This window comes from Lentibacter algarum (assembly GCF_018860975.1).
GTDB lineage: Bacteria > Pseudomonadota > Alphaproteobacteria > Rhodobacterales > Rhodobacteraceae > Lentibacter > Lentibacter algarum_A.
In genome coordinates, this window is record NZ_JAHKQI010000008.1 from 187,746 (window position 1) to 242,286 (window position 54,541).

Annotated in this window: 58 protein-coding genes, 2 tRNA genes, 1 other RNA gene and 1 pseudogene (1 of these 62 running past the window's edge); 33 read left to right on the forward strand and 29 right to left on the reverse strand. The window is 56.0% G+C overall.

Annotated elements, in window-relative coordinates:
* The 8 genes and pseudogenes from KO498_RS10275 to KO498_RS10310 all read right to left on the reverse strand — a co-directional run.
* Window positions 1–884 (reverse strand): annotated as a pseudogene (locus KO498_RS10275) (calcium-binding protein); the annotation flags it as partial.
* A 155-nt stretch (window positions 885–1,039) separates the two neighbouring features.
* Window positions 1,040–1,116, reverse strand: a tRNA-Pro gene (locus tag KO498_RS10280).
* A gap of 57 nt (window positions 1,117–1,173) precedes the next feature.
* Window positions 1,174–2,094 (reverse strand): MerR family transcriptional regulator, encoded by a 921-nt coding sequence (locus KO498_RS18235; RefSeq protein WP_252731383.1) that lies wholly within the window; start codon window positions 2,092–2,094, stop codon window positions 1,174–1,176.
* Window positions 2,095–2,108: 14 nt separating this feature from the next.
* Window positions 2,109–2,411: an integration host factor subunit alpha gene (gene ihfA / locus KO498_RS10290; RefSeq protein ID WP_215959812.1), complete on the reverse strand. Its 303-nt coding sequence runs from the start codon at window positions 2,409–2,411 to the stop codon at window positions 2,109–2,111.
* A gap of 100 nt (window positions 2,412–2,511) precedes the next feature.
* Complete coding sequence (locus KO498_RS10295; protein ID WP_215959813.1) at window positions 2,512–3,486, reverse strand: beta-ketoacyl-ACP synthase III; 975 nt, start codon at window positions 3,484–3,486, stop codon at window positions 2,512–2,514.
* Complete coding sequence (gene plsX / locus KO498_RS10300; RefSeq protein ID WP_215959814.1) at window positions 3,483–4,610, reverse strand: phosphate acyltransferase PlsX; 1,128 nt, start codon at window positions 4,608–4,610, stop codon at window positions 3,483–3,485. Before plsX ends, KO498_RS10295 begins: the two co-directional genes overlap by 4 nt.
* Before the next feature lie 14 nt (window positions 4,611–4,624).
* The gene (gene rpmF, locus KO498_RS10305; protein ID WP_215959815.1) at window positions 4,625–4,831 is read right to left on the reverse strand and encodes a 50S ribosomal protein L32; all 207 of its coding nucleotides are present in this window, start codon (window positions 4,829–4,831) and stop codon (window positions 4,625–4,627) included.
* A gap of 200 nt (window positions 4,832–5,031) precedes the next feature.
* Window positions 5,032–5,592 carry a YceD family protein gene (locus KO498_RS10310; RefSeq protein ID WP_215959816.1) on the reverse strand — a complete coding sequence of 187 codons (561 nt, stop codon included), beginning with the start codon at window positions 5,590–5,592 and terminating at the stop codon, window positions 5,032–5,034.
* Between the two features lie 78 nt (window positions 5,593–5,670).
* Between KO498_RS10310 and KO498_RS10315 the strand changes: the two genes are divergently transcribed.
* The 4 genes from KO498_RS10315 (at window position 5,671) to KO498_RS10330 (ending at window position 10,398) form a co-directional block, all read left to right on the forward strand.
* A complete protein-coding gene (locus tag KO498_RS10315; protein ID WP_215959817.1) occupies window positions 5,671–6,132 on the forward strand; it encodes an outer membrane protein assembly factor BamE in 462 nt (153 codons plus the stop codon).
* Window positions 6,133–6,214: 82 nt separating this feature from the next.
* Window positions 6,215–6,952: a GNAT family N-acetyltransferase gene (locus KO498_RS10320; protein ID WP_215959818.1), complete on the forward strand. Its 738-nt coding sequence runs from the start codon at window positions 6,215–6,217 to the stop codon at window positions 6,950–6,952.
* A 31-nt stretch (window positions 6,953–6,983) separates the two neighbouring features.
* Complete coding sequence (locus KO498_RS10325; protein ID WP_215959819.1) at window positions 6,984–8,795, forward strand: ABC-F family ATP-binding cassette domain-containing protein; 1,812 nt, start codon at window positions 6,984–6,986, stop codon at window positions 8,793–8,795.
* Window positions 8,796–9,291: 496 nt separating this feature from the next.
* Entirely contained in the window at window positions 9,292–10,398 is a 1,107-nt protein-coding gene (locus KO498_RS10330; protein WP_215959820.1) for a GGDEF domain-containing protein, read from the forward strand.
* A gap of 247 nt (window positions 10,399–10,645) precedes the next feature.
* Here KO498_RS10330 and KO498_RS10335 read toward each other — a convergent pair whose 3' ends face one another.
* The 4 genes from KO498_RS10335 to KO498_RS10350 form a co-directional block, all read right to left on the reverse strand.
* Entirely contained in the window at window positions 10,646–11,401 is a 756-nt protein-coding gene (locus KO498_RS10335; protein ID WP_215959821.1) for an SDR family NAD(P)-dependent oxidoreductase, read from the reverse strand.
* A 61-nt stretch (window positions 11,402–11,462) separates the two neighbouring features.
* Entirely contained in the window at window positions 11,463–12,533 is a 1,071-nt protein-coding gene (locus KO498_RS10340; RefSeq protein ID WP_215959822.1) for an AbrB family transcriptional regulator, read from the reverse strand.
* A 21-nt stretch (window positions 12,534–12,554) separates the two neighbouring features.
* Window positions 12,555–12,631 (reverse strand) — tRNA-Ile (locus KO498_RS10345).
* Between the two features lie 34 nt (window positions 12,632–12,665).
* Window positions 12,666–14,054, reverse strand: coding sequence for a hypothetical protein (locus tag KO498_RS10350; protein WP_215959823.1), 1,389 nt, complete (start codon window positions 14,052–14,054; stop codon window positions 12,666–12,668).
* A 130-nt stretch (window positions 14,055–14,184) separates the two neighbouring features.
* Here KO498_RS10350 and purM point away from each other — a divergent pair, with 130 nt between their 5' ends.
* Both purM and purN read left to right on the forward strand, forming a co-directional pair.
* Window positions 14,185–15,237 carry a phosphoribosylformylglycinamidine cyclo-ligase gene (gene purM / locus KO498_RS10355; protein WP_215959824.1) on the forward strand — a complete coding sequence of 351 codons (1,053 nt, stop codon included), beginning with the start codon at window positions 14,185–14,187 and terminating at the stop codon, window positions 15,235–15,237.
* Window positions 15,238–15,240: 3 nt separating this feature from the next.
* Window positions 15,241–15,828, forward strand: a complete 588-nt coding sequence (purN, locus tag KO498_RS10360) for a phosphoribosylglycinamide formyltransferase (protein WP_215959825.1) — start codon at window positions 15,241–15,243, stop codon at window positions 15,826–15,828.
* Window positions 15,829–16,037: 209 nt separating this feature from the next.
* On the opposite strand, the gene KO498_RS10365 is transcribed toward purN, so the two are convergent.
* A complete protein-coding gene (locus KO498_RS10365; RefSeq protein WP_215959826.1) occupies window positions 16,038–17,117 on the reverse strand; it encodes an NAD(P)/FAD-dependent oxidoreductase in 1,080 nt (359 codons plus the stop codon).
* A gap of 108 nt (window positions 17,118–17,225) precedes the next feature.
* Between KO498_RS10365 and KO498_RS10370 the strand changes: the two genes are divergently transcribed.
* Together KO498_RS10370 and rnd are read left to right on the forward strand one after the other, a co-directional pair.
* A complete protein-coding gene (locus KO498_RS10370; RefSeq protein ID WP_215959827.1) occupies window positions 17,226–17,570 on the forward strand; it encodes a MerR family transcriptional regulator in 345 nt (114 codons plus the stop codon).
* A 222-nt stretch (window positions 17,571–17,792) separates the two neighbouring features.
* Complete coding sequence (rnd, locus tag KO498_RS10375; protein WP_215959828.1) at window positions 17,793–18,950, forward strand: ribonuclease D; 1,158 nt, start codon at window positions 17,793–17,795, stop codon at window positions 18,948–18,950.
* On the opposite strand, the gene KO498_RS10380 is transcribed toward rnd, so the two are convergent.
* Complete coding sequence (locus KO498_RS10380) at window positions 18,947–19,456, reverse strand: hypothetical protein (RefSeq protein ID WP_215959829.1); 510 nt, start codon at window positions 19,454–19,456, stop codon at window positions 18,947–18,949. The two genes, rnd and KO498_RS10380, sit on opposite strands and share 4 nt — an antisense overlap.
* 125 nt (window positions 19,457–19,581) lie before the next feature.
* Here KO498_RS10380 and KO498_RS10385 point away from each other — a divergent pair, with 125 nt between their 5' ends.
* Entirely contained in the window at window positions 19,582–19,986 is a 405-nt protein-coding gene (locus KO498_RS10385) for a SufE family protein (RefSeq protein ID WP_215959830.1), read from the forward strand.
* On the opposite strand, the gene KO498_RS10390 is transcribed toward KO498_RS10385, so the two are convergent.
* The gene (locus KO498_RS10390) at window positions 19,987–20,640 is read right to left on the reverse strand and encodes a DUF1638 domain-containing protein (RefSeq protein ID WP_215959831.1); all 654 of its coding nucleotides are present in this window, start codon (window positions 20,638–20,640) and stop codon (window positions 19,987–19,989) included. It lies immediately after the preceding gene.
* A gap of 70 nt (window positions 20,641–20,710) precedes the next feature.
* On the reverse strand, window positions 20,711–21,412 hold the full coding sequence (locus KO498_RS10395) for a corrinoid protein (RefSeq protein ID WP_215959832.1): 702 nt from the start codon (window positions 21,410–21,412) through the stop codon (window positions 20,711–20,713).
* A gap of 202 nt (window positions 21,413–21,614) precedes the next feature.
* On the opposite strand from KO498_RS10395, the gene KO498_RS10400 reads away from it, so the two are divergent.
* A complete protein-coding gene (locus KO498_RS10400) occupies window positions 21,615–22,685 on the forward strand; it encodes a PA0069 family radical SAM protein (protein ID WP_252731384.1) in 1,071 nt (356 codons plus the stop codon).
* On the opposite strand, the gene bmt is transcribed toward KO498_RS10400, so the two are convergent.
* From bmt to KO498_RS10415, 3 genes are all read right to left on the reverse strand, one after another.
* On the reverse strand, window positions 22,682–23,695 hold the full coding sequence (gene bmt / locus KO498_RS10405; protein ID WP_215959834.1) for a betaine--homocysteine S-methyltransferase: 1,014 nt from the start codon (window positions 23,693–23,695) through the stop codon (window positions 22,682–22,684). The two genes, KO498_RS10400 and bmt, sit on opposite strands and share 4 nt — an antisense overlap.
* Window positions 23,696–23,734: 39 nt before the next feature.
* On the reverse strand, window positions 23,735–24,085 hold the full coding sequence (locus KO498_RS10410) for a phosphatidylglycerol lysyltransferase domain-containing protein (RefSeq protein ID WP_436835928.1): 351 nt from the start codon (window positions 24,083–24,085) through the stop codon (window positions 23,735–23,737).
* Between the two features lie 338 nt (window positions 24,086–24,423).
* Complete coding sequence (locus KO498_RS10415) at window positions 24,424–24,741, reverse strand: DUF1476 domain-containing protein (protein WP_215959836.1); 318 nt, start codon at window positions 24,739–24,741, stop codon at window positions 24,424–24,426.
* A 159-nt stretch (window positions 24,742–24,900) separates the two neighbouring features.
* Between KO498_RS10415 and purC the strand changes: the two genes are divergently transcribed.
* From purC to KO498_RS10445, 7 genes are all read left to right on the forward strand, one after another.
* Window positions 24,901–25,659, forward strand: coding sequence for a phosphoribosylaminoimidazolesuccinocarboxamide synthase (purC, locus tag KO498_RS10420; RefSeq protein WP_215959837.1), 759 nt, complete (start codon window positions 24,901–24,903; stop codon window positions 25,657–25,659).
* Between the two features lie 21 nt (window positions 25,660–25,680).
* A complete protein-coding gene (gene purS, locus KO498_RS10425) occupies window positions 25,681–25,911 on the forward strand; it encodes a phosphoribosylformylglycinamidine synthase subunit PurS (RefSeq protein ID WP_215959838.1) in 231 nt (76 codons plus the stop codon).
* Window positions 25,912–25,923: 12 nt separating this feature from the next.
* Window positions 25,924–26,592: a phosphoribosylformylglycinamidine synthase subunit PurQ gene (gene purQ / locus KO498_RS10430; RefSeq protein ID WP_215959839.1), complete on the forward strand. Its 669-nt coding sequence runs from the start codon at window positions 25,924–25,926 to the stop codon at window positions 26,590–26,592.
* A 45-nt stretch (window positions 26,593–26,637) separates the two neighbouring features.
* Window positions 26,638–28,428 (forward strand): sensor histidine kinase, encoded by a 1,791-nt coding sequence (locus KO498_RS10435; protein WP_215959840.1) that lies wholly within the window; start codon window positions 26,638–26,640, stop codon window positions 28,426–28,428.
* An 18-nt stretch (window positions 28,429–28,446) separates the two neighbouring features.
* Window positions 28,447–29,784, forward strand: a complete 1,338-nt coding sequence (locus tag KO498_RS10440; RefSeq protein ID WP_215959841.1) for a sigma-54-dependent transcriptional regulator — start codon at window positions 28,447–28,449, stop codon at window positions 29,782–29,784.
* A 41-nt stretch (window positions 29,785–29,825) separates the two neighbouring features.
* Window positions 29,826–29,951: a hypothetical protein gene (locus tag KO498_RS18340; RefSeq protein ID WP_289847833.1), complete on the forward strand. Its 126-nt coding sequence runs from the start codon at window positions 29,826–29,828 to the stop codon at window positions 29,949–29,951.
* A 486-nt stretch (window positions 29,952–30,437) separates the two neighbouring features.
* Entirely contained in the window at window positions 30,438–33,188 is a 2,751-nt protein-coding gene (locus tag KO498_RS10445; protein WP_215959842.1) for an Rne/Rng family ribonuclease, read from the forward strand.
* A gap of 57 nt (window positions 33,189–33,245) precedes the next feature.
* Here the strand turns inward: KO498_RS10445 and KO498_RS10450 are convergent, their stop codons facing one another.
* The gene (locus KO498_RS10450) at window positions 33,246–33,470 is read right to left on the reverse strand and encodes a sulfurtransferase TusA family protein (protein ID WP_215959843.1); all 225 of its coding nucleotides are present in this window, start codon (window positions 33,468–33,470) and stop codon (window positions 33,246–33,248) included.
* Window positions 33,471–33,563: 93 nt separating this feature from the next.
* Between KO498_RS10450 and KO498_RS10455 the strand changes: the two genes are divergently transcribed.
* From KO498_RS10455 to KO498_RS10465, 3 genes are all read left to right on the forward strand, one after another.
* Window positions 33,564–34,313 carry a cytochrome c biogenesis CcdA family protein gene (locus KO498_RS10455; RefSeq protein ID WP_215959844.1) on the forward strand — a complete coding sequence of 250 codons (750 nt, stop codon included), beginning with the start codon at window positions 33,564–33,566 and terminating at the stop codon, window positions 34,311–34,313.
* Between the two features lie 62 nt (window positions 34,314–34,375).
* The gene (locus tag KO498_RS10460) at window positions 34,376–35,614 is read left to right on the forward strand and encodes a hypothetical protein (RefSeq protein ID WP_215960478.1); all 1,239 of its coding nucleotides are present in this window, start codon (window positions 34,376–34,378) and stop codon (window positions 35,612–35,614) included.
* Window positions 35,615–35,616: 2 nt separating this feature from the next.
* Window positions 35,617–36,957: a cytochrome P450 gene (locus tag KO498_RS10465; protein WP_215960479.1), complete on the forward strand. Its 1,341-nt coding sequence runs from the start codon at window positions 35,617–35,619 to the stop codon at window positions 36,955–36,957.
* Here the strand turns inward: KO498_RS10465 and KO498_RS10470 are convergent.
* The 8 genes from KO498_RS10470 to ssrA form a co-directional block, all read right to left on the reverse strand.
* On the reverse strand, window positions 36,954–37,169 hold the full coding sequence (locus KO498_RS10470) for a ribbon-helix-helix domain-containing protein (protein ID WP_215959845.1): 216 nt from the start codon (window positions 37,167–37,169) through the stop codon (window positions 36,954–36,956). The two genes, KO498_RS10465 and KO498_RS10470, sit on opposite strands and share 4 nt — an antisense overlap.
* Window positions 37,166–37,342, reverse strand: a complete 177-nt coding sequence (locus tag KO498_RS10475) for a DUF4169 family protein (RefSeq protein WP_215959846.1) — start codon at window positions 37,340–37,342, stop codon at window positions 37,166–37,168. Before KO498_RS10475 ends, KO498_RS10470 begins: the two co-directional genes overlap by 4 nt.
* A complete protein-coding gene (fumC, locus tag KO498_RS10480) occupies window positions 37,342–38,733 on the reverse strand; it encodes a class II fumarate hydratase (protein ID WP_215959847.1) in 1,392 nt (463 codons plus the stop codon). The genes KO498_RS10475 and fumC overlap by 1 nt, the downstream gene beginning before the upstream one ends.
* A 190-nt stretch (window positions 38,734–38,923) precedes the next feature.
* Entirely contained in the window at window positions 38,924–39,403 is a 480-nt protein-coding gene (locus tag KO498_RS10485; protein ID WP_215959848.1) for an SspB family protein, read from the reverse strand.
* 66 nt (window positions 39,404–39,469) lie between these two features.
* A complete protein-coding gene (chrA, locus tag KO498_RS10490) occupies window positions 39,470–40,702 on the reverse strand; it encodes a chromate efflux transporter (protein ID WP_215959849.1) in 1,233 nt (410 codons plus the stop codon).
* The gene (locus KO498_RS10495; protein ID WP_215959850.1) at window positions 40,699–41,499 is read right to left on the reverse strand and encodes a chromate resistance protein ChrB domain-containing protein; all 801 of its coding nucleotides are present in this window, start codon (window positions 41,497–41,499) and stop codon (window positions 40,699–40,701) included. Before KO498_RS10495 ends, chrA begins: the two co-directional genes overlap by 4 nt.
* Before the next feature lie 125 nt (window positions 41,500–41,624).
* Complete coding sequence (locus tag KO498_RS10500; protein WP_215959851.1) at window positions 41,625–42,065, reverse strand: ester cyclase; 441 nt, start codon at window positions 42,063–42,065, stop codon at window positions 41,625–41,627.
* Window positions 42,066–42,134: 69 nt separating this feature from the next.
* Window positions 42,135–42,485, reverse strand: a transfer-messenger RNA (tmRNA) gene (gene ssrA / locus KO498_RS10505).
* A gap of 332 nt (window positions 42,486–42,817) precedes the next feature.
* On the opposite strand from ssrA, the gene KO498_RS10510 reads away from it, so the two are divergent.
* The 8 genes from KO498_RS10510 (at window position 42,818) to KO498_RS10545 (ending at window position 50,348) form a co-directional block, all read left to right on the forward strand.
* Entirely contained in the window at window positions 42,818–43,921 is a 1,104-nt protein-coding gene (locus KO498_RS10510; protein ID WP_215959852.1) for a dimethylsulfoniopropionate demethylase, read from the forward strand.
* An 18-nt stretch (window positions 43,922–43,939) separates the two neighbouring features.
* Window positions 43,940–44,932 carry an acryloyl-CoA reductase gene (gene acuI / locus KO498_RS10515; protein ID WP_215959853.1) on the forward strand — a complete coding sequence of 331 codons (993 nt, stop codon included), beginning with the start codon at window positions 43,940–43,942 and terminating at the stop codon, window positions 44,930–44,932.
* Between the two features lie 12 nt (window positions 44,933–44,944).
* Window positions 44,945–45,367, forward strand: a complete 423-nt coding sequence (locus KO498_RS10520) for an HIT family protein (RefSeq protein WP_215959854.1) — start codon at window positions 44,945–44,947, stop codon at window positions 45,365–45,367.
* A 346-nt stretch (window positions 45,368–45,713) separates the two neighbouring features.
* Window positions 45,714–46,526 (forward strand): phosphonate ABC transporter ATP-binding protein, encoded by an 813-nt coding sequence (gene phnC, locus KO498_RS10525; RefSeq protein ID WP_215959855.1) that lies wholly within the window; start codon window positions 45,714–45,716, stop codon window positions 46,524–46,526.
* A 33-nt stretch (window positions 46,527–46,559) separates the two neighbouring features.
* The gene (phnD, locus tag KO498_RS10530) at window positions 46,560–47,474 is read left to right on the forward strand and encodes a phosphonate ABC transporter substrate-binding protein (RefSeq protein ID WP_215959856.1); all 915 of its coding nucleotides are present in this window, start codon (window positions 46,560–46,562) and stop codon (window positions 47,472–47,474) included.
* A gap of 61 nt (window positions 47,475–47,535) precedes the next feature.
* Window positions 47,536–48,399, forward strand: a complete 864-nt coding sequence (gene phnE, locus KO498_RS10535; protein WP_215959857.1) for a phosphonate ABC transporter, permease protein PhnE — start codon at window positions 47,536–47,538, stop codon at window positions 48,397–48,399.
* Between the two features lie 4 nt (window positions 48,400–48,403).
* A complete protein-coding gene (phnE, locus tag KO498_RS10540) occupies window positions 48,404–49,729 on the forward strand; it encodes a phosphonate ABC transporter, permease protein PhnE (RefSeq protein ID WP_215959858.1) in 1,326 nt (441 codons plus the stop codon).
* A 1-nt stretch (window position 49,730) separates the two neighbouring features.
* Window positions 49,731–50,348 (forward strand): chloramphenicol acetyltransferase, encoded by a 618-nt coding sequence (locus KO498_RS10545; RefSeq protein WP_215959859.1) that lies wholly within the window; start codon window positions 49,731–49,733, stop codon window positions 50,346–50,348.
* Here KO498_RS10545 and phnF read toward each other — a convergent pair.
* On the reverse strand, window positions 50,345–51,073 hold the full coding sequence (phnF, locus tag KO498_RS10550; RefSeq protein WP_215959860.1) for a phosphonate metabolism transcriptional regulator PhnF: 729 nt from the start codon (window positions 51,071–51,073) through the stop codon (window positions 50,345–50,347). The two genes, KO498_RS10545 and phnF, sit on opposite strands and share 4 nt — an antisense overlap.
* 81 nt (window positions 51,074–51,154) lie before the next feature.
* On the opposite strand from phnF, the gene phnG reads away from it, so the two are divergent.
* The 5 genes in view from phnG to phnK are tightly spaced (each overlapping or abutting the next) and all read left to right on the forward strand, a layout consistent with a single transcriptional unit that may run on beyond the window.
* Window positions 51,155–51,610, forward strand: coding sequence for a phosphonate C-P lyase system protein PhnG (gene phnG / locus KO498_RS10555; RefSeq protein WP_215960480.1), 456 nt, complete (start codon window positions 51,155–51,157; stop codon window positions 51,608–51,610).
* On the forward strand, window positions 51,610–52,173 hold the full coding sequence (gene phnH, locus KO498_RS10560) for a phosphonate C-P lyase system protein PhnH (protein ID WP_215959861.1): 564 nt from the start codon (window positions 51,610–51,612) through the stop codon (window positions 52,171–52,173). The genes phnG and phnH overlap by 1 nt, the downstream gene beginning before the upstream one ends.
* Window positions 52,173–53,261, forward strand: coding sequence for a carbon-phosphorus lyase complex subunit PhnI (locus KO498_RS10565; protein WP_215959862.1), 1,089 nt, complete (start codon window positions 52,173–52,175; stop codon window positions 53,259–53,261). The genes phnH and KO498_RS10565 overlap by 1 nt, the downstream gene beginning before the upstream one ends.
* On the forward strand, window positions 53,258–54,142 hold the full coding sequence (locus KO498_RS10570; RefSeq protein WP_289847834.1) for an alpha-D-ribose 1-methylphosphonate 5-phosphate C-P-lyase PhnJ: 885 nt from the start codon (window positions 53,258–53,260) through the stop codon (window positions 54,140–54,142). The genes KO498_RS10565 and KO498_RS10570 overlap by 4 nt, the downstream gene beginning before the upstream one ends.
* Window positions 54,139–54,541, forward strand: the 5' portion of a protein-coding gene (phnK, locus tag KO498_RS10575; RefSeq protein WP_215959863.1) for a phosphonate C-P lyase system protein PhnK. 374 nt of this gene lie beyond the right edge of the window; only the first 403 of its 777 coding nucleotides appear in the window; the start codon lies at window positions 54,139–54,141; the stop codon falls past the right edge of the window. The genes KO498_RS10570 and phnK overlap by 4 nt, the downstream gene beginning before the upstream one ends.

Genomic DNA, 54,541 nt, shown 5'->3' on the forward strand with positions numbered 1-54,541 from the left:
GGCTCGACTTCGGGTTCCGGTTCAACTTCAGGCTCTGGCTCGACTTCGGGCTCCGGTGTGTCCAGCAATAAATCTGTCTGCGTTTCGATGAGAGTCAAAATGTCTGCATAGTTCTCACTCACAACACTGTGGACCGTGTCGGGGATGTTGAGATTTGCAGGTGCAGGTTCGCCCATAGTTGTTTGATAAGTGATCAAACTGGCAAGAAAATATGTTGTTTCGGTGCCGTGTGGGGCGCTATCCACAAACAACTCCTCGACAGGGATTTCTGCAAGGAGACCACCCTCAGCAAGCAACTCTGCAAGAATGGGAGCGACGGGAATTAACGTGATACCCGCATCTGGAAGATTGGTGTCAAGCGCATCAACATATTGTTCATACCAATCGTGGTAGCTGTCCTGATTGTGGGCGTAATACGCTGCTAAGGCGGTGTCACTTGGCGGAAAATTCTCGCTGAACTCGGCCAAATCACTCCAACCTTCATAAATGAAGATCTCTGCCCCTGTTTGAGCGCTAAGTGTATTTTCAATCACCTCTATTGTCGCACTTAGAGGCGAGGCGTCACTCCCGGCGTAGGGCGTGCCCACGGTGTTGTTTTGGATGAAGTTTCCAGGAGTGATGATCACTTGATCAAACGAAACTTCCGAGAAAGAAGCTGTGTCTTGGTCCCAAATACCTGAAACGCCTTCGATGCCCCATTCATTTGCAGGCATGTCACGGCTTGCGAAATCTCTTAAAAAGCCAAAGCCACCATTGGCATTGTAGTCACTTCCCGCGGCTTCAGAAAACTGGTTGAGCCAATACGGCACATTGGTCTGCGCGTTGCCGCCACTGAAGTTAACAAGAGAATTGCCGAAAAAGAACTGATCTACAGAAACTGGCATTTGCGCCCCACAATTAGCAAGCAGTTGATTTGGGTAACATAAATTGGCAACAGAAGGCCTCAAGTGTGTATATCGTACGTACCAAGATGTTACGATGATGTCGGAAGAAAAACAGTGTTTCTTACAACGGTTGTCGAATGCTCCCATTCGAAAAATGGTCGGGCTAGCAGGACTCGAACCTGCGACCTTCCGTCCCCCAGACGGACGCGCTACCAGACTGCGCTATAGCCCGACGATGAAAGCTTCATAGCGTTTTTGGCGGGGAGGGCAAGGGTGAATGTTCGGACGGTTAAGCAGTTGCAAAAAGTCTCATCAAGGCATTCTTCGCTTCAGTCAACTCGCTACGTGTTTCGGCTGACAATGGTGCTTTGCTTGCCGCCAAGCGGCTGAGGATACCGGCATTTGCTTCGAGTTCGGTGTCGCTTGCGTCTTCTGGTGTTACAATGCTGAGCGGCTCGGCCTTTTTAGGCGGTGTTGAGGTGTCATTTTCACTCTCTCCCCGCAAGAATGACGGTAGCGCAGAAGATTCAAAAGGCTCGCGTGGTTCGGCAGCAGTAGGGGGCGTGAGTGCCGGTTCCACCGCAGCGCTTATAGTGCGATCTTCTTCATTAGGGGCGGGAACCTGCTCAACACTTTCAGGAGTATTCTCAGGTTGCTCTTCATCAGCAAACTGTTCTTCTTTAATTTCAGTAGAGCGGCTTCGAAAATTAAGAACTTCCGCTGGCTCCTGGTCTGGGATCATATCAGGTGCGGTTTCATCGGTGCTAGGAGAAGGTGACGTCGCGCGGTTTTCCATGTCGGTTTCTAGGTTTGTCTCCGAGGCAGACTCCGAAACGAGTTCACCTGCCGCGTCTGTTTCATTCAAATCTGAAACAGCCGAAGCAGCAGACGCGTGTTCTTCCTTTTTAACTTCATGCGCCAACTCATCAGCGCCTTCAAGTGAACGCGAAAGACCGGAAACAAATTTGACGCCTTGTTCGCGGAGCACTTTTTGGGCGCCTTTGATGGTCATTCCGTCATCGTGTAGCAACTTCTTGATGCCGCCAAGCAACAGCATGTCATTCGGGCGATAATACCTACGGCCGCCCGCGCGTTTGACGGGCTTTACTTGCGTGAACTTGCTTTCCCAAAAGCGCAGAACATGCGTTGGAAGATCAAGCCACTCAGCAACTTCACTGATGGTGCGGAAAGCGTCGGCTGACTTCGCCATTTAACAGCGTTCCTTTAACTGTTGTTTCCAGCGGCTACGCGGTCTTTCATCAGATGCGAAGGGCGGAACGTCAAAACGCGACGCGGGTTGATGGGAACTTCTTCGCCCGTTTTAGGGTTACGCCCTACACGTGCAGACTTTTCGCGCACGGAAAACGTACCAAACGAAGAGATCTTCACCTGTTCGCCTTTGACCAGTGCATCGGATACATGTTGCAGAACGCTCTCAACAAGTTGTGCGCTGTCGTTTCGTGACAAACCTACCTCGCGAAATACAGCTTCGCTCAGGTCCATCCGTGTCAGTGTTTTTTCGGTCATAGCAGTCCCCCTTTGTACAACCATAGGCGCGAGACAATTTCCGAGTCAATATCAATGACTTGGAGATTGAGCTTTCGGTGCTAGATGAGCTTGCGGCCGCTTACCATCGCAACGCGACAGCACCCCAGGCCAGACCCCCGCCGATCGCTTCAGCAATACACAGATCACCCGGCTTGATCTTGCCCTCTTCAACTCCGACACAAAAGGCGAGCGGGATAGACGCGGCAGAGGTATTGCCATGATCCTGAACCGTCTGGATAACCTGTTCCATCGGAACACCAAGTTTACGTGCTGTGCCTTGAATGATGCGTATGTTGGCCTGATGGGGAACTACCCAGTCGACATCGTCACGGGTGAGGCCCGCGTTTTCAAGCGCGGTTTCAGCGGTCGCCGCCAGCTTTTCAACCGCTTGGCGGAAGAGGGCATTCCCTTGCATTCGCAGCTTGCCCGACGTGCCTGTGCTCGAAACTCCGCCATCGACATAAAGCATGTCCTTGTAGCGTCCATCCGAGTTCAGATCAGCCGCGAGAATGCCGCGATCGCTATTTTTTCCAGTGCCGGTTTGAGCTTCAAAAATCAATGCACCGGCGCCATCACCGAAAAGCACACAGGTTGCCCGGTCGGTCCAGTCCATGATTCGGCTGAAGGTTTCTGCCCCAATGACCATCACACGCTTGGCCTGACCCGAGAGCAATAGCCCGTTCGCCGTTGTAAGAGCAAAGACAAAGCCAGCGCAAACCGCCTGCACATCAAAACCGAAACCCCGTGTCATGCCGATTTTTTGCTGCACCATTGTCGCGACCGATGGAAAGGTGAGATCGGGTGTCGACGTGGCAACAATTATCGCGTCAACATCGTCGGCATCCAGCCCGGCATTTGCGAGAGCTGCATTTGCAGCTTTAGCAGCGAGGTCTGATGTGAACTCGCCGTCACCAGCAAAATGGCGCCGCTCAATACCCGAGCGGGTGCGGATCCACTCGTCGTTGGTGTCCAGAGTTTTTTCAAATTCACTATTGGGAACAATGCGGTCTGGCAGATAGCGCCCGCAACCGATAACAACCGAGCGTAAGGTCATGCTGGGTCTCCAATCGGGTCAGCTTCATCGTCCGTATCCGCTGCGTCAGAAGCAAGCATCGTCGCGGCTGAAATACGGGCTGCTAGCTTCTCGTTAAACCCGCTTTGTGCAAGTTGGTAAGCCAAATCAAGGGCCGCAGAAACTCCGGTGGCATCAGCTGACCCATGTGATTTTACCACTGTTCCGTTGAGGCCAAGGAAAACACCTCCGTTGACGCGCCGCGGATCGATTCGTTTGCGAAGCCGTTGTAAAGAGGGGTAGGCCAAAACAGCAGCCAACTTTGAGAGTGGCGTGTGATTGAAAGCCTCCCTCAAGAAATCGCTGATCAAACTTGCCGTGCCTTCACCTGTTTTCAGGGCAATATTCCCAGTGAAGCCGTCCGTTACAATCACGTCGCAGCGGTTTCCGGGAATATCACTCCCCTCGACAAAACCAACATATTCAAAGTTGGCAGGTTTGGCATTCTCGGCGATCAGCTCGTTGGCGGCTTGCATTTCTGCACGGCCTTTAAACTCTTCGGTTCCGACGTTGAGCAACCCGACTCGCGGGCGCTCAAGGTTGAGGCCGTTGCGGGCATAAGATGCGCCCATAAGCGCATATTGTAGCAAGTCACGCTCGTCGGCGCGGATATCAGCGCCCGCATCGAGCATGACGTTAAAGCCTTGTTTGTTGCGTGAGGGCCAAAGCACCGAGATAGCCGGGCGGTAAACGCCTGGTATCTTACGTAAGCGCACGACAGAGAGCATCATTAAGGCACCAGTGTTGCCACAGGACACACAAACAGTCGCTTTCTTGGTGCGCACGCTTTCAAGCGCCGACCACATGGATGTGTTCTTTGCCGTGCGCATGATCTGACCTGGCTTATCATCCATGGAAACGACACCAGGGGCGTCATGAATTTCGTATCGGCCATTGAGATGTTTTTTACGCGCAACCAGCTTTTCCAACTCGGCCTTGGGGCCGTGCAGGATAAAGAACGTGTCGCCGTGCAAGCGGGCAAAATGCGAACAGCCGGCAACCACAGCTGCCGGCCCTTTGTCACTTCCCATAGCGTCAACCGAAATAACCACCTGCTTTGCCGAAGGCTCGAGGCCTGCGATCGTGGGCGAGGGGGTGTCGGTCATTGCCTAACCTCGGCTTATGCCGCGTCTTCGTCGATCTCGACTTCGTCTGCAACGGCAACCACTTCACGCTCTGCGTAGTGACCACAGTCTGGGCAAACGTGATGCGGGCGCTTGAGTTCGCCACAGTTCGGGCACTCGTTCGGGTTTGCCGCTACGAGGCTATCATGTGCGCGACGGTTGTTGCGGCGCGATTTCGATACTTTGTTCTGCTGGACAGCCATGTCACAACCTTAATTCTCTAGGGGCCAAATGGGCCGTGTTTCGTTGGGGCAATGCCCTACATTGTTTAGGGCGACGCCCCGGTGATCGGGTTCTGGATGCTCATATGCTCAATAAGCAGTCCTGTCCAACCCAAAATTCACCGGAGCGCGGGAAAATAGCGCGAAATTGGAGAACTGCAAGGGGCATTCGGCAGTCTTGCTCAGTCTTCCCGATCTTCTAGCTGGTTTTTCAACGCCGCAAGCCCAGCAAACGGTCGCGCATCATCGTCGCTCATTGGCTTCACGCCTGTTTCAGCGAAAACAGTTGTGCTGACTTCGGCACCATCGGCGCGGGGATATGCAGGCAGTGCCAGCGACAATGCTTCTCGAAAAACTTCGAGCAGCGATATTTCAACTCCGAGAGGTTCGATGCTCTCGTCATCTGGCATTTCGACTTCGTCTTCACTGTCTAAAGAAAGCTCGGGCATGTTTCGTAAAAGCAGCCGTTCGACGGCTTCGTCGATCCGTGTTGTGACTGGCGCAAGCGATACAACACAGGGCTGCACAACGGTCGCTCCGAGTTTTGCTTGCAAGGCCCAATCAGCGGCCCCGCTTGGAGTGAGCGTTCCGTTGAAACTTGCTTTTCGCAATGCTGACAAACCTAGGTCCTCAGATATTTCCTTGGTATCATCGGCATCTAGCGACAGCGAAAATTCGTAGCTCTGGTTCGCTGAAAGCGAGCTGACTTTGATTTTTTTGGAGTTTTCAAATTTCTGGGACATCGTGCTGCTTCTTGAATCAGGGGCGTTCCTTATGTAAGCGGGATAAGAGGCTGACGTGGCCGACACAAGAGGGCAGATATGAATCAACTCTTTTCCCGACGCTCAAAGCAAGCGCTCGCGTTGCTTTTCGGGCTATGCTTTTTAGGCCTTTCCGCCTGCGCTACGATTTATCGTGATCATGGTTATGTGCCAACTGACGAAGAGCTCAACGAGCTTGTGGTTGGCGTTGATTCTCGTGACACCGTCTCTGATGTTGTGGGCTTGCCGTCGACCGCAGGTATTCTAGACAGCAGTGGCTACTATTACGTAAAGAGCCGAGTTCGGCACCTCGGAGGGCTTCGCCCAAAAGAAATCGAACGCGAAGTTTTGGCGATCAGCTTTTCGGAAGCTGGGATCGTCCAGAACATCGAGCGGTTTTCTTTACAGGATGGTAAGGCAATTCAACTTTCGCGCAGAGTGACCGAGTCATCTGTGAGCGACAATTCGTTCTTGCGTCAACTTGTCAGCAGCATTGGCCGGTTCGCGCCGGGAGGCCTCTAAGGCATCATATGTTCCGGGCAACTCTGCCCGGCTGACCGGTATGGCGTGATAAACTCAACTATGAATGCTTGACCGAGGCATTATGTCAGAAGGTGATCAACCCCGATACACGGTACGGCTTGCGACGTCTGATGAGGACATTCGAGCGGCACAAAGGTTGCGACACAAGACATTTTTGGGGAATGATCAAGGGCTGGAAGCAGATAAGTTTGATCCTGCGTGCCACCATGTTCTAATCGAGTGTTGCGGTCAGTTGGTAGCGTGTTACCGGCTTCTACATTTTGAGAATGGCAGCGGTATCCAGCGCAGTTATTCGGCCCAGTATTATGATTTGACCAAGCTTGAACAATTTGCAGGCGCCATGGTAGAAATCGGCCGTTTTTGCATTGATCCTAGCCTAAATGATGCTGACATTCTGCGCGTCGCTTGGGGGGCTTTGACGGCTTATGTTGATGAAAACAATATCGAAATGCTATTTGGATGCTCTTCGTTTCAAGGCGTAGACCAAACCGCATACCTTGACGCATTCTGTCTGCTGAAAGAGCGGCATCTCGGGCCGGACATTTGGCGAGTTAAAGCCCAAGCTCCTTCGGTGGTTCATTTTGATAAAAATTTGCCCGAAACTCTACATTTTAAGCGCGCACAGATGCAATTGCCTCCATTGCTACGCACCTACTTGCTTATGGGAGGCTGGGTAAGTGACCATGCCGTAATTGATCATGAAATGAATACGTTACATGTCTTCACCGGGCTTGAGATCAGCGCGATTCCTGCTGCGCGAAAACGGCTTTTGCGCGGGAACGCAGTCAAGATAGCTTGACCGCATGAGTGCAGCCTTGTAGCTGCCCTGCATGGCCCGTATCCCACTCTTACAAATCAATGACGTCTCCCTCACATTCGGCGGTGATCCTGTGTTTGACGGACTATCGCTTGTCGTGCAGCCCGGTGACAGGTTGGCGCTCGTAGGGCGTAATGGCTCTGGTAAATCGACGTTGATGAAAGTCATGGCGGGGCTCGTGGAAGCCGACAGGGGCGAGGTGGTCTCAGGCCCCGGGGTTCAAGTCGGATACATGGAGCAAGAGCCAGATATGACAGGTTTTTCCACGTTGGGGGACTACGCTTCCAGCGGTCTGGATGCCGGTGAACTATACCGTGTTGAACGTGCCGGTGAGGGGCTGAAGTTTGATCCGGCAAGAGCCGTTGAAACCGCATCGGGCGGCGAGCGGCGGCGGGCTTCTTTGGCGAAGTTGATGGCCGAAGCGCCGGAGCTTATGCTGCTTGACGAGCCGACGAACCACCTTGATATCGAAGCTATTTCATGGCTGGAAAGTGAGCTCAAAACAACCCGCGCAGGCTTTGTTTTGATCAGTCATGACAGGGCTTTTTTGCGTGAGCTTACCCGTGCAACCCTTTGGATTGATAGGGGAGTTGCGCGTCGCAATGAGCAAGGCTTTGAGCATTTTGAAGCCTGGCGCGACAAGCTGTGGGACGAAGAGGATACTGCGCGCCACAAGCTCAATCGAAAGATCAAGTCCGAGGCACGTTGGGCTGTCGAAGGCATCTCGGCGCGTCGCAAGCGAAACCAAGGCCGTGTGCGCGCCTTACAGGAGCTAAGAGCCGAGCGGGCCTCACAAATTTCCCGTCAGGGGGCTGCTGCTATGGATTTTGCAACTGCTCCAAAGTCGGGGAAGAAGGTTATTGAGGCCATAAGTGTTAACAAATCTTATGATAGCAAAAAAATCTTAACAGATTTCTCCCTCACCGTTCAGCGTGGCGACAGGGTTGCTTTTGTCGGGCCCAATGGTGTTGGTAAGACGACGGCGATTAAGGTGTTGATGCAAGAGGAAAATCCTGACAGCGGCACGGTAAAACACGGCACCAACCTCAGCTCTGTGGTGTTTGATCAGGCCCGTGCGCAGCTTGACGGCGAGATGAGCCTTTGGGACAGCCTCACGGGCGATCCTGACATGCGGGTGTCGGGTAAGGCAGACCAGATCATGGTGCGCGGAATGCCTCGCCATGTCATTGGTTATCTTAAAGAATTTCTGTTTGACGAAGGCCAAGCCAGAGGGCCGGTAAAGGCGCTTTCAGGCGGTGAGAAGGCCCGTCTTTTGCTGGCAAAATTGATGGCGCGGGAGAGTAACCTCTTGGTGCTTGATGAACCGACCAATGATCTGGACGTCGAATCGCTCGATTTGTTGCAAGAACTGCTCGACAGCTACGAGGGCACGGTGCTCTTGGTAAGCCACGATCGCGACTTTCTTGATCGCGTAGCCACGATGACTGTGGCGATGGAAGGTGACGGCAAAGCGACGGTTTATGCCGGCGGCTGGACGGATTATCAGCGCCAGAAACCGAAAACGCCGAAAACAGATAGTAACGTAAAATCAAAAGGTAACAGCCCGAAGGTGAAGCAAGCCAAGGCTGACGATCCGAGCGGTTTGAGCTTCACAGAGAAGCACCGTTTGGAGGAATTGCCGAGTGTGATCGAGCGCTTTGAAGCCGAGATCGCCAAGCTCGAAGAGTTCCTCATGCAGCCCGATCTGTTCACTGAAGAACCGCTCAAGTTCCAGAAGGCCACCGACGCTCTGGTCGAGCGGCACAGCGCTTTGCAGGCGGCTGAGGAAGAATGGTTAACACTCGAAGAAAAAGCCGCGCGTTAACCATTTGAGCCCAAAACGGCGCTGTGACTCGGGTGCATACTACAGTGCATATAGCAGTGCATAATGCGTGCTGACGGTTTTTCGTTAACCTTTGCCTCAGGCGTCGGTGAAAAATATCAGTCCACGGACGATCTTGTCCGAACCGGACACTGATGATCCTCAAATTCGAAGAGGGCTGAGCGACACTGACACATTTGCGGCAAGCACTCAGATATTTCTATCAGCTATCCACTTTTTACAAAGAGTGGTTTTGGGAGTTAGTGTGCGGGTGCGTCGAACGGCGGGTTTGAGCCCAAACAGACCGATACGGCGTTATGGACGGATGTACGCAAACGAAGTACCGTCAAAACCCTTCAGTAACCGAATGGGTTTTGACGAATAATAACGATCGCTTTTCCAGCAGCGCTCCGCTGGATGAGTTTACCGAAAATTAAGACTTTTACCCTAACCTTGTGTCAGTTTTGAGCGAGGGCAGTATCTCGTGGGTGAGGGCTGAATGCTAGAAAATCCTTTCGAGGTCCTGATCGCAATCACGTTTGGAGCGGGTGTGATGGCGCTGCTAGCCATGTCGTATGGGGTTGTCGTACGCTCAGAAATTCACAAAATGTGGCAGTCCGTCATTCTCGGTTTCGTTTTCGCGTTTGGTGCAGTCATGGTGATGATGGAGCCGGTCCATCTCGGCGAAGGTGTAATTTTTGATGCACGTGCAATTATCGTTGGGCTGGCCGCTGCGTTTGGAGGCTGGCCTGCCGGGCTTTTATCGGCTTTCTTAACGGCGCTTTATCGCTTCTACCTTGGAGGCGCAGGGGCCCCGTCTGGAATCCTTGGAATTTTCTTATCAGCGGCGTTGGGCCTGCTATGGGCATGGCGGCTAAAGCCAAAAGGGCGTTTGAATGTCCGCGCAACGGCAACACTTGGAGCTGCGATTTCGTTATATACATGCAGCGCTGTGCTCCTTCCCCAAGAGATAATCTATGATGTGGTGACGAAAATCGTTCCAATTATGGTCATCGGTTGCATCATATGCGCGATAGTAATGGGAAGTTTTTTGGAGCGGGAATGTTCTTATATCCATTCCGAGAAAACCTGGAGGGAGGATGCGCGCACTGACCCGCTGACCGCCTTGCCCAATCGCAGAGGGTTTTTCGATAAAGTCGAGCGGGAACTGTCAGAGGCTGAACGGCACGAAACGGATGTTTTTTTGGTGTTGGATGCGGATCATTTCAAACGCGTCAATGACAATCACGGGCATTCTGCCGGTGATGCGGCACTGATCGTGATCGCTGATAAACTTAAATTGGCTGCCGGTAAAAAGGGATCGGTGTGCAGACTTGGAGGAGAGGAGTTTGCGGTTTTTCTACCCGCAACGACTCAGAGCGCCGCGAACCAGATTGCGGGCGTGTTGTTGTCGAGAATTCGTGATGCAGGCCTTACATTTGACGGCGTCGCCGTAGAGCTATCCGTCAGTATAGGCGCAGTCGTGCGCTCTGCCGCGTCGAAAGCCCCGCTGAGTAGTTGTTTGCAATCCGCAGATAATGCTCTCTATCGAGCGAAGGTAACCGGGCGTGATAAGGTTGTTTTCGCGCAACCGCTAGAAGCCTGATTTTATGAGAAACACACGCATCTCCGCCCCATGAACCACCGGTTGTTGAACGGTTTGCTAGACCGGACATCGGCGGACATAATGTGAAGATTGGCTTCGTCCGCGTTGCCGACCATAAGCATGTTCCTGAAACCTCTATTTGGGCGTGGACGCATATTGCCCGCATATTGCCCAATATGAGCTTCCAAAAAAACTCTGTGCAAAACTTCAGGTAATTGGCGCATTTAGGGGATGCAGAACTTGCTGTTCACTGCATCCGCAGGGCGCCGTCGATGCGGATGACCTCGCCGTTGAGGTAGCCACATTCGACGATAAAGCCGGCGAGGCGGCCATACTCAGAAGGGTCACCCAAGCGTGCAGGGTTTGTGACAGAGGCGGCGAGCTGGTCTTGCACTTCTTGCGGCAGGCCTGCGAGCATCGGTGTCATGAAGATACCCGGTGCGATGGCCATAACGCGGATGCCTTCGCGGGCGAGATCACGGGCCATGGGCAGGCTGAGGCCGACAATGCCGCCCTTTGAGGCTGCGTAGGCGGCTTGGCCTTTTTGGCCGTCAAAGGCGGCGATGCTGGCGGTGTTGATGATCACCCCACGAGCGCCGTCTGGCTCGGGCGTGTTCTGGGCCATTTCAGCGGCAGCGAGGCGGGCGACGTTGAAAGTGCCCACCAGGTTGATGTCGATGGTGCGCTGGAACGCGGCGAGGCTGTGTGGGCCGTCGCGGCCAAGGGTTTTCTCGCCTGTGGCGATGCCTGCGCAGTTGATCGCGCAGGTGAGGCCGCCCATGTTTGCTTTGGCTGATGCGATTGCGGCGGCAACAGAGGCTTCGTCGGTGACGTCGGTTTCGGCGAAGTGCGCGCCGATTTCGGCGGCGACGGCTTCTCCGCGGGCCACGTCGCGGTCAAGCAGGGTGACTTCTGCGCCGCCCTCGCGGAAGTGGCGTGCTGTGGCTTCGCCGAGGCCCGATGCGCCGCCGGTGATGATCGCTTTGGTTGTTTCGATGCGCATGGTGTTGCTCCCGCTTTTTGTAAATGAACAGGTGTTCAATAACGTGCTGGTTGCGGTTCTGTCAAACAGGCCCGCTTTTTGTAGCAGCGAGGCGCTTGGATGCGTAGCCGAGCAACATCACCGTGATCATGATGCGGAAGATGTGATGCAGGGTGACGAATGCCGGATTTGCGCCGATCGACAGGGCGACGAGGGCCATTTCGTTTACACCGCCGGGGGCGAAGGTGATGAACAGTACACTCAGCGGTTGCTCGGTGAGGCTGACGAGGGCGACAGCGAGTATAGCCGCGATTGCCAGCATGGTGCCGACAGATAGCAACGAGAGCCAGAGGCCTTTGATCAGCAGCGCCATGTTGAGGCCTGCGAATCGCATGCCCAGTGACGCACCCAGCACGACCTGGGCGGTGAAGATCAGCCAGTTTGGCAAGCTCAGCGGTATGCCTGCGAGTGAAAAGCCAGCCGAGACCAGTAGTGCGCCGGTAAGTTGCCAAGCGGGCAGGTGCAGGGCTTTGCCTGCGACAGTGCCGATGAGCACGATGAAGGCGGCAAGCGGGAACATGGAAGCCGTGACGGGTGTTGCGCTAAAGGCTTGGCCGCCTGCGCTTCCGACGGGAAAGCCGAGGTGAAACGACATGCCAAGCGGCACCAGCGTGAGCACGAGGATGATGCGCAGGAATTGCTGGGTGATCAGCACGCGCGCATCGCAGCCTGATGCTTCACCGAATGTGATGGATTCGATAAGGCCACCGGGTGCGCCGGAGTAGAAGGCGGTTGGTGCGTCATATCCGCCGAGGCGGCGGAAAATTACGTAGTTCGCGCCTTGGGCGGTGAGCACGAAGACCACCATTGCCAGCAGTGAGGGCAGCATGTGATGCAAGGACATGACCAGCGAGAGGGTGACTTGTGCACCGATCACGGCGCCGATCAGGGCCACAAAAGGCACGCGGATTGCAACAGGGAAGTCGTAGGCCTGTGGCAGGTGATGGCTGGCGAAAATCGCGACAGGTGCGGTTGCGAGCAAGCTGCCGAGGAGGAAGGGCAGGGGCAGGCCAAAGAACTGGGCGATGAGACCACCGAAACCGCCAAACGCGATAAGCGCGAAAGTGAGCGGCAGGTTTGGGGGCAAGTGCATATGCTGTCCTTGGTGGCGGTATGGTAGGCCCGGTAGGACTCGAACCTACGACAAAAGCGTTATGAGCGCTCTGCTCTAACCAACTGAGCTACAGGCCCGCCTTTTGCTTGGTTACCAGAAAGGGTGTGGGCGTCAAGTCAGAACAAGGACTGTGGCGTAGGGAAGCACCACAAAGCACAGCGTGGTTTTGACCCATGCCCAATACTGGCCGCGGCGCAGGTGGGTCAGGATGTCTTGGTTGTAAGCAACGTCGGGTGCGGCAGGCGGGTTTGACAGCATCTTGGCGGCTTTGGCCCAGCTGTTTGATCTGACGGCGAAGATGCCTGTGATGCCTGTGAGGATATGGATGACGGTGGGCAAAAGCGTGGTTGAGACCAGCATGATCAGCAGTGAGGCTTGTCTGTAGTCGCCTTTTAAGAGCGCTTGCACATAGGCGCGATAGTCAAACGCGAGGGTGCTTGGGGCGATGGCCTCCCAAGCGGTGAGCGCGGCCCATGTGCTGCCGAGCAGGAAGACAAGGCAGAGCGCGGCGATGATTATGTCAAGGAGAACGTCGAGCAGGATGCGCAGAAGGGCGTGCTCGTGCCGCTGGATGTCACCAAGAAAACTGCGGGTGGCAGCGAGAGAGAGGAAATCAGCAAAGCTGTTGAGGAGCGGGAGAATGGCGAAGAAGAGGAGGTAGATGCTGGCTTCATTTGCTTCACCAGCAAAGGCAGCGCCAACGGCAACGGCAACGGCAACGGCACCGGCAAAGGCAGCGGCAACGGCAAAGGCAACGGCACCGGCAAAGGCACCGGCAAAGGCAAAGGTAAAAGTAACGGCAACAGCAACGGCACCGGCAAAGGCAGCGGCAACGGCACCGGCAAAGGCACCGGCAAAGGCAGCGAAATAGGCAGCTAAAAAGGCAAGTGTAGGTAATGACGCCAGTGCCATTCGGGCCGCCTTCGGCAGAAAACCGGCCCGATTGGCAAGAGCTTCTCTTGGTTTGGTTAATTTTGCCTCAATCCAGCTCGCTAACAATTCGGCAAATTCGTATGAGAAAAACATGAACACCATGAGCGCGACCAAAGTTAATGCGCGCCATGTGCGGTCATGCCAGAGCCACGCCTCGCCTGTTTCGGGGTTTGCGACAGGCAAGATCTCAAGCCCGCCAATTGAGCCAACGCCAAAGACGACCCAGCCGATCAGGAGGCAGAGCGGCGGGTAGATGAAGGCGATTTGCAGGCTGCGGGAATAGGCCTTTTTGCCGAGGGGCTTGTCGCCGTAGATGCGGGATGTGGCGGCGAGCAGATGCTCGATAGCGCGGTTATAGCCCGACCAGCCGGAGCCGCTGTAGCGTTTGGCGAGGCTTGGCCACGAGGTTGGGCTGTCGAGCTGTTCTTTGAAGCTGTAGTCGGCGAGTTTATTCTGAATCAGGCTTAGCCAGCCAGGCAAGAACGCACCTAAGATAACGAGCGCCAAGGCCGTTAACTCGGGGTGTTTCTTCATCAGCGTGATCAGGTAAAACGGCTCTGTCGGCATGAATGTCTCAAATTATTTGAGGGCAATATCAAGGTTTTGCCGCGCTCGCGCAAGCCGCAACGCTTTGAGCGGTTCACATTGAGGCCTAGGTGCAGTAAGGCGAAGCAACACTGCTATTTCGGGGGCTGCTATGAGCGACACTACCACTGGTAAAAACGGGATCACCTATGCGGATGCGGGGGTTGATATTGACGCGGGCAACGCGCTTGTCGAGCGCATTAAGCCGGCGGCGAAGCGCACGCAGCGCCCGGGTGTGATGGCGGGGCTTGGCGGCTTCGGGGCGCTGTTTGACCTTAAGGGCGCGGGCTATGTTGACCCTATCCTGGTGGCGGCGACTGACGGTGTTGGCACCAAGCTGCGCATCGCGATTGACACAGGTGAGGTTGACGGTGTCGGCATCGACTTGGTGGCGATGTGCGTCAATGACCTTGTGTGTCAGGGGGCGGAGCCTTTGTTTTTCCTCGACTATTTCGCTACAGGCAAGCTTGAGATGGACACCGCCGCGCGGATTATCGAGGGCATTGCCAAGGGCTGCGAGCTGTCAGGCTGTGCTCTGATCGGCGGTGAAACGGCCGAGATGCCGGGGATGTATCCTGACGGCGACTTTGACTTGGCGGGCTTTAGTGTCGGCGCGATGGAACGCGGCGCTGACTTGCCTGCAGGCGTGAAAGAGGGCGATGTGCTGCTTGGGCTTGGCTCAAATGGTGTTCACTCCAACGGTTATTCGCTGGTGCGCAAGCTGGTTGAGGTTTCCGGCCTTGGCTGGGACGCTGACTGCCCGTGGGGCGAGGGCAGCCTTGGTGCGGCCTTGTTGGCGCCGACGCGGCTGTATGTGAAGCAAGCGCTTGCGGCGATCCGCGCTGGCGGTGTGCATGGCCTTGCGCATATCACTGGTGGTGGCTTGTCAGAAAACCTGCCGCGGGTGCTGCCTGAGGGGCTTGGCTGCGCGGTTGATCTTGACAGCTGGGAGCTGCCTGCGGTGTTCAAGTGGCTCGGCGCGACAGGCAATATGGCCGAGGCCGAGATGCTCAAGACGTTTAACACAGGGGTTGGCATGGTGCTGGTGGTTGAGGCTGATCGGGCCGAGGCGCTGGCCGAGCTGCTGCGCTCTGAGGGCGAGCAAGTTTACACCATGGGCCGCGTTGTTGCGGGCGAGGGCGTTGCCTACAGCGGCAGCCTCTGAGCGATGAAACGCGTTGCGATCCTGATTTCGGGCGGTGGCTCGAATATGATCAAGCTGGTTGAGAGCATGACGGGCGATCACGCCGCTCGGCCTTGCTTGGTGCTGGCGAACTCGGCGGATGCTGGCGGGCTGGCCAAGGCTGCGGCGCTTGGCGTGCCGACGGCTGTTGTTGATCATCGTCCGCATAAGGGCGACCGCGAGAGCTTTCAGGCGGAGTTGCTTGAGGTGCTGCACGCGCATCAGCCCGATATCATCTGCCTTGCTGGCTTCATGCGGGTGCTGACGGCGAGCTTTATCGAGCAATTTGAAGGGCGGATGCTGAACATTCACCCCTCCTTGCTGCCCAAATACAAAGGCCTGCACACCCACCAACGCGCGCTTGAGGCTGGCGATACCGAAGCTGGCTGCACGGTGCATGAAGTCACAGCAAAACTTGACGACGGGCCTGTGCTCGGGCAAGCGCGGGTGCCTGTTCTGGAGGGCGACACAGCAGATACGCTGGCGGCGCGCGTGCTCCAGCAAGAACACGCGCTTTACCCTGCGGTGCTCAAGCGGTTTGTGACGGGTGATCGGGCTTTGTTGGAGCTTTGAAGCAAATGCTCCATTGCATTTCCTTCGGTGCAGCGAATGGCTGGATTGAGCCCAATGTGCATGATGCTGCAAACTGAAGCAATGAACGCAGCGCGTCCTCTTTGCCAATTTTCTGCAATACCGCGAATGTCTTCTATGATGGTAGAGGCCAATGCTGAAAACCCCAATTGAACCCGTGGGTGACTTCCTTTTCCGAGCCATGGGTCGCTTTAGGTTCGGTTCAGCATCTTCCGGTATTTGGACACAAACAGATCCTTGCCCTTCATGAGGCGGGTTATTGCATCTCCGGCGGTGAACAAGACAAGATAGGAACTTCCTTTCTGCGGCCCTAGGGGGACTAAGAAAGGTGCTTTGCCCCACGGTTTGTATTTGGCCATATCCTCGACCTTTTTGCCGTTGATCAGCGAGGTCAGCATCTTTTCCAACCAAGGTGTTTGGCGGCTGACAGCGACGATTGTCATCGCATCTCCGGACTCTGCGACGTCTCCGGCGGCAAAGACATTCGGCAGGTCAGATGGACGCAACCACGGGTCAGTCTTGACCCTATTGGCGGCGCCTTTGGTGATGCCGGGCAGCGTCTCAAGAATGGTCGACGTGGCACGAGACCCGATGGCGGGGAAGATCAGATCGGCGGTAATGCTGTCACCTTTACTCAGTTGAAGCTCACCAGCATAGGGCTCTGTCGTGCTCTCAAGGTTTTCGGCACGCGCACCAAAGATCGTCGTCACGCCAGCGTCATTGAGTTTAGCCTGCAGGGCTGTCCCAAGTTTTGAGGGCATCGTTGGGAACAGTGACGGCTCTGACGAAATCAACGTAACCTTCTTGTCCGGCATGAAATGCGCGATTTCGCCGGCCAGTTCTGTCCCGACCGCACCCGCCCCAACAATGGCAACACTTTGCGCGGCTTCCAGCATCGCGTGGATACGCGCGCTGTCCGCGCGAAAGGCTTTGATGCTATCGGTTGCAGGTTTAAACGGTATAGCATTGTTTGAGCCAGTCGCGACAACGATGTAGTCGCCAAGCACTTCGGTTCCGTCTTCAAGAGTGACGCCCGCAGCATCAATGCTTTCGGCACGTGCGCGCAGGACCTTACCGTTCTTGAGCAAATCATCATAGGGGATCAATGCCTGATCCAGAACTTGCGGATCGACAACCGCGCGGATCATCGCAGGCGCATGGACAAAATGGCTGTGAGGCTCAATCAGGGTCACCTCGGCCTTGTCGTCCAACGCCTTGGCCAGTTGCACGCCAACATAGCCCCCACCTACGATAATAATACATTTTGTCATGTGCGATGTCCTAGTGCCTAAAGTGATTGCAATTTCATGCCCTTGGTCGCATATAGACGATGGGAAAATAAAAACAATAGACCTTTGTCCATGGTTTAGGATTTAGCAATGCGAATTGGCGAACTTGCACAGAAATCTGGCGTCAGTCGGGACACCATCCGGTTTTACGAACGCAACGGTCTCATCACCTCCACCGTCGAGGACAGTGAGACGAACAGCTACCGCAACTACAAAGACGACTGCCTCGTCTGGCTTCAGTTTTTCGCAGGCGCACGAGAAGCAGGCATGTCCGTCGCTGACCTGCGCTCAATTGTGGAGTCCACCGCAGAGAGTTGCGACCGCGACGTTGCGCGCGCCGTCATCCAACGCAAGATCGAAGAGTTGAAAGAGCGGGCAGACCAGATTGGAAATGTGGTCCGGTTTCTAGAAAACGCGCTGTCTGGGCCAAAATAAACAACCCAATGCATCGATGGACATCTGCAGCGAGCGTCTGCTTCCTGCACGGCGCACTTTACGCTGTACTTTCGCCCCGAATAAAGCCGCCATTGGTTGAGAGTTCTCGAAGGTCGGCTTCGTCCGCATTCCAGACCTTCATCGACGAAGCGTGGGCTTTGTCTTCCATTTCTAAAAAGGCTCGCGTATAGGCTGTGCACCATTTGAAAGATTTTTCGTCCTATGATCACGATTACAACCACTGAAGACCTTGCCGCGTTTTGCAAAGAGGCGGCGACGTTTGACTACGTCACTGTTGATACCGAGTTTCTGCGTGAGCGCACGTATTACGCCAAGCTATGCCTTGTGCAGTTGGCTATGCCGCGTGAGGGCGATGACAGTGCTGTTCTGGTTGATCCGCTGGCTGAGGGGCTGTCGCTGCAACCGCTGTGGGACTTGATGGCCGACAAGGCTGTGGTGAAGGTGTTTCACGCCGCGCGCCAAGACTTGGAAATTTTCTTTCATGATGGCGATGTCATCCCTGAGCCGCTGTTTGACACCCAGGTTGCGGCGATGGTTTGTGGATTTGGTGAGCAGGTCGGATACGAGACTTTGGTGCGCAAGATCGCCAAGGAGCAGGTTGACAAGAGCAGCCGCTTTACCGACTGGTCGCGCCGGCCGTTGACCGATGCGCAGAAGACATATGCTCTGGCTGACGTGACGCATTTGCGCATTGTTTATGAATACCTTGAGGCGGCCCTGCGTAAGAACCAGCGCGAAAAGTGGGTGCGCGAAGAACTGGCGATTTTGCAGTCGGCAGACACATATCAAATTGATCCTGATGTGGCTTGGAAACGGGTGAAAACCCGCACCAGTTCGGGCAAGTTTCTGGCCATTGTCCGAGAGTTGGCTAAGTTTCGGGAGGCCTATGCACAAGAGCGCAACGTGCCACGAAACCGTGTGTTCAAGGACGATGCTTTGAGCGAGTTGGCCTCAACAAAGCCAAAAGATATCAACGAGTTGGGGCGCTCGCGCTTGCTGTTGCGGGACGCGCGCAAGGGCGACATCGCGGAAGGCATTCTGGCAGCTGTGAAAGCGGGGCTGGCTTGCAAACCTGAAGATATGCCCAAAGCCGATACGCGGTTTGACAAGCAAAACGTCAACCCCGCGCTGGCCGATATGCTGCGGGTTCTGCTCAAGGCCAAAACCGAGAGCATGGGCGTGGCCTCAAAACTGATCGCCACGGCTGCGGAACTTGACATGATCGCTTCAGGTGAACGCGACTTGGCGGCGCTCAAAGGCTGGCGCAAGGAAGCGTTCGGTGACGATGCGCTACGGCTTTGTGACGGTGAGATCGCGCTGGCTGTGAAGGGCCGGGTTGTGCAGGTTGTCGAGCTTTAGCGACGAACCGAGCGTGCATTTTCGCCGCCGATGACACGGATCGTGCGGATGCCCTCAAGCTCGATATCAGACACGAATGCCGCTGCAACGATCTCGCGGCCGCTAGCAGGAGCGTTCGGGCGCGACTTTTTCGAGTAGGCGGCCTTGAGTGTAAACTCGAGCACCGATTTTGGCGCTTCACCTTCTTCATATTCGACCGGCTCAAGGCGCACATCATAGGCTCCAAGTGTCGGGCTGAGGCCTTTGGTGCGGATCACGGCACCACCGGCTGCACGCTCGACCTGCAATTCAAGGATCTGGGCCACGGGCACACCGCCGTAGACCGCATCGGGGCGAGAAAAGCTTGAACGGCGCGGCAGAAGCGGGTTGGTCTGCTCGACAGCGACACGCTCGCCGCGGCTTTTGCCAAACCAGTTGGCCGGATTAACGCGAGATTCGCTCAACGAGCCGCCACATCCGGGAAGGGCGAGCAACGCCACCAATGAAGTCGTAAGAATGATCCGCATAATGCTGCCCCTTTTCTTACCTACCCGATTACCTGATTGCGCCCCGCTTGAAAAGGCGGGAAAGCCAAGGCTAGACCTTTGGGCTGTCATTGCCTATCTGAAGTACAAATAGAAGGGGTGAGGTTATGGCCACGGCAGCGTTTGAAGAGATTGTTGAAGACTTCGAGTTTTTGGACGATTGGGAAGACCGATATGCGCATGTGATCGAGTTGGGCAAGGCTATGAAACCGCTTGATGATGCGTTGAAGGTGCCTGCGACCAAAGTTGACGGCTGCGCGAGCCAGGTGTGGCTGCATGTGACGATTGCAGACGGGGTGCTGAGCTTTGACGGAGACAGCGACGCGATGATCGTTCGCGGGCTGGTTGCCGTGCTGCGCGAGCTTTACAACGGCGTGGCTGTTGAAGCGGTTGGTGCTGTGGATGCGCAGGCCGAGCTAGGGCGGTTGGGGCTGAACGAGCATCTATCGGCGCAGCGCTCGAACGGGGTGCGCTCGATGGTTGAGCGGATACGTTTGGCGGCGGCAGGATAGCTAGGGTGCTTCAGCCTGCGTTTTCAGGGCTTTGGCGAGGTCTCCGTAGCCTGTGAAGCGGTACTCATAGGCGAGGCCGAGGCGTTCGGCGCACTCGCGGGCCTTGGCCTCCAGCGCCGGTTGTTTGGTTTGGGCTTGGTAGACAAGCTTGGTGTAGTTGCCGAAAATCATTTCCAAGAGTTGAGGATGTTTGTCGAGGCCCATGGGCTTCCAGATGAAGGCGTCGAACTGTTTGACAAGAAAGTCGGTCAGATAAAAGGCGGTGATTTCGTCGTCGTGTTCGGCGAATGCATCGTTGCCTTCAAAAAAGGAATAGCAGTGCGGCCCGGCGACCATTTTCACGCCGAGTTCATCGCATTTGGCTTGCAAAAGCCCGCCTGTGCCGCAATCGGCGTAGACGATGAAAATCTCGGCGTAATCCGCCCGGTGCTTGAGCACGGCAGCTTCGACTTCGGTTGTGATTTTGTCGGGGTAGAGGTGCAGCTTTGCCGGCAGGCAAGTGAGATCAAGGTGATCCCAGCCATTGAGCTTGTTGAGCGCGAGGATTTCGCGAGCGAGGGCGCCGCAAGCGATGAGCAGGATACGGCCTTGGCCTGAGCCGCTACCTGTCGTGGCGAGGCCTTGTTCCGTAAGTGTTTTGTCATCCGGTAGCATTTGATGTCCTAACAAAAAGGCCCGCGCAGCGTGTTGCTGGCGGGCCGTTTAAGCGAATGCTCATAAAGGCTTAGACAGCCGCCTGGTTGTGCTTACGTGCGACAAACTCTTTTGCGGTTTCAACCGCAACGGCAGCGTCGCGACAGTAGGCGTCAGCGCCGATGGCTTTGCCGAATTCCTCATTGAGCGGCGCGCCGCCAACAAGCACGATATAGTCATCGCGGATGCCTTGCTCAACCATCGTGTCGATCACGACCTTCATGTAAGGCATTGTTGTGGTCAGCAGCGCCGACATGCCGAGGATCTCGGGTTTGTGCTCTTCTATGGCTTCGAGATACCCCTCAACCGAGTTGTTGATGCCGATGTCTTCGACTTCAAAACCGGCACCTTCCATCATCATGCCAACGAGGTTCTTCCCGATATCGTGAATGTCGCCCTTGACGGTGCCGATGACCATGCCGCCGACGCGCGGTGCACCGGTTTCGGCCAGCAAAGGCTTGAGAATGGCCATACCGCCCTTCATGGCGTTGGCGGCGAGCAGAACTTCCGGCACAAAGAGGATGCCATCGCGGAAGTCTTGGCCGACGATTGTCATGCCGCCAACAAGCGCTTCAGTGAGCACGCGGTAGGGCTCCCATTTGCGCTCTAGCAGAATGTTTACGGCTTCTTCGATCTCTTCTTTGAGGCCATCATAGAGGTCGTCAAACATTTGTTGCACAAGCTCATCGTCGTCGAGCTCGGAGAGGATGATTTCGTCTTGATCGTCGGACATATTTTGACCCTTTGATGGAATGTCATTTGTGTCAGCTTCTGCCAGAATGCCGCAGCAAGACTGCACGAATTGCGACATGCGCCGCGTCAATGCCGACTCTATTGCGTTTTCCTGAGAAGGAAAGGCTCATAATGCTCATGAAATTGATGTGCATATTGCAAGTGTTCTTGTTATGTTCTAGTTGTTGCAGGTGGATAGTGGTTTGAAGATATCGGATGATCGGCGGCGCGGGCGCGGTGTTGGCAGCAATGCGGCAGGGCGCTTTGAGCGGTATGGCCGTGAGGAAACCCATGACGGCTGGGAGATACCGGAAGAGCGTGCCGGGTTTCGGACCGAAGTCAGCTATGAGCAAGCACGCAGTCTGATCAGCTATAACCGCTCGCCTGATTTGCCGTTTGACCGCTCGATCAACCCGTATCGTGGTTGTGAACATGGCTGTGTTTACTGTTTTGCGCGGCCAAGTCATGCTTACTTGGGCTTGTCTCCGGGGCTTGATTTTGAAACACGGCTGATTGCGCGCCAGAATGCCGCTGAAGTGCTAGAACACGAGTTGCGCGCGAAGCGTTATGAGGTTGCACCTCTGGCGGTTGGAACCAACACTGATGCTTACCAACCTGTAGAAAAGCGCGAAGAGGTTTTTCGCAAGTGTCTCAAGGTGTTGCAGGATGCTTCTCATCCGGTTGCGATTGTCACCAAAGGCACTTTGATCGAACGGGATATTGATATTTTGGCACCAATGGCAGCGCAGGGGTTGGTGCGGGTTGGTGTGTCGGTGACGACGCTTGATGCAACGCTTTCGCGGCGGATGGAGCCGCGGGTGCCAAGCCCCAAGCGACGGCTGGAGACCATTCGCAGGTTGTGTGCGGCGGGGATACCTGTGCGGGTAATGTGCTCGCCCGTGGTGCCGGGGCTGACGGACGCCGAGATGGAGCGGATTTTGGCCGCGGGCCGTGATGCGGGGGCGACATCAGCGAGTTGGATCATGTTGCGTCTGCCGCGGGAAGTGTCGCAACTTTGGCAAGACTGGCTGGCTGAGCATTATCCGCACCGTGCTGCCAAGGTTATGGCGCGGTTGCGAGAAATGCATGGCGGCAAGGAATATGACGCTCGCTGGCACAAGCGTATGCGCGGCGAGGGGGTCTATGCGGAAGCGATAGCGGCACGTTTCAAGCTTGCTGTGCGGCGGCTTGGGCTGGATGAGGCGCAGCCCGCTTTGCGCTGTGATCTGTTCAGGCCGCCCGAACATACGGGCGACCAGATGCGTTTGTTTTAGGTTCTGCGACGTCGGTTTTGACGTGTCGGGGCGGCTTCATTGTCGCCTGTGCCGTCGGTCGCGGAAGAGAATGCGCCCATTTTGGCGGTGATCTCTTCAAGTGCAGGTTTGCTGCCTTTGGGCGTGTTTTCAAGGGCTTCGCGCATTGCTCTCAAGTGCTCCGGCATCGTGCCGCAGCAACCACCAATGATTTTTGCACCGCTGTTACGCGCGAGCACGGCATACTCTCCCATCAGTTCGGGCGTGCCATCATAGTGGATGTGGCCGTCGTGATATTTTGGGATACCGGCGTTGCCCTTAGCAATGATGGGTCGTTCGGAACCGCCAGCAGTGAAGCCTTGCACGGTGCGCAGCAAATCAGATGCGCCAACACCGCAGTTTGCGCCGTAGGCAAGCGGTGGGTTCGGCAGTTTCTCGACAAATGCGGCGAGATCGGCGCTGGTGACACCCATCATCGTGCGCCCGGCTGTGTCAAAACTCATCGTGCCGCACCATGGCATGTCAGCAAGCGCAAAGGCCTCGGCAGCCGCGGCGTATTCTTCAGGAGCAGAAATAGTTTCGACCCAGAGCACATCAACGCCGCCTTCTTTGAGGCCTTCGGCCTGTTCGTGGAAGATTTCAACAGCGAGTTCATGGGTAAGTGAGCCCATTGGCGCCATGATCTCGCCTGTGGGCCCAACCGAGCCTGCAACGATGATTGTGCGGTCGGTTTTGTCAGCGACTTCGCGACCAAGCTCGGCTGATACGCGCGAGAGTTCGCGGGCGCGGTTTTGGGCGTTGTGCAACTTAAGGCGCGCTGCATTGCCGCCAAACGAGTTTGTCAGGAACAGGTCTGATCCCGCATCAACGGAGCCTTGATAGAGCTTAAGGATGTTGTCAGGTTTTTCAGTGTTCCAGAACTCGGGCGGATCACCCGCGCCAAGGCCCATGTTGAACAGGTTTGTGCCAGTCGCGCCGTCGGCCAAAAGCCAGTCGCGCTGGTCAAGAAGTGCTTCAAGAGGGGATGTCATGAGCCGGTGCCTTTTTCTAGGTGCGTGGGTCTGTTGGCTTCATGTCGCACAGTTGGGCAGGTGAGGCAAATCCCTTTGGTGGCTTATCGCGGGCGGCGGCGTTTTTTCGCATGTGGTGCTGGTAACTGTTTGGGCAAGATCAAGCATCGAAATGCCAAGCGAGAGCCGGTTTGGGGCGGCCATGTAGAGGGGACGGTAGTGCGGCGCGAAGCTGTCTTTGAACTGCACAAGCCCTGCGCTGCCCGAAAGATAGGCTATAAGGCGGCCTAGCTTGGCATTGCTTTTACGGGCAGGCAGGGCCGCAAGCGACAGTTGATGACGACCATTTTTCGATGCGTCTTCAATTGCTTGAGTGATCAACGTATGCATGGTTCCGTCTGGGCGCTGCATTTGTAGAGCACAGGCAAGCGGTTGCGGTTTCTCGCGGCACTGGTGAGGGCAGGCAACAGCGTTGCCATATCGCCTTCTGCCGGATCAAACAGGGCAGTGAGCGTTTGAGGGGTTTGCACAGTGAAGACAAGGGCGATCAGAAATACCGGTAGCAGCGTTGTTAATGGAAGGCCTGCACTGTCAGGGACCAGAAAAAACAGGGCAAGGGCTGCAAACAACGTGTCCAGAAACGTAAGGCTAACAACTAAAAGGCTGTGCAAAAATGGCTGTGAGCACAGGCGCAACAAAAAACGCCACCCCGAGAAGGAGCGGCGCTTATCGTGTTGTAAGAGAAGAGCTTAGCTGGCTTCTGTCATCACTTGTTGTTGCGCGATTATGGCCAACTCACTGCGCTTGGCGCGGATGGTGTCGGCATCGGCTTTATCGCCCAGATCGGCGGCGACTTTACGCACAACATCTTCGTGGCCTGCTTCTTCAAAGTCCGCTTTGATAACGTCTTTGGCATAGGCTGCGGCTTCATCGTCTGACTTGCCCAAAAGCTCGGCGGCCCAAAGGCCCAGCAACTTGTTGGTGCGGGCTTCGGCTTTGAATTTCATCTCTTCGTCATGGGCGAACTTGCTTTCGAATGCGTTTTCACGGTCATCAAATGTCGACATCTTGCTGGCTCCTCGCAAGGTTAAAACTGTGCAATACATATGCCTACCGAGGCGAATAGGCGCAACCCCCTCTGATTGCCTTGCGACAATGAGCCCTTTGACATATGAGGGCGGCAAGGCGCTCAGACTCACTTTGGGCGCACAGTTTGGAGCTTTGACATGGCACGGCGCACAAAAATCTATGAAGGCAAAGCGAAAACGCTCTTTGAAGGGCCAGAGCCTGGCACAATTGTGCAGTATTTCAAGGACGATGCGACGGCTTTCAACGCTGAAAAGAAAGACGTCATTGAAGGCAAGGGAGTGCTCAACAACATGTTGTCCGAGTATTTCATGACCGGGCTGACAAATATCGGTGTGCCAAACCATTTTATCAAACGGCTCAACATGCGTGAGCAACTGGTTAAGGCCTGCGAGATCATTCCGCTGGAAGTGATCGTGCGCAACTACGCCGCCGGCAGCATGAGCAAGCGGCTTGGCATAGAAGAAGGCACGATGCTGCCGCGTCCGATTGTAGAATATTGCTACAAGGATGATGCGCTTGGTGATCCGCTGGTTTCGGAAGAGCATATTGCTGCGTTCGGCTGGGCCAGCCAGCAGGATATGGATGACATTCTGAGCCTTGCTTTGCGGGTGAATGATTTTCTGTCGGGCGTTATGTATGGCGTTGGCATCAAGCTGGTTGATTTCAAGATCGAGATTGGCCGTGTGTATGAAGGCGATTTTCAGCGGCTCATCGTGGCTGACGAGATTAGCCCTGACAGCTGCCGCCTGTGGGACATCGAGACAGGCCAGAAGCTTGATAAAGACGTGTTCCGCCGCGACCTAGGCTCGCTGACAGACGCTTATAGCGAAGTGGCCAAGCGTCTGGGTGTGATGCCCAAAGGCGCAACGCCCATGAAACCAACATTGATCAACTAAGACCACCAAGGGGAAAGCCAAATGAAAGCGCGTGTGCATGTGATGCTGAAGACCGGAGTTCTTGACCCGCAGGGCGAGGCTGTGCGCCACGCGCTTGGTGCGCTCGGTTTTGACGGGGTTGAGGGCGTGCGTCAGGGCAAGGTGATCGAGCTGGACCTGGCTGAGGGCACAACCGAGGCGACGGTTAAAGAGATGTGCGAGAAGCTGCTCGCCAATACGGTGATCGAAAGCTACACCATCGAGCTTGGCTGAGGAGCGCGCGACATGAAAGCTGCTGTAATCGTTTTTCCGGGGTCAAACTGCGACCGTGATTTGCAAGTTGCGCTGAAACGCGCCGGTGCGGATGTGCAGATGATCTGGCACAAAGACACCGAGCTGCCTGCGGGCATTGACTTGGTGGCTGTTCCGGGCGGGTTTTCCTTTGGCGACTATCTGCGCTGCGGGGCGATTGCGGCGAACTCGCCTATTTGCCGCTCGCTGATCAAACATGTTGAACGTGGCGGTTATGCGCTCGGAATTTGCAACGGCTTTCAGGTTTTGACGGAAACCGGCTTGTTGCCCGGGGCGTTGCGCCGCAATGCTGGCCTGAAATATATTTGCAAGCCTGTGCAGTTGCGCGTTGAAGCCTGCGAGAGCGATTATCTGGTGGGCTATGAAGCTGGCCAGGAGGTGACTGTCCCGATCGCGCACCATGACGGCAACTACTATGTCGATGATGCCAAGCTGGCGCAGTTGCAGGGCGAGGGGCGCATTGCCTTTAGTTATGTCGACAACCCCAATGGCTCGGTGGCGGATATTGCTGGCGTTGTCAGTAAGAACCGGCGCGTGCTTGGCATGATGCCGCACCCCGAGCGCATGGCCGAACCAAGCCACGGCGGCACTGACGGAAAAGCGATGTTTGACGGCTTAATGAGCCAGATGGCGCTTGCCTGAAGCCAGCGGCTTGTGAGGGGGGCTTTGCGGGGCTAGTCTGTGTGGATGAAACCGCTTGCCAAAACCCAGAATCCAGAGCGAAGCCCGAGAACCGTCAGTTGGCGGGTGCGTCTGGTGTTTGTTGCGCTCTTGGTGTTGGCGGTCATAACAGTGGCAGTGACCAATCGGTTGCTGACCCAGAGGTTCACAGAAAACACCCGCAACAGGGCTGAGCTGCGGTTGGCACTTTATTCGGGCAACCTGATCTCCGAACTCAAACGCAACTCGATTGTGCCGCAACTGTTGAGCCGTGATCCGGCTTTGATTGGTGCCTTGTCGTCAAGTGATTTTAGTCAGTCAACACAAAGACTTATCTCGTTTGTTGAGGAAATCGGCGCGGCTTCACTCATTCTGCTTGATGCGGGCGGGCGCACCGTTGCGGCGACAGATCGGGGCCGGCTAGGTGAGGCGCATCGTTCGCAGCCATACTTTGTCGATGCTTTGCGCTCGAACGACACGATTTTCACGACAGTTCCGCGCGAAAGCGGGGGCTATCGCTTTGTTTATGCGCGCCGCATCAATTTGCAGGCCGAGACACTGGGCGTGATCCTTGTCGAGGTCGATCTGGCGAAGTTCGAACGCGGATGGGCGGGCATATCAGACGCGGTTTTGGTGACTGATAGCGAAGGCACGATCATTCTGGCCACCGAGCCGCGTTGGCGCGGCGTGAGCGAGGCGAACGCCCTGAGCCGCGAGCCTGCTGAAAGTGCAATTCAGCGCGCGATCAGAGCCACTCAGGATTGGACCTCGCTGTCGCCGGATGCTTACGTGCAAGGCGAAGCGGTGATGCGCAAAGAAACGCGCGTGGCGTTTCGGGGCTGGCGGATGGCGAGTTTTACCACTTACTCAAGCGTGCGCGAACGGGTGAACGGTGTGCTGGCGCTCGAGATCATGGGATTTGCCATTTTGCTGTCCCTCGGATTTTACCTGTTGAGCCGTAAGTCTGCCGTGCGGATGGCACTTTTCCAGCGGGAGTCGGCGGAGCTTCGCCGCCTGAACGCGCGCTTGCAGCGGGAAATTGCCGAGCGCGAAAAGATGCAAGGGCAGCTTGAAGTGGCGGAGCAAAGCCTCGCGCAGAGCTCGAAACTGGCGGCGCTTGGCGAGATGTCGGCAGCTGTGAGCCACGAGCTGAACCAACCCCTCGCGGCAATGAAAACCTACCTTGCCGGAGCGCGGCTTTTGTTGGCCCGCAACCGGCCCGATGAGGCGGTTTCGAGCTTTCTGCGGATCGATGATCTGATTGAGCGGATGGGGGCGATTACCAAGCAGCTCAAGAGCTATGCGCGCAAGGGACAGGACAAGTTAACCCCAATAAACATGGGCGATGCGCTGACTTCGGCCCTGTCGATGATGGAGCCGCAACTGAAGCTCAGGCATGTGAAGATCGACCGTGTTTTGCCGAGTTGGCCTGTCTATGTCATGGGCGACCGCGTGCGCATCGAGCAGGTGATGGTCAACCTCATTCGCAACGCGCTTGATGCCACGCGCCAAGAGGCTGACCCCGAGGTTGAGCTGATCCTTGCGGCGGGTGAAACCGCTTCACTGATGGTGCGAGACAACGGCCCCGGAATCGATGATCTCGACGCGCTGTTCGAGCCGTTTTACACGACAAAAGAGCCCGGTGAAGGCGTCGGCCTTGGGCTTGCCATTTCTTCTGGTATCGTAAACGACCTAGGGGGCAGGCTGACGGCGCGCAATTCTATCGCCGGAGGGGCTGTATTTGAAATGCAACTTCCTATCTTGGAAGTCGATGCAAATGGCAACGTCACCAAGGACGCGGCCGCAGCAGCGGAATAACAGGGCGGGAGACCCAACATGGCGAAAGCAATGAAAATCGCGATTGTGGATGACGAGCAGGACATGCGCCAATCTATAAGTCAGTGGCTTGCACTATCAGGCTATGACACGCAGACGTTTCCCTCAGCGGAAGATGCGCTCAAGGAGCTTGGGCCAGACTACCCCGGTATCGTGATTTCCGACATCAAGATGCCCGGCATGGACGGTATGCAGTTTCTGAAAAAGCTGATGGGCGCTGACAGTGCTTTGCCTGTTATCATGATCACCGGTCACGGCGATGTGCCGATGGCCGTTGAGGCGATGCGGGTTGGCGCTTTTGATTTTCTCGAGAAGCCGTTCAACCCTGACCGGATGACCGAACTCGCCAAGAAGGCGGCCAATGCGCGGCGCCTGACGATGGACAACCGAGCTTTGCGGCGTGAGCTGTCGGATGGCGGGCAGTTGATCAAGAAACTCATCGGTATCAGCCCTGTTATGGCGCGGCTTAAGGAAGATATTCTTGATCTGGGGCAGGCCGATGGGCATGTGCTGATCGACGGCGAGACAGGCACTGGCAAAACACTTGTGGCGCATGCGTTGCACGCAGTTGGTGCGCGGGCTGGCAAGAAGTTTGTTCTGGTCAGTTGCTCGGCGCTGGAAGAAGAGGCGCTGGTCAAGCGCTTGTTCGGGCCTATGCAGCCGGAAGACAGCCAGTTGCCCGCGGTGGAAGAGGCCCGAGGCGGCACCTTGGTGCTCGAAGACATAGAGACGCTGCCCGACGCCGTGCAGGCGCGCTTGCTGAGCTTTATGAACGATGAAGGCAACCCGCCCGAAACGCGGATTGTGGCGATTTCAAACTTGCAGGAACAAAACCGCACAGTTGAAGATGCGCTGCGCTCTGATCTGTTTTACCGCATGGCCGCGCTGCGCATTACGGTTCCGCCGCTGCGCCAACGCGGAGAGGATATCCTGACGTTGTTCACCCGTTTGGCGGAGGAATACGCAGATGAATACGGGTGTGATGCGCCGAAGGTGACAGCACAGGAGGCTGCGCAACTGCTGCAAGCGCCTTGGCCCGGCAATGTGCGCCAGCTGATCAATGTGGCCGAGCGGGCGGTGCTGCAATCGCGACGCGGGTCAGGTTCTATCACTTCGCTGTTGATGAACGACCACGACGAGATGCAGCCGGTGATGACAACCGAAGGCAAGCCGCTCAAGGAATATGTAGAAGCCTTCGAACGGATGCTGATCGACAACACCATGCGCCGCCATAAAGGCAGTATCGCGAGTGTGATGGACGAGCTTTGCCTGCCGCGCCGGACGCTGAACGAGAAGATGGCCAAATACGCGCTGCAACGTTCTGATTATCTTGTGTAATCACTCTCTGCCAACGTCTTGAAACGAGGCGTGGATTTCACTTGGTTTGGATCCTCGGGGCGCTGTTGATCGCGGGGGTGATCTGCTTTGGCATGGTCATTTTACATGGTATGGCGCTCAGCCCGACTGGCTATGTCGCGCCGACAGCTATATTGGAACAGCGATGACAAGCGCGCAAATAACAAAGTCGCACGCGCCAACTTTTGCACCAGTGTTGCAGGTGACAACAGACACTGGTGTCACAACGCGTTTGACTGACTTGCTGCGCGAATGACCGCATTTGTGACAGTTTGGCATTGTGTTTTACCGCATGGTGGCATTAAGTAGAGGTGAGGGCACACAAAGTTGCGCCCTCTTTGAGTTTCTCTGCTTCGGAAATCTAGATGTTTCCCCAGCAGTATGAATTGGTCGGAACCCCCGGCCAGACGGACCGGCAAACCTTACGTTTGCCATTAAACGGGCGCCCTTGGCCTTCAAAAAGCAAAGAGGCGTCGGAGAAGAAACGCGATGAAGCGCGCGACACCATTGAGTTTGAGAGCCGAGGGCGCAAGCGCCCCCTCCAAATGCGCGTCTGACATTGCCATAAATAGACACGTTACAAGAGCTGCCGGGCCCCCGGGCGCGGTTGGCGTTTTGTCGTGCAATTGGACAACATGGCTAAGAAAATGCTTATCGACGCCACCCACGCAGAGGAAACTCGCGTTGTGGTGGTGGATGGAAACAAAGTTGAGGAGTTCGACTTTGAATCCGACAGCCGCCGGCAGCTTGCTGGCAATATCTATCTTGCAAAAGTAACACGGGTTGAGCCGTCGCTTCAGGCGGCGTTCATCGACTATGGCGGCAACCGTCATGGCTTTCTCGCGTTCAGCGAGATTCACCCTGATTACTATCAGATCCCGATCGCAGACCGCGAAGCGCTTATGGAAGAAGAGCGCGTCTATGCGGAGGCCATGAAGGCCCGTGACGAGGCTGAAGAGGAAAAGCCCAAGAAGCGCCGCCGTTCACGCGGGAAGGCTGCTGCGGCGGACACTTCCGAGGATGCTGTCGTGACCTCTGAAGTTTCAGGCATGGAGACCATCGACCTTGATGAAGGCGGTGACGATACGCTTGAAGGCAAGTCACCGATGGAGCTTGTTGCGGAAACCCCAGTTGAAGAGCCTACTGACGACGCGCCTGAAACCGAGGCAGGTGATGAACCTGCTGAGGCAGCGGCGCAGGAGCCTGCTGAGGCAGATGCAGAAGCAGTTGCAGATGCAGATGCGACTGATGAAGACGAAAAGCCAAAGCGTGGCCGTCGTCGTAAGCAAGATGCCAGCAGCAAAGACGAGAACATTGAAAGCGTCGCGGAGGAGGATGATCAGGATGATATCCGCCCACCTCGCAAGCCGCGCGCCCGCCGTTACAAAATCCAGGAAGTGATCAAAGTGCGTCAGGTTCTGCTGGTGCAAGTCGTCAAAGAAGAGCGCGGCAACAAGGGTGCTGCCCTGACGACCTACCTGAGCCTTGCAGGCCGCTACTGCGTATTGATGCCCAACACGGCGCGTGGCGGTGGTATCTCACGTAAGATCACCAACGCCGCAGACCGTAAGAAACTCAAAGAGATAGCTGTCGAAATTGAAGTGCCGCAGGGTGCCGGCCTGATTGTTCGCACGGCGGGTGCCAAACGCACCAAGCCCGAGATCAAACGCGACTATGAGTACCTGCAGCGACTCTGGGAGCAGATCCGTGAGCTGACGCTCAAGTCAAATGCTCCGGCGAAGATCTATGAAGAAGGCGACCTGATCAAACGCTCGATCCGCGACCTCTATAACCGCGATATCGACGAAGTGCTGGTTGAGGGCGAGCGCGGCTACCGCATTGCCAAAGACTTCATGAAAATGATCATGCCGTCACACGCCAAGAACGTTAAGAACTACCAAGAAGGCCTGCCGTTGTTTGCGCGCTTTCAGGTTGAGAACTACCTCAGCTCGATGTTCAACCCGACCGTGCAGCTCAAGTCGGGCGGCTACCTTGTGATCAACCCGACCGAGGCGCTTGTCTCGATCGACGTGAACTCGGGCCGTGCGACCAAGGAAGGCAGTATCGAGGACACCGCGACCAAGACCAACCTTGAAGCCGCCGAAGAAGTTGCGCGCCAGTTGCGACTGCGCGATTTGGCGGGTTTGATTGTCATCGACTTTATCGACATGGACGAGCGCAAGAACAACTCGGCCGTTGAAAAGCGGATGAAAGACAAGCTCAAGAACGACCGTGCGCGTATTCAGGTTGGCCGCATTTCAGGCTTTGGCCTGATGGAAATGAGCCGCCAGCGTCTGCGCCCCGGGATGATCGAGGCAACGACACAGCCTTGCCCGAGTTGCCACGGTACCGGGCTTATTCGTTCGGATGACAACCTTGCGCTTAATATTCTACGTCAGATCGAAGAAGAGGGCACGCGCCGCCGCTCACGCGAAGTGCTGGTCAAATGCCCTGTCGGGATTTCGAACTTCCTGATGAACCAGAAACGCGAGCACGTAGCGCAGATTGAAGCGCGCTACGGCATGTCGGTTCGTATTGAAGGCGACCCGATGCTGATCAGTCCTGATTTCACCATCGAGAAGTTCAAAACGGCCACTCGCCGCGTGCAAGAGGCCAGTGCGCCTGTTGTTTCGGCGACGGCTGCATTGATGGCTGACATTGACGGTGAAGACGACGATGTTGTTGAGGCTGAGAACGTTGAAACACCCGAGAACGCCGAAGCCGGCGAAGGCGATGCGCCCAAGAAGAAACGCCGGCGTCGTCGGCGCCGTCGGGGCAAAGGCGGTGCTGATGGTGAAGGCCAAAACGCTGACAACCAAAACAGTGAAAGCCAGAATGCTGACAGCCAAAACGGTGAAAGCCAGAATGCTGATGGTTCGAATGTAGCGTCTGGTGAAGAAGCCAGCGCTGTGCAGGATGCCCCGCAAGAGCCAAAGGCTGAAGACACACCCGCACAAGCCGAAGAGAAACCAAAGCGCACGCGCCGCCGCGCGCCCAAGAAGGCCGCGGAGCCCGAAGCAGAGGCGGATGCGGCAGCAGAGCCGGAAGTTGTTGCCGAAGCGGTCGAAGAAAAGCCCAAGCGAGCCACACGCAAGCCTCGGGCGAGAAAGCCCAAGGCTGATGAGGTAGAGGCTGATGCCGAAGCGGCCACCAAGGCTGAAGCGGAACCTGCGGAAGCGGAGGAGAAACCAAAGCGCAAACGGGCGAGCCGCGCAAAGAAGAAGGTTGACGACACTCCGGCAGAGGCTGTGGTTGAAGCGCCTGTAGCAGAGGCCGCACCAGTTGTTGAACCCGCACCAGTTGTTGAACCCGCGCCTGAAGCCGTTGCTGAAGACAAACCGAAAGGCCCGAAAAAGCGCGGCTGGTGGTCGCTCGGTAAGGGCTAAGCCTAAAGTAAAGAAAATAGGAAAGCCGCGCCTTCGGGTGCGGCTTTTTCTTTGGGGTTAGGCCTTTTGAACGCGGTAGGTCTGAGCGCCTTGACGCTCGCCGGTTGCAACGAGCTTATGCCCGGACTCGGCACAAAAATGCGGAACATCTATCGCCGCCGCCGGATCATCTGCCCAGAGCGTTATCTGTTCTCCCGAGGCGAGCTTGCTCAACCGTTTGCGCAGGCGCAACACGGGAAGGGGGCATAAAAGGCCGCGGGCATCTATCAGTTCGTCACTCATATTTCGGCTTTAGGGGGTATGTTACAGCCTGTCCACAGACTTGTGACTAAATGTGCCAATGACGCGCCTTCCGATATGCCCTAAAGCTTAAGCATGTTTGGAATCGAAATCATGGATGCGGGTCTTTTGCCTGCGATGATCGTGGCCTTGGCAGCGGGTATTGTCTCGTTTCTGAGCCCCTGTGTGCTGCCGATTGTGCCGCCGTATCTGGCTTATATGAGCGGCGTGTCTGTCAGTGAGTTAAACCGCGAAGGAAGCCCCAAGTCAGCGGTGTTGCCGGCGCTGTTCTTTGTTCTCGGGTTATCGACAGTTTTCTTGCTGCTCGGGTTTGCAGCCTCGGCCTTTGGGAAGATGTTCTTGCAATACAGCAGCACATTTTCGACGCTGGCAGGCGTTATCGTAATGATCTTCGGCGCGCATTTCATTGGTATTTACCGCATCGGTTTTCTTGACCGCGAAGCGCGGCTTGATGTTGGTGATCAAGGCGGCAGTGCTATGGGAGCTTATGTGCTCGGGCTGGCTTTTGCGTTTGGCTGGACGCCCTGCATCGGGCCGCAGCTTGGCGCTATACTGTCGCTTGCTGCGAGTGAGGCTAACATCGGCAAAGGGCTGGTGTTGCTGGGTATCTACGCCATCGGGCTTGGCCTTCCGTTTCTGATTGTGGCGCTCTACTTGCCGAGGCTTGGCGGGCTGATGGGCTGGATGAAAGCGCATATGGAGCAGATCGAAAAGGTGATGGGTTTGTTGCTATGGACGGTCGGACTGTTGATGCTGACAGGTGGTTTCTCGGCCTTTTCCTATTGGCTTCTTGAGACATTTCCGGCGCTTGCGACACTCGGTTAAGCCTTACTCTTGTCAAAAAGCTGCGTTAAACTCTGTGCAAACGAGTTAGGGCTTTGAGCGGTATGCCTCCTGAGACAAGAGAAACAGTCAGCAAGCGGAGGGTGTTTTACATCCCCGGTTATGACCCGATTCATCCGCGAAGATACCGCGAGCTTTACCGCAAGGAAGGCGCGGAACAGGCTGAAATCTCCGGATATGACATTGCACTAAGCCCCAAGAAAACCAAGGGCGGACCCTATGGCTGGCATGTTGAAGGGCGTGTTGACGGCGCGGTTTGTGATGCTGATTTCGAAGTGCTTGTTTGGTCGGATATCGTCAAGGACAGCATGGATCAGGGGATTGCTGCGACCTATGTTCAGATGGCGCGCACGGCTTGGACTTACATAGCATCTGGTGCTCTCTGGCGGCTGATGAAGCTGCGTAAGGGGCCGGTGATTGCGGCGCTGTATCCGGTGATGTTTTTGATCGTGCAGCTTGTGTTGGCGGTTGTGATTGGCGGCCTTGTGATGTGGGCGCTCGAAGAACTGACGATCCCATATCTTGGCCGCACCGGTGGGTGGCTTTCGCAGCTTTGCGGGCTTGTGGCGGCATATCAGTTGTTGCGTTGGTTCAAGGCCAAAGACAACAAGTTTTTCGCCTACTACCTCATGCATGACTATGCCTATTCGGCGCAGTCTCGTGGTGAAAACCCGCCCGAACTTGAAGCCCGAATGACCGAATTTGCCGATGCGATAGCCGAGGCACTGACGCAGGAGTGTGACGAGGTTTTGGTGGTTGGCCACTCGTCGGGCGCGCATTTGGGGGTGTCGATTCTGTCGGATATGATCCGCGAGGGAAGGGTGCCTGAGGGCGGGCCGCAGCTGGGCTTTCTGACATTGGGGCAGGTTGTGCCGATGGTGTCATTTTTGCCCGAGGCTTGGAGGCTGAGAGCTGATCTGGCCTACTTATCTGCGCGCGACGAACTGACTTGGGTTGATGTTACGGCGCCGGGCGACGGTTGTGCCTTCGCGCTTTGTGATCCGGTTACGGTGTCGGGCGTTGCGCCCGCAGACAAGCGCTGGCCTTTGGTGATTTCTGCGGCCTTCACACAGACATTAAGCAAAGCGCGCTGGAAAGAGCTGAGGTGGAAGTTTTTCCGGCTGCATTTCCAGTATCTTTGCGCCTTCGATGTGCCAGGTGACTATGACTATTTCCAGATTACTGCGGGGCCAACCACATTGGAAAAGCGGTTTGAGGGTCGTAACCCGTCGGGCTCGCGCATTGAGGCTGCGGTAAACAAGTTTACGAGTGTCGCGCCGTGACTGTGTTGCCTCCCAAACCGCCTGCGCGGCCTGATAAAGTCAGCCTCTGGCGCTATGTGAAACTGTTTCGCCAAGACATATTGTCGGCGCAACCGGCGAAGCTTTATCGCGCATGGATGGCAGAGTTTCGCACGCCGTTCTTTCGTTCCTTTATGGTCAATGACCCCAAGGTTTTGAATAGGGTGCTAAAAGAGCAGCCTGATGATTTTCCCAAATCATCACGGGTGAGCGAGGGGTTGCGCCCATTGCTTGGCGACAGCGTATTCCTGACCAACGGTGATGTGTGGAAACGACAGCGGCGGATCATTGATCCGGCGTTTGAGGGCGGGCGCTTGCGAGATACGTTTCCGGCGATGTGGGAGGCAGCAGAGTCGGCTGTTTCCCGGCTTGAGACCGGTGTGACAGAGATCGAGGAAGTTACCAGTTTTGCCGCGGCTGATGTCATTTTCCGCACGCTGTTTTCGATTCCGATTGAAGATGAGATCGCCAGTGAGGTGTTCAGCGAGTTTCGGGACTATCAGCGCAGCCAGCCGATTGTAAACATTGCGGCGTTCTTGCCTATGCCACGTTGGATGCCACGGTTTTTCAGGCGGCGGACGCGTGAAACCGCCAAGACTATTCGCGGATTGATCAGAAGGCTCACGCAAGCTCGGGCCGCCGAGATAGCAGCGGGAACGGCGCCGGATGATCTTGCGACCAAGATAATGACCACGGTTGACCCTGAAACGGGAGAGAAGTTTTCTCCGGAAGAGATGATTGATCAGGTTGCGATCTTCTTTCTGGCTGGCCATGAAACAAGCGCTTCAGCTCTGGCTTGGACGCTGTATTTACTGGCGCTTTACCCCGAGTGGCAAGACCGTCTGGCGGAGGAAGCAGAGCAGCTTGAGGCCTGCGACTTTGCGGTGATGTCAAAGCTCAAGCTGAGCCGAGATGTGTTTCGCGAGGCTCTAAGGCTTTATCCGCCCGTGCCAATGATGGTGCGTGAGGCGGGCTGTCCGGTTGAGTTTCGTGAGCGGCATGTCGCGAAAGGCAGCCAGATCGTACTGAGCCCGTGGCATTTGCACCGGCATGAGCGGATTTGGGAGCGGCCAGACGAGTTTGACCCTGAGCGCTGGAAAACCGAGAGCGGGCGTCAATGTGCGCGCGAGGCTTACATGCCGTTTAGCGCGGGGCCGCGTGTGTGCACGGGCGCCGGCTTTGCGATGGTTGAAGGGCCGCTGCTGCTGTCGATGTTGCTCAAGGCGTTTCGCTTCGAGTTGATTGAGGGGCGCGAACCTGTGCCTGTGGCGCATTTAACGGTGCGGGCAAAAGACGGGATCTGGTTAAAGGTCGGTCGGCGTTAAAGGCTCTTGTAATGCGCGAGCACAAAAAGCCGGATCGCCGAAGCAAGGCCGCTGTCGGTTCCGCGTGCATCGTCGATCTGGGCTGCAAGCACGTTGATCGGCGTATTCTGTTGAGCGGCGATATCGCGAAAGGCTTGCCAGAATTCGTCTTCGAGCGAGACGCTGGTGCGGTGTCCGTGCAATGTGAGTGAGCGTTTAAGGGGCCGGCTCATGGGTCGCGCTTTTTGCCGGACAGTGAGCGCTCGGCCAGCTCTGCCTTGGCTTTATCGAGTGATTTGTCAGCTTTTGAACGCCCGAACTTGACGGAGTTTTCTTCGGCGCGAGCAGACTTCTCAGCTCGCGCCTTAGCTTTTTTGAACCGGTTGAGATTAACCGGCGTTGTCATCACTTTGGCCCGATCATGTCTTCGGGGCGCACAACTTTGTCGAATGTCTCGGCATCGACAAAGCCAAGTGCGATGGCTTCTTCTTTGAGGGTAGTCCCGTTTTTATGCGCGGTTTTGGCAACTTTGGTGGCGTTGTCATAGCCGATCGTCGGGGCGAGGGCTGTGACCAGCATCAGGCTCTCTTTCATCAGCTTGTCGATGCGCGGCTCGTTGGCCTCGATACCGTTGAGCATGCGCTCGGTAAAGCTGTCGGCTGCGTCGCCCAGAAGCTGGATAGATTGCAGCAGGTTGTAGCTCATCATCGGGTTGTAGACGTTGAGCTCAAAGTGGCCTTGTGAGCCTGCGAACTTGATCGCGGCGTCGTTGCCCATGATATGTGCAGCAACCTGTGTGAGCGCTTCGGCTTGGGTTGGGTTAACCTTGCCTGGCATGATAGACGAACCAGGCTCGTTTTCCGGCAGGATCAACTCGCCAAGGCCAGAGCGGGGGCCAGAGCCAAGGAAACGGATATCGCTGGCGATTTTGTAGGCAGAGCCAGCAACAGTAGCAATCGCGCCAGACAGAAACACCATCGCATCATGTGCGGCGAGAGCTTCAAACTTGTTGGGAGCCGTCACGAAGGGCAGGCCGGTGATGTTGCCCATATGCTCGGCAACAGTTTCGCCCCAGCCGTGTTTGGTGTTGAGGCCGGTGCCGACGGCTGTGCCGCCTTGAGCGAGCTCATAGATGCCCGGCATGGCTGCATTCACCCGAGCGATGCCCTGTCGAATCTGGTGGGCATAGCCGCCGAATTCTTGGCCCAATGTCAGCGGTGTCGCGTCTTGGGTGTGGGTGCGGCCGATCTTGATGATATCTTTGAAGGCCGCTGCTTTGGCCTCAAGACCGCCTGCGAGCTTTTCCAAACCGGGCAGGAGCACGTCGTGCACTGACATCGCTGTGGCGATGTGCATCGCGGTCGGGAATGTGTCGTTAGACGACTGACCCATGTTGCAATGATCGTTAGGGTGCACGGGGTCTTTGGAACCGATCGTGCCGCCCAAGATTTCGATTGCGCGGTTGGCGATGACCTCGTTTGAGTTCATGTTTGACTGCGTGCCAGAGCCTGTCTGCCAGACGACCAGCGGGAAGTTGTCGTCAAACTTGCCGCTCACGACTTCGCCTGCGGCTTCGATGATTGCAGCGGCGAGCTTGCCGTCGAGAGCGCCACTGTCACGGTTGGCCATTGCACAGGCTTGCTTGATCACGCCCAAGGCACGCACGATGGCGATAGGCTGCTTTTCCCAACCGATGGGGAAGTTCATCAGCGAGCGCTGCGTTTGTGCGCCCCAGTATTTGTCGGAAGGCACTTCTAGCGGGCCGAAGCTGTCGGTTTCGGTGCGGGTGTTGGCCATGTCGGGCTCCTCAAGGAAATTGTCGCAATTGGCATACCGCCCTCGTGAAGGCAGGGCAATGCCAGAATTCCTATTGCGTTTCGCCAAAAGTGTGAATTTCAGAATTGTCGCGAAACGCCCACAACGCAGAAAAGTTCTGTTGTGCCTCGGTTTTCCTCTACATGAGGTTAAAGGCGTGACGCCTTAAAGCTTATTTGCGGAAGTGATCAAGGCTGACAACATCAGCCTCATGCGGCGCATCATCTTCGGCGGCTTCCTGCATGGGGGCTTCGTGTGGCGTGCTATCTTCGACTTCGGTTGTGTTTTCATCGTCGGATTCGTTTGCTTCAAAGCGCAGGCCGAACTCAACCGACGGATCAACAAAGGTTTCGATCGCATCATAAGGGATGTAGAGCGTTTCCGGTTCGTCGCCAAAGCTGAGGGTGACGGAGAAGCCTTCATCGGTAACTTCAAGCGCTTCGAAGTCGTGTTGCATCACCACGGTCATTTCTTCGGGGTAGCGCTCGCAGAGCCAGACCGCGAGCTTGGCCTCGGGGTGACGGGTGTTGAAGGTGATAAAGAAGTGGTGCGCGCCGGGCAGGCCGTGTGCGGCGACATCTGTCAGCACCTGATGGATCAGGCTACGCATGGCATTGTGCATCAATGTGCCATATTCGATTACGCGTGACATAGCGGCCCTCTTTCTTGTTGCCTCGACAATAAAACATTCTGAGGAAAACAAAAGGCCGATTTCGCTCTAGATAGCGCCTGAAATTGCAGCCAAAGCCAACCCGATGAGCGCGTTTCCTCCGATCAGTAGGCCGAGCGATGCTTTGCTGCGCCAAGCAATAAGCACACCCGTGCCTATGAGCAGAGCGGCTTGCCAGTTGAAGCTGCTCAAGGTGTGGTCCGGCAGCAGGACAGAAAGTGCAAACCAGAGCGACAGTGATGCGATAACTCCCGTCACTGCGGCGGTGATTGCAGCGAGCGCGCCCTTCAGGCGAGGCATAGCGAGCAATTGCTCAAGATAGGGGGCACCGGCGAATATCCACAGAAAGCAGGGTGTGAATGTCATCCAGAGGGTCAACAGGCCTGCGAGAACCATGAGCGCAAAGCCGCCCTGACCGTAGCCTGCGAGATGCCCGACAAACTGTGTCACAAGAATGAGCGGGCCGGGTGTCGTTTCAGCCATGCCGAGCGCGTCGATCATTTGCGGCGTGGTGATCCAGCCGTAGTCTTGCACAACAGTCTGTGTCATCCAGCCAAGCAAGGCGTAGGCCCCGCCGAAACTGAGTAAGGCAAGTCGGGTGAAATAGCTCGCCAGTTCGGTGAGGAACGTTGCCTGCAAAGCCCAGAGCAGCGCAAGTGGCGTGAGCCATAGCAGAACGCCGATCAGAAGCGTGCGCAGGGTTTTGGTGAGCGCTTGCGGCGATGCTGGCGTGGTGTCAGGCGGGGCGTTGCTTCGCATGAAGAGCGCCCCCGTCAAAGCGGCGGCGACGATGATCAAAGGGTAAGGCGCGCCGACAGCCGTAAACCCCGCGAAGGCCGCAAGCGCGACGGCAATGCCAAGGGGTGACGTGAGCGCCTTGCTGGCGAACTTGCGCAGTGCCAGCGCGACGATGGTGATCACAGCGGCCTTGATGCCCAGAAACGCGGCTTGCGCCCAAGGTTGCGCGCCGTAGGTGATGTAGAGCAGGGCGAGCGCGAAGATCACTATTGCCCCGGGGATGATGAAGAGCAGACCGGCGATCAACCCACCGAGCGTGCCGCGTAGTTTCCAGCCTGTGTAGGTTGCGAGTTGCATGGCTTCAGGGCCGGGAAGCAGCATGCAAAAGCTGAGCGCGCCGAGGAACTGCTGTTCTTTGAGCCAAGCTTTCTCATCGACCAGCACCTTGTGCATCAGCGCGATTTGCGCGGCCGGGCCACCGAAGGACAGCAGGCCGATGCGGGTGAATGCGCTCAGGAACTCGCGGGTATCCGGCGCGCTCACGCGGTGTCTCCGAGCTGACTTGCGTGGGTTTCGCCGCTGCCATCGCGCGCCCAGCGGTAGAGGGCGTCATAGAGCGGCAAAGCAGCCGCGAGCTGTTGGTTGTCGTCAGAGTGTTGCTTGGACAGGCCAACCGACAATGCCAGCAGGCCAGCTGCTTCGGGGGCATCTGCAAGCTTGCCAAGGTCGGCCGCTCGGATGACCTCTGCCATCTTTTCAAGTGCCGGGGTGGAGAGGGTGAAGTGCTTGAGTAGGGTGTCGAATGTGCAGCCGCTGTCTTCATGCGAGAAGGCGGCGCCGTTAGCGTCGTAAGACAGCGCACCAAACTTCTCTGCCACGTCAAGCACTGACGCCGGAGCGACATATAGAAAGGAGGCTCGTGGATCAACAAAGCGGGTGATCAGCCATGGGCAGGCGAGCCTGTCGATCTTGGGACGTTGGCGTGTAACCCAAGCTGTGCCGGTTGCGGGCAAAACGCTCTGGGCGGTGCGCGGCGCATTGGCTGTGTCGCGCCAAGCAAAGTTGCCGCCTGTCAGGTTTTCCGCATCAATACCCTGAGCGCGCAGCCATGCTGCTGTGCCTTGACTGAGTTTCTTGCCCTTTTGGCAAATTATGATCGTTTTGCGCCCATTCAACAGCGGCAGCAGGCTTTCAAGCTCTGTGTGTTTGTGCCGAAACGCCGTTGGGATGAGAAAAGGATCGGCGTTAAAGTCTTCATCAATCGTGACATCGACAATGACAGGCGCGTCGGGAGTGCCGATAAGACGCATGAGCTGGTTTGCAGTGATTTCGTTGAGCATGGGGCATGTCTCCTGAGAAGCTTACAGAAACATGCGAAACTTGGGCCGCAGCCTCACGGGGTGTTCGCAACAAAACCCCATGCGCCTATTTGCCCCTCTGAAACCGTGCTTGTCAAGCTGATGACCTAGCTCAACCGTGCTCCCGTGAGCAACAAGCCCAACGAGCCTTCGGGCAGTTGACCGAGCTGCTCAAAGAAGGGCAAGAAATCAAAATTATTGTATGCTTCGACAATTTTGTCTCCCTCATATCGGGCGAAAATCATACCCGTAGCATTGATTTCCTCGGCGGTGCTGACAGCGGTTGTGTGCACCTGAATCATGGCAGAGAGCCAGTCTCCCTCTACATGAGAGCGCACGATTGTTGCTTTCGGATTGTTGCATAAGGCCCGTATGGCAACGACAAGTTGCTTGAAATCATTCGGATCAACCGCGAAATCAGACATGATGCCAGTGGCCCTTGTTGATGCACTGAACAACTCATCAACGACTTCCAGGCGGCCCTTTGTCCAGACTTCGTCATACCAGTGTTGAAGAAGTTGTGTCTTTGCGCAGTTTGAATTGCTCATGTTTTGCTCCCAGAGTGACAAGGAGAGCATGCAGCAACATTCTGAACAAAAGGTTAGGGAAAGGCAGAAAGTGCAGGTTTCTGTTGCCAGGTACCTGCGAACCCCGCCTTACGTCGCTAAACGCAAGGAGTTAAGTTTCAATAGTTCCGGTCGCTTACGCGGCCATCGCCATTGGAGCACGATTGTCATTTGCAATTGTACAGTTTTCGCCGATAACGGTGGCAGACAGCCGAAACAAAGCTAACATCTTTAGACGTTCGTCGATCCTATTTCGACCCCATGATCCCCAAATGAAGGATGTTTGGTGGAGTCGCCGGGTACCGCCCCCGGGTCCGATCCGCTTATTACATGCGCGTTTATGTTCATAGTCCCAAAGAGGACAGCTTATATATAGGCCCGCTTGCATTTGATTTGAAGAGGCAAATTGTATTTTGCTTAATTGTGCCGGCATAGGTGCTCGGCTAGGGTCGCGGTGAACAGAGCCCAAAAAGGGGAACAAACTTGCCGATATTGATGGCTCTTGTCATGCTGATCGGCTTCTTTGTTTGGCGCGCTTGGGGGCGGCAGCGTGCTGAAGGAGCAGTTGCGACCAAACTCGATAGCCTTTTGCGACGTAACCCCTGTCGCTGGGAGCATGTCGACGATAAAAAAGCTATGCGAGAGTTCCGATGTCTCCAATGCGGCGTCGTTGCTTATTCAAGCACTGGCAAGCCGCCGAAGGAGTGCAAACGACAGTTCAAGGGAGGGCTTTGATGAAAGCAATAGCACTATCAAGACGGCTGCGCCGCACACCATTTAGCGAGGGCGTTGAGGCCGCTGGCGTCAAGGGATACACGGTGTATAACCGTATGCTTTTGCCGACAGTTTTTCGCTCGGTTGAGGAAGATTACCGGCACCTCAAGGATGCTGTGCAGGTTTGGGACGTGTCCTGTGAACGGCAGGTTGAGTTGCGCGGGCCAGACGCCACGCGGCTGATGCAGATGCTCACCCCACGCGACCTTCGCACGATGGTTGTCGGACAGTGTTACTACGTGCCAATTGTCGATGAAACTGGCGGTATGTTAAATGATCCTGTGGCCGTAAAACTGGCGGAGGATCGCTGGTGGATCTCGATTGCTGACAGTGATTTGCTGTTGTGGGTCAAGGGGATAGCCTACGGTTACCGCCTTGATGTGCTGGTTGATGAGCCTGATGTGAGCCCGCTTGCTGTGCAAGGGCCGAAGGCCGATGACCTGATGGCTGATATCTTTGGAAATGCGGTGCGCGACATACGGTTCTTCCGTTTTAAGGAGCTTGAGTTTGCCGGGCGCAAGTTGGTTGTCGCGCGCTCGGGATATTCAAAGCAAGGCGGGTTTGAGATATACGTTGAGGGCAGTGACATCGGCATGCCGCTTTGGAACGCTTTGATGGAAGCGGGCAAGCGGTTTGATGTGCACGCGGGCTGTCCGAATCTGATCGAACGAATTGAAGGCGGGCTGCTCAGCTATGGCAACGACATGACCGACGACAATACGCCGCACGAGTGTGGGCTTGGGCGGTTCTGCAACACGCAATCGGCTATCGGATGTGTGGGGCGCGACGCTTTGCTGCGTGTCGCACAAGAGGGGCCTGTTCGGCAGATACGAGCCGTTGAGATACATGGTGATCCGGTCGGAGGCTGTGATCGGTTGTGGCCTGTGATGGCGGGTGATATGCAGGTTGGAAACATTAGCAGCGCGGCTTACTCGCCTGATTTCAATACCAATGTCGCGATGGGACTGATCCGCATGACGCATTGGGACGAGGGCAGTGAAGTCGATGTTATCACGCCGGATGGTGTGCGGCCTGCGACTGTAAGAGAGACATTCTGGATATGAAAACCGAAGGATAAGATTATGAGCAAGTTCAACGCGTTGATGGTGAACAAAGACGAAGAGAGCGGCGAGACGAGCGCTGCAGTGACGCAGCTTTCGGCGGCAGATTTGCCGGCAGGCGAGGTGACTGTCGCAGTAGAATATAGCACGGTGAACTACAAAGACGGCCTCTGCCTTGGGCCGGGCGGAGGGCTTGTTCGCAAGTACCCGCATGTGCCGGGGATCGACTTTGCGGGCACTGTCGAAGCCTCTGATGACCCACGTTACAAGGCTGGTGACAAGGTCGTGCTGACCGGGTGGCGCGTTGGCGAGGCGCATTGGGGCGGTTATGCGCAAAAGGCGCGGGTGAAGGCTGACTGGCTGGTGCCGTTGCCTTCGGGCCTTGATACACGGCAGGCGATGGCTGTCGGCACAGCTGGCTTAACGGCGATGCTCTCGGTTATGGCGCTGGAAGATCACGGCATTAAACAAGGCCCTGTGCTGGTAACTGGCGCGGCAGGCGGCGTTGGCTCGGTGGCGACGGCGATCCTGGCGAACCTTGGCTATGATGTTGCCGGAGTTACGGGGCGGCCAGAGACGGGAGACTACCTTAAGTCATTGGGTGCAAAGCAAATTGTTGCTCGAGAAGAGCTTAATGAAACCGTCAAACGGCCTCTTGAAGGCGAAACATGGGGCGGCTGTGTTGATGCCGTTGGCGGCGCGATGCTGGCGCGGGTTCTGGGGCAGATGGAGTATGGTGCCTCAGTTGCGGCTGTGGGTTTGGCTGGCGGGGCTGGACTGCCAGCGACGGTTATTCCTTTCCTGCTGCGCGGGGTTAATCTGCTTGGCATTGACAGCGTTATGCAACCCTATGAGAACCGCCTAAAGGCTTGGGAGCGGATTGCCAAAGATCTGCCGATGAACAAGCTTGAAGACATGGTGCAACCCGCCGTGCTTTCAGACCTGCCACAACTTGGTAAAGACATTCTCAACGGACAGGTCAAAGGCCGCGTTGTTGTTGATGTGAACGCGTGAGGGGCGAGCAAAATGAGCTACGATAACGACAATATTTTCGCCAAGATACTGCGCGGGGAGATACCTGCTTTTAAGGTGTATGAAGATGATAACACCTTGTGTTTCATGGATATTATGCCGCGCGTTCCGGGGCATTGCTTGGTCATTCCCAAGACAGCTTGCCGCAATATCCTTGACGCCAGCCAAGAGCAACTCAGCGCCTGTATGGCGACGGTGAGCAAGGTGGCGAATGCGGCCAAAGAGGCGTTTGGAGCGGATGGCATTACGCTACAACAGTTCTCGGAAGCGGCTGGAGGGCAGGAAGTTTTCCATTTGCATTTCCACATTCTGCCACGCCATGAGGGGGCAAAAGTGGGCCCGCACGGGGTGATGGGCGACATGGATGAAATCAAAGCCAACTGCGAGAAGATCACGGCGGTTCTGGCAAAAGGTTAACGCCAGAAACCGCCTGCACAACGCGTGCATACCACAGTGCATACCACAGTGCATAATGCGTGCTGACAGTTTTGGTCGGGTGAAAATGGTTAACGGGGGCGAAAGCCGTTAACTTTGGAAACCCGCTCAAAACTGAAAGAACGACACGAAGCTAGAAAACCCTAGCCTGATTGTGGGCGCATTCATTGGGCATTGGAAGAAAGTTGTGCATTGGAAAGAAACTGACAGCCCTATGGCGTGCGCGTCCGAGGTGCTGCCGGAAGCGACTTTTAAAAAACTGCAACAACAATGACACGAAAGTGTTAACATCCACAGGTATTCAGTCCGCGAACTTTGGGGGCTGAATATGTTGAAAATTGATGCGTTGACCAAATCCTTTGGTCAAAAAGTCGCCGTAGATAATGTGACTTTTGATGTGGATAAACCGATGATGATTGGCATCATTGGGCGATCTGGCGCAGGCAAGTCGACGCTATTGCGGATCATGAACCGGATGGACAACGCGACCAGCGGCAGCATCACCTTCGGTAATGTGGACGTAACTGGGGCAACGGGCGCCGTTAAACGGCAATGGCAATCGCGTTGCGCGATGATCTTTCAACAATTCAACCTTGTGCCGCGCATGGATGTTGTCTCCAACGTTTTGCACGGGACACTGAACCGCCGCTCGACCTTGGCAACAATGTTCAACCTTTACCCACAAGACGAGATACATAAAGCTATCGAAATTCTGGGCCGTTTGGGGATTGCGGAACACGCGCCGAAGCGCGCTGATGCTTTGTCGGGTGGTCAACAACAACGTGTCGCGATTGCGCGTGCGCTGATGCAGGATCCTGAAATTATCCTTGCTGATGAACCTATTGCGTCTCTTGACCCTATGAACGCCCAAGTCGTGATGGATGCGTTACGCCGCATTCACGAAGAGGACGGGCGCATGGTCATTGCGAACCTTCACACGCTCGACACAGCGCGGCGCTATTGCGACCGCGTCATAGGAATGCGCGACGGGCAAGTCGTTTTTGACGGCGCTCCCGAATTACTCACGACGGATGCTGCGCGTGACATCTACGGGGCAGGGGCTGACTTTTCGGAAGAAGCAACCTCCACGCAGATCGAAACTCTCGACCAAGCTGGCAGCCTTGAGTTGCTGTCTGCTTAAAATCTACTTTCAAAAATCTCAATGGAGAAACCCATGAAAACCACCCTCGCACTTGCCCTTGCTGCAAGCACCTCCCTGACATCTGTTGCATTCGCAGAAGACGCAAAAATCTCAGAATTTCGCATCGGTATTCTGGGCGGCGAAAACGCACAAGACCGCATGACTTCAAACGAATGTGTTCGCGCATACGTCGAAGACCTGTTGGGCGTCGAAACCAAGATTTTTACACCGGCTGACTACGACGGCGTGATCCAGGGCTTGCTCGGCGGCACGATCGACATGGCATGGCTTGGCGCATCTGCTTACGCCAAAACATATATGACCGACGCCGACGCAGTTGATGTTGTCATGGTCAAAACCAATCTTGACGGTTCCTACGGCTATCATTCAATCGGTTTCGCACGCACCGAAAGCGGCATCGAATCGCTTGAAGACATGAAAGGCAAAGTGTTCGCCTTCGGTGATCCGAACTCGACTTCTGGCTTTCTGATCCCGTCTGTCGAAATCCCCAAAGCCATCGGCGCAACGATGGAGTCTGGCGACTATTTCGGTGAAGTGCGCTTTGTTGGCGGGCACGAGCAAACCATCGTTGCGGTTGCGAACGGCGACGTTGACGCTGGTGTGACATGGGCCGACGGGCAAGGCGATTGGCTCGATGGTTACAACTCAGGCGCGTTGCGCAAAGCGTCTGACTCTGGTCTTGTTGACATGAACGATCTTGTTGAAATCTGGCGCTCGGAAATCATTCCTGAAGGCCCGATTGTTCTGCGCCGCGCGCTACCAGCGGACGTAAAAGCTCAAGTGACCGAGTTCCTCGGCAACTTGCACACGCAAGACGCGGAATGTGCTTACAACATGGCTGCTGGTGAAACCGCAGGTTTCTTCCCAATCACCCATGATGCTTACAAAAACATCATCGCAGTGCGCAAAGCTGTTGAAAGCAACTAAGTCCGGATACCTTCGGACCGGGGCAGCGTTAGGCGCTGCCCCTCTCTATTTGGAGTAAGCTATGAGCGACGCTACGCACACTGGTTCGAACAGCACCGAGTTCATTCAACACAGTTATTTGGCGTTGGTGCGCCGTCGCCGGACATATGGCGGCCTTACATTGGCAATATTTGTGTTGCTTATGGTGTCAGGGTTTATGATCGCCGACGATCGCAACGCTGGCGGCTTCTGGTCTGGCTGGCATCAGGTTTTAGATTTCCCCAAAGATGTGTTTTCGGAAGCTTGGGAAAAACGTGCTGAACTTCCGGCGTCACTCGCCAAGTATTTCCCCTCGTTAATTGAAACAATCAACATCGCCGTAGCTTCGACACTTATCGGTGCGTTGTTCGGGCTGGTTCTGTCTCTGCTGTCCACGCGGGGGCTTGCGCGCTGGCCCAGAGCGATTCCGCTGTTTCGCCGCTTGATGGATATCTTGCGGGCGATCCCCGAAATCGTCGTAGCGCTCGTGTTGATTTTTGTACTCGGTGGCGGGCCCATTCCGGCGATGATCGCCATTGCTCTCCATACGGCCGGCGCGCTTGGGAAAATGTTTTCCGAGGTTGCCGAAAACTCCGACTTGAAGCCCGTCGATGGCCTGCGCTCAACAGGAGCGACATGGGCGCAATCCATGATGTTGGGCGTGCTGCCACAGGTCGCCCCCAATTTCCTGAGCTACGCTTTGTTGCGGTTTGAAATCAATATCCGCGCTTCGGCCATTCTGGGCTTTGTCGGAGCAGGCGGGATCGGCGCGGAGTTAAGCCGCGCTATGGCATGGGGACCAGGCCGATTTGATGAAGCTGCGGCAATCTTTCTGCTGCTGTTCGGAACAATCGTATTCTTTGACCAAGTCTCCAGTCGCTACCGCAACAAATTGACGGAAGGGTAATAGAATGACCGATACGACAGCGACACTTGAACCTGCAAAAACCTCAGCACTTGCCCTGTTTCGGCGCAAACAGAAGGTCGCTTTTGCCGTTCCTGCGATCATTCTGGCCTACTTGGTCTATATCGCCGTTTCGTTTGATGTTGTCGGATTGGCGCAACGGGCCAGCCTTGAGAATGCTTCCATTCTGGCCTCTGACACGTGGTCTCATAAGGTCCATGTGACCCGCGACAATCGGCGCGGCGGCACAACCGTTGCCATCGAGGGTGAACGCAAAGGCACCTACGAAGACGGAACCAGCCCTGACTGGGTCAGCATAGATGGTGCGGACGAAGCCACCATTGATTTTGATGACGGGTCTGTCGTGCAGTTCTTGCCCGACAATGCCGCGACTTTCGACATTCCCGATTTTGGAACAATCGAAATGCAGTTGGTTGACGGGTCGATCCGCACAAACCTGCAAGAGCCAATTCCCGATTGGATCAACAAGTCGGATAAACGCATCACGATCACCACCGATGCAGGTCGTATGTCTATGACCCGCTCGCGGACCGAAGTGTTTCGCTATTTCGGCGGTTGGGAATTGTTCTGGTTCACCCTTGATAGCCCTTATTACGGTCACAGCTTCGTCAAGATCGTCACGGGTGATCGCATTGATCCAACCCGCAGCAACATATCTGGTGCGCTGTCTGATTTCTGGAACAACGCGATGTGGCGGCACAAAGACGTGGCATGGGCGATGGGCGAAACAATCCTGATGGCATTCTTGGGCACTTTCGGCGCCGCGATGATCGCTCTGCCGCTGGCCTTTATTGCTGCAAAACGTTTTTCACCGTTAACGTTGGTCCGCGCATCCATGCGCCGTGTCTTTGACTTTGTGCGTGGTGTCGATGCCTTGATCTGGACGGTCGTTCTGGCGCGGGCATTTGGCCCCGGGCCATTAACCGGCGCCTTGGCAATTCTGGTCACGGACACAGGCACATTCGGTAAAACCTTTTCCGAAGCGCTTGAAAACGTCGATCAAAAGCAAATCGACGGAGTCGCGTCAACAGGTGCGAAACCGTTGCTGCGTTACCGCTTTGGCGTGATCCCGCAAGTGGCGCCAGTGCTTTTGGCGCAAGTGTTATACTTCCTTGAGTCCAACACACGCTCAGCCACGATCATCGGAGCAATCACAGGCGGCGGTATCGGCCTGATGTTGACCCAAGCGATCCAAACCCAAAAGGACTGGGAGGAAGTCGGCTATTACATCATGCTGATCATCATTCTGGTGATGTTCATGGATTGGTTCTCTGGCTGGCTGCGCGGCCGTCTCATCGGGCGGTCAGGCTGATATGGCGCGCTTATCAAAAGACGCCGCGGTCATTCATGAGGCTTGCACAATCACCGACAGCGATTTTGGTGCTTACACAGAAATCGGCGTCGGTAGCCGCATCGTCCATTCCACTTTTCTGGATTACGCTTATTGCGACCGTTACGCCGACATCGCCAACGCGACAGTTGGAAAATTTGCCAATATCGCCGCCTTTACCCGTATTGGCGCTACAGATCACCCGCTTGATACCGCTGCCTGTCACCATTTTCTATATCGCTCGGCGGATTACTGGGATGACGCCTCGAATGATCCAGCGTTCTTTGCCCACCGTCAATCGCGCCGCACAGTGATCGGCAACGATACGTGGATCGGCAATGGTGCGATGATAAAACCCGATGTTAGCGTCGGCCACGGTGCGGTGATCGCGGCAGGCGCTGTCGTTACCAAAGACGTGGCGCCCTATACCATCGTCGCAGGCACGCCCGCGAAAAAACTGCGTGAACGCCAACCGCGCGAGATCACCGAAAGGATGATTGCATTGGCATGGTGGGACTGGTCGCATGAGCGATTGCGCGAAACCCTTGATGACTTTCGCAACCTGTCCGCCGAAGCATTCTTGGACAGATACGAGCGTTAGCCATCAAACGTCAGGGTGACACCATCGCCTGCGAACCATGTTCGACCCAGTTCAACAGGCTCGCCGTTTCCGTCGAGGCTTAGGCTGGAGGTGCGAAGCAAGGGGCTGCCTTCGCGAATTTGTAAATGCAGGGCTTGGGTGGCGTTGGCCAGCACTGCGTTAATCCGCGTTGATGTGCGCGTGTAGTCCTCGACGCCGATGCTTTTCAGGGCGGCTGTTACGCCTGTTGCCTCGCGCAGCGCTTCCTCAAGGCCTGGCAACCGTTCCAACGGATAGATCGCTTCAAACAGCGCTACGGGCACATTGTCAGCGAGTGACAAGCCGTGGCAAACCAACACCTGCGTTCCGCCGGATATTGCGAGCGTTGTGGCTTCGACTTTCGTTGCAGCACGGCGCTCCAATGTCAGAATTTTCTTGGCGGGTTCGCGCCCAATGGCTCGCAGGTTTTCGTGGAACCGCACACGCTTGCCGATGGCATAATCCGTCGGGCGGGCGGCAACAAACGCGCCTGCGCCACGTCGGGTGTGCACCAGTTTCTCTTTCACCAACTGCGACAGTGCGTGGCGCACGGTATGGCGGTTAACGCCAAAACGATCTGCCAAAGCCGCTTCAGTCGGCAGTTTATCCGCCACAGAATAGCGTCCTTCCGATATATCGCGGCGCAGTTCGCTTGCGATAGATTGCCAGACAGGTGTGCGGCGCGGCTTGGCTGCGGTGTCACGCAAAATTCACAAAACTCCTCTGGGGCATTGGGGTGAATCTGTTAGTATATGTCTAGTTGTATAGTAACGGAGAAAGTTGTCGAGATGGAAGAGCAAACTGCCCCTCGCCAAGATCGTCAAGCATGGATGGGGCTGCTGGCTAAGGCTGGACAAGGCCAAGCAGCGCAGCTTCTTGATGCCGCCGTGACGCGGCCGGCCTTCACTTGGCTGCGCCCTCCCGAACTGGGCAGTGTCATGGTGCGTGGCCGTGCGAGTGGCACTGGCGCACCCTTTAATTTGGGGGAGATGACGGTAACGCGCTGTGCCTTGCGACTGGACTGCGGCACCGTGGGCCACGCCTATATCCAGGGCCGCAACAAAGCGGATGCCGAGGCCGCTGCAATAACCGACGCGCTCATGCAAACTGAGCAAGCAAGCGCTGTGCGCGAGCAGGTGCTGAACCCGCTTGAACAGGCGCGCAGTGCCGCTAAGGGCAGCCGTGCCGCAAAGGCAGCCGCCACCAAAGTCGACTTTTTCACACTTGTTCGAGGAGACGACTGATGCAGGTCGAAACCTTAGGGGGTGGTTTTTCCGACCCCGCACTGCAATCCGCCGCAGCCTTTCGCGGTGTGATGGAAGCAATGGCGCGTCCCGGCACGCTGCAATCCGTGCGGGGCGCAACGCCTCCCGCCCCGCTATCTGCGGCGGCTGGTGCGGTCTTGTTAACGCTTTGCGACACAGAGACGCCGCTACATCTAACGCAGGGGTTCGACACGCCTGACTTGCGCAGTTGGATCGCTTTTCACACGGGCGCGCCGATCGTCGGGCCATCTCATTGCCAATTCGCCCTTGGTCACTGGGATGATCTGATGCCGCTGTCGAACTACCAAGTCGGCACTTCGGAATACCCCGACAGATCCGCCACGTTGATTGTCGAGATGCCTGATCTGAAGCAAAGCGGCGCAACCCTCAAAGGGCCGGGGATCAAGTCTCAAGCGAGCCTTTCGTTACCCTGCATAACGCCATTCCAAAACAACGCCGCGCTGTTCCCATTGGGCGTTGATTTCATATTCACCTGCGGAGAGACGCTTGCAGCACTTCCCCGCACGACGGAGGTTTTCTGATGTATGTGGCTGTAAAAGGCGGCGAGCAGGCGATTGAAAACGCCCACACATGGTTGGCTGAAGAGCGGCGCGGTGATGTCACAGTGCCCGAACTTTCTGTAGCGCAAATTCGCGAACAAATGGCGCTCGCCGTCAACCGCGTCATGGCAGAAGGATCGCTGTTTGACCCCGACCTTGCCGCACTTGCGATCAAACAATCGCGCGGTGATTTGATCGAGGCTATTTTCCTGATCCGCGCCTACCGCACGACCTTGCCTCGCTTCGGTGTATCCGCCCCGATTGACACAGAAACCATGGCGTGTGATCGCCGCATTTCCGCGACATTCAAGGACGTGCCTGGCGGGCAAATCCTTGGGCCGACGTTTGACTACACGCACCGCTTGATCGACTTCAAGCTCGCCGCAGATGGCGAAGTGGATGCTGTGCCGGAACGGCCGGCAGATCATACAACCATGCCCCGCGTTGCGGATTTCCTGAACCGTGAAGGCCTGATCGAAGAGGCGCCACAGGTTGATACAGAGCCGCGTGATTTAACCCGCGAGCCGTTAGAAATGCCTGCTGACCGCGCCTTGCGATTGCAGGCATTAGCGCGGGCCGACGAGGGGTTCACGCTGTCGCTCGCCTATTCGACCCAACGGGGTTACGCACGCAACCACGCCTTTGTCGGTGAGTTACGGATCGGCACCGTTGATGTGCAAATGGACATTCCCGAGCTTGGTTTTGCCATCGACATCGGTGAAATCACCGTGACTGAGTGCGAGAGCGTCAACCAGTTCACAGGGTCCAAAACCGAACCACCGCAGTTCACGCGCGGCTATGGGTTGGTGTTCGGGCAAACAGAACGCAAAGCCATTTCGATGGCCTTGGTCGATCGCGCTATGCGGTGGGAAGAATTGGGCGAGGACAACGTTGGTGCACCCGTTCAGGACGCTGAATTTGTGCTGTATCACGCTGACAATATCCAAGCGACAGGGTTCCTCGAGCATATCAAACTGCCACATTACGTCGACTTTCAGTCCGAACTGGAACTGGTGCGCAAGCTGCGCCGTGACGTGCATAGGGCCCAATCTCAGGAGGCCGCAGAATGAATGCCCAACACGAGGAACCTGTTACAATGGATCAGGATTACAACTTCGCTTACCTCGACGAGCAGACCAAACGCATGATCCGTCGTGCGATCCTCAAGGGGCTTGCCATTCCAGGGTATCAGGTGCCGTTTGCCAGCCGGGAAATGCCAATGCCATACGGCTGGGGCACGGGCGGCGTGCAGGTGTCGGCGGCGGTGATGACACGCGACGACAAGTTCAAGGTCATCGATCAGGGCGCGGATGACACCACCAACGCCGTATCGATCCGCAGCTTTTTTCAGCGCGTCGCAGGGGTTGCTACGACAACGCGCACGGCCGATGCGACGATTGTTCAGACACGACACAGGATACCGGAGCAAGACTTGGTTGAAGGCCAGATCCTTGTCTATCAGGTGCCTATTCCCGAACCTTTGCGGTTCTTGGAGCCCCGCGAAAGCGAGACGCGCAAGATGCACAGTCTTGAGGAATACGGCTTAATGCACGTCAAGCTTTACGAAGACATCAGCCGCCATGGCCACATCGCGACCGCCTATTCCTATCCGGTCAAAGTCGAGGGCCGCTATGTTATGGATCCTTCTCCAATACCGAAGTTCGACAACCCGAAGCTTGGTGATTGCGCAGCGATCCAACTGTTTGGTGCAGGCCGCGAACAGCGCATCTACGCGCTGCCGCCCTATACAAATGCTGTCAGCCTTGATTTTGAGGATCACCCGTTTGAAGCCTCTAAAGCCGATCACCCCTGTGGGTTGTGCGATGCGCAAAACAGCTATCTCGACGAGGTCATCATCGACGACGCAGGCGGACGGATGTTTGTCTGTTCCGACACTGATTTCTGCACAATGCGGCAGGCCGATGGCCACAAAGGGAAGGACGCAGCATGAGTAACGATGCTTTATTATCCGTACGTGGCGTGGCCAAACACTATGGTGCCCACATCGGGTGCTCGGATGTTTCGTTTGATCTGTTCCCCGGTGAAGTCATGGGAATTGTCGGTGAATCCGGATCAGGAAAATCAACACTTCTGAACTGCATGGCTGGCCATTTAGCGCCCGATGCAGGCGAAGTTGTGTTTGACACCCGCACCGACGGCCCGCGCGATACTTTGCAAATGTCAGAGCCAGAACGGCGGATGTTGTCGCGTACCGATTGGGCGTTTGTGCATCAGCACGCCCGCGATGGGCTGCGCATGGGTGTCAGCGCAGGCGGCAATGTCGGCGAACGCCTGATGGCCGTAGGCGCGCGCAATTATGCTGATATCCGTAGCACCGCGATCGACTGGC

What these genes read in the sequence shown, in the direction of transcription:
- KO498_RS18235 (WP_252731383.1), bottom strand. Translation starts at nt 2,094, where the DNA reads ATGGCGAAGTCAGCCGACGCTTTCCGCACCATCAGTGAAGTTGCTGAG.
- ihfA (WP_215959812.1), bottom strand. Translation starts at nt 2,411, where the DNA reads ATGACCGAAAAAACACTGACACGGATGGACCTGAGCGAAGCTGTATTT.
- KO498_RS10295 (WP_215959813.1), bottom strand. Translation starts at nt 3,486, where the DNA reads ATGACCTTACGCTCGGTTGTTATCGGTTGCGGGCGCTATCTGCCAGAC.
- plsX (WP_215959814.1), bottom strand. Translation starts at nt 4,610, where the DNA reads ATGACCGACACCCCCTCGCCCACGATCGCAGGCCTCGAGCCTTCGGCA.
- rpmF (WP_215959815.1), bottom strand. Translation starts at nt 4,831, where the DNA reads ATGGCTGTCCAGCAGAACAAAGTATCGAAATCGCGCCGCAACAACCGT.
- KO498_RS10310 (WP_215959816.1), bottom strand. Translation starts at nt 5,592, where the DNA reads ATGTCCCAGAAATTTGAAAACTCCAAAAAAATCAAAGTCAGCTCGCTT.
- KO498_RS10315 (WP_215959817.1), top strand. Translation starts at nt 5,671, where the DNA reads ATGAATCAACTCTTTTCCCGACGCTCAAAGCAAGCGCTCGCGTTGCTT.
- KO498_RS10320 (WP_215959818.1), top strand. Translation starts at nt 6,215, where the DNA reads ATGTCAGAAGGTGATCAACCCCGATACACGGTACGGCTTGCGACGTCT.
- KO498_RS10325 (WP_215959819.1), top strand. Translation starts at nt 6,984, where the DNA reads ATGGCCCGTATCCCACTCTTACAAATCAATGACGTCTCCCTCACATTC.
- KO498_RS10330 (WP_215959820.1), top strand. Translation starts at nt 9,292, where the DNA reads ATGCTAGAAAATCCTTTCGAGGTCCTGATCGCAATCACGTTTGGAGCG.
- KO498_RS10335 (WP_215959821.1), bottom strand. Translation starts at nt 11,401, where the DNA reads ATGCGCATCGAAACAACCAAAGCGATCATCACCGGCGGCGCATCGGGC.
- KO498_RS10340 (WP_215959822.1), bottom strand. Translation starts at nt 12,533, where the DNA reads ATGCACTTGCCCCCAAACCTGCCGCTCACTTTCGCGCTTATCGCGTTT.
- KO498_RS10350 (WP_215959823.1), bottom strand. Translation starts at nt 14,054, where the DNA reads ATGCCGACAGAGCCGTTTTACCTGATCACGCTGATGAAGAAACACCCC.
- purM (WP_215959824.1), top strand. Translation starts at nt 14,185, where the DNA reads ATGAGCGACACTACCACTGGTAAAAACGGGATCACCTATGCGGATGCG.
- purN (WP_215959825.1), top strand. Translation starts at nt 15,241, where the DNA reads ATGAAACGCGTTGCGATCCTGATTTCGGGCGGTGGCTCGAATATGATC.
- KO498_RS10365 (WP_215959826.1), bottom strand. Translation starts at nt 17,117, where the DNA reads ATGACAAAATGTATTATTATCGTAGGTGGGGGCTATGTTGGCGTGCAA.
- KO498_RS10370 (WP_215959827.1), top strand. Translation starts at nt 17,226, where the DNA reads ATGCGAATTGGCGAACTTGCACAGAAATCTGGCGTCAGTCGGGACACC.
- rnd (WP_215959828.1), top strand. Translation starts at nt 17,793, where the DNA reads ATGATCACGATTACAACCACTGAAGACCTTGCCGCGTTTTGCAAAGAG.
- KO498_RS10380 (WP_215959829.1), bottom strand. Translation starts at nt 19,456, where the DNA reads ATGCGGATCATTCTTACGACTTCATTGGTGGCGTTGCTCGCCCTTCCC.
- KO498_RS10385 (WP_215959830.1), top strand. Translation starts at nt 19,582, where the DNA reads ATGGCCACGGCAGCGTTTGAAGAGATTGTTGAAGACTTCGAGTTTTTG.
- KO498_RS10390 (WP_215959831.1), bottom strand. Translation starts at nt 20,640, where the DNA reads ATGCTACCGGATGACAAAACACTTACGGAACAAGGCCTCGCCACGACA.
- KO498_RS10395 (WP_215959832.1), bottom strand. Translation starts at nt 21,412, where the DNA reads ATGTCCGACGATCAAGACGAAATCATCCTCTCCGAGCTCGACGACGAT.
- bmt (WP_215959834.1), bottom strand. Translation starts at nt 23,695, where the DNA reads ATGACATCCCCTCTTGAAGCACTTCTTGACCAGCGCGACTGGCTTTTG.
- KO498_RS10410 (WP_436835928.1), bottom strand. Translation starts at nt 24,085, where the DNA reads ATGCAGCGCCCAGACGGAACCATGCATACGTTGATCACTCAAGCAATT.
- KO498_RS10415 (WP_215959836.1), bottom strand. Translation starts at nt 24,741, where the DNA reads ATGTCGACATTTGATGACCGTGAAAACGCATTCGAAAGCAAGTTCGCC.
- purC (WP_215959837.1), top strand. Translation starts at nt 24,901, where the DNA reads ATGGCACGGCGCACAAAAATCTATGAAGGCAAAGCGAAAACGCTCTTT.
- purS (WP_215959838.1), top strand. Translation starts at nt 25,681, where the DNA reads ATGAAAGCGCGTGTGCATGTGATGCTGAAGACCGGAGTTCTTGACCCG.
- purQ (WP_215959839.1), top strand. Translation starts at nt 25,924, where the DNA reads ATGAAAGCTGCTGTAATCGTTTTTCCGGGGTCAAACTGCGACCGTGAT.
- KO498_RS10435 (WP_215959840.1), top strand. Translation starts at nt 26,638, where the DNA reads ATGAAACCGCTTGCCAAAACCCAGAATCCAGAGCGAAGCCCGAGAACC.
- KO498_RS10440 (WP_215959841.1), top strand. Translation starts at nt 28,447, where the DNA reads ATGGCGAAAGCAATGAAAATCGCGATTGTGGATGACGAGCAGGACATG.
- KO498_RS10445 (WP_215959842.1), top strand. Translation starts at nt 30,438, where the DNA reads ATGGCTAAGAAAATGCTTATCGACGCCACCCACGCAGAGGAAACTCGC.
- KO498_RS10450 (WP_215959843.1), bottom strand. Translation starts at nt 33,470, where the DNA reads ATGAGTGACGAACTGATAGATGCCCGCGGCCTTTTATGCCCCCTTCCC.
- KO498_RS10455 (WP_215959844.1), top strand. Translation starts at nt 33,564, where the DNA reads ATGTTTGGAATCGAAATCATGGATGCGGGTCTTTTGCCTGCGATGATC.
- KO498_RS10460 (WP_215960478.1), top strand. Translation starts at nt 34,376, where the DNA reads ATGCCTCCTGAGACAAGAGAAACAGTCAGCAAGCGGAGGGTGTTTTAC.
- KO498_RS10470 (WP_215959845.1), bottom strand. Translation starts at nt 37,169, where the DNA reads ATGAGCCGGCCCCTTAAACGCTCACTCACATTGCACGGACACCGCACC.
- KO498_RS10475 (WP_215959846.1), bottom strand. Translation starts at nt 37,342, where the DNA reads ATGACAACGCCGGTTAATCTCAACCGGTTCAAAAAAGCTAAGGCGCGA.
- fumC (WP_215959847.1), bottom strand. Translation starts at nt 38,733, where the DNA reads ATGGCCAACACCCGCACCGAAACCGACAGCTTCGGCCCGCTAGAAGTG.
- KO498_RS10485 (WP_215959848.1), bottom strand. Translation starts at nt 39,403, where the DNA reads ATGTCACGCGTAATCGAATATGGCACATTGATGCACAATGCCATGCGT.
- KO498_RS10495 (WP_215959850.1), bottom strand. Translation starts at nt 41,499, where the DNA reads ATGCTCAACGAAATCACTGCAAACCAGCTCATGCGTCTTATCGGCACT.
- KO498_RS10500 (WP_215959851.1), bottom strand. Translation starts at nt 42,065, where the DNA reads ATGAGCAATTCAAACTGCGCAAAGACACAACTTCTTCAACACTGGTAT.
- KO498_RS10510 (WP_215959852.1), top strand. Translation starts at nt 42,818, where the DNA reads ATGAAAGCAATAGCACTATCAAGACGGCTGCGCCGCACACCATTTAGC.
- acuI (WP_215959853.1), top strand. Translation starts at nt 43,940, where the DNA reads ATGAGCAAGTTCAACGCGTTGATGGTGAACAAAGACGAAGAGAGCGGC.
- KO498_RS10520 (WP_215959854.1), top strand. Translation starts at nt 44,945, where the DNA reads ATGAGCTACGATAACGACAATATTTTCGCCAAGATACTGCGCGGGGAG.
- phnC (WP_215959855.1), top strand. Translation starts at nt 45,714, where the DNA reads ATGTTGAAAATTGATGCGTTGACCAAATCCTTTGGTCAAAAAGTCGCC.
- phnD (WP_215959856.1), top strand. Translation starts at nt 46,560, where the DNA reads ATGAAAACCACCCTCGCACTTGCCCTTGCTGCAAGCACCTCCCTGACA.
- phnE (WP_215959857.1), top strand. Translation starts at nt 47,536, where the DNA reads ATGAGCGACGCTACGCACACTGGTTCGAACAGCACCGAGTTCATTCAA.
- phnE (WP_215959858.1), top strand. Translation starts at nt 48,404, where the DNA reads ATGACCGATACGACAGCGACACTTGAACCTGCAAAAACCTCAGCACTT.
- KO498_RS10545 (WP_215959859.1), top strand. Translation starts at nt 49,731, where the DNA reads ATGGCGCGCTTATCAAAAGACGCCGCGGTCATTCATGAGGCTTGCACA.
- phnG (WP_215960480.1), top strand. Translation starts at nt 51,155, where the DNA reads ATGGAAGAGCAAACTGCCCCTCGCCAAGATCGTCAAGCATGGATGGGG.
- phnH (WP_215959861.1), top strand. Translation starts at nt 51,610, where the DNA reads ATGCAGGTCGAAACCTTAGGGGGTGGTTTTTCCGACCCCGCACTGCAA.
- KO498_RS10565 (WP_215959862.1), top strand. Translation starts at nt 52,173, where the DNA reads ATGTATGTGGCTGTAAAAGGCGGCGAGCAGGCGATTGAAAACGCCCAC.
- KO498_RS10570 (WP_289847834.1), top strand. Translation starts at nt 53,258, where the DNA reads ATGAATGCCCAACACGAGGAACCTGTTACAATGGATCAGGATTACAAC.